The sequence below is a fragment of the Mesorhizobium sp. 2RAF21 genome (assembly GCF_052115345.1).
Taxonomy (GTDB): Bacteria; Pseudomonadota; Alphaproteobacteria; order Rhizobiales; family Rhizobiaceae; genus Mesorhizobium; species Mesorhizobium terrae.
In genome coordinates, this window is sequence record NZ_JBFRGM010000024.1 from 1 (window position 1) to 54322 (window position 54322).

The 54322-nt window shown below is 61.6% G+C and carries 64 protein-coding genes (1 of these 64 cut by a window edge); 26 read left to right on the plus strand and 38 right to left on the minus strand.

Annotated features, from left to right (window positions below):
• Positions 1-130 precede the first annotated feature (130 nt).
• From AB4136_RS28170 to AB4136_RS28185, 4 genes are all read right to left on the minus strand, one after another.
• Positions 131-286 (minus strand): DUF1419 domain-containing protein, encoded by a 156-nt coding sequence (locus AB4136_RS28170; RefSeq protein WP_441931901.1) that lies wholly within the window; start codon positions 284-286, stop codon positions 131-133.
• A 174-nt stretch (positions 287-460) separates the two neighbouring features.
• Positions 461-1228: a hypothetical protein gene (locus tag AB4136_RS28175; RefSeq protein ID WP_137901529.1), complete on the minus strand. Its 768-nt coding sequence runs from the start codon at positions 1226-1228 to the stop codon at positions 461-463.
• A gap of 73 nt (positions 1229-1301) precedes the next feature.
• Positions 1302-1691: a hypothetical protein gene (locus AB4136_RS28180; RefSeq protein ID WP_137901530.1), complete on the minus strand. Its 390-nt coding sequence runs from the start codon at positions 1689-1691 to the stop codon at positions 1302-1304.
• A 206-nt stretch (positions 1692-1897) separates the two neighbouring features.
• Positions 1898-2821, minus strand: a complete 924-nt coding sequence (locus tag AB4136_RS28185) for a DUF3991 and toprim domain-containing protein (RefSeq protein ID WP_137901607.1) — start codon at positions 2819-2821, stop codon at positions 1898-1900.
• Positions 2822-3586: 765 nt separating this feature from the next.
• Between AB4136_RS28185 and AB4136_RS28190 the strand changes: the two genes are divergently transcribed.
• The 3 genes from AB4136_RS28190 to AB4136_RS28200 all read left to right on the plus strand — a co-directional run bounded on the left by AB4136_RS28190 (position 3587) and on the right by AB4136_RS28200 (position 5164).
• On the plus strand, positions 3587-3898 hold the full coding sequence (locus tag AB4136_RS28190; protein WP_081758552.1) for a hypothetical protein: 312 nt from the start codon (positions 3587-3589) through the stop codon (positions 3896-3898).
• A 369-nt stretch (positions 3899-4267) separates the two neighbouring features.
• The gene (locus AB4136_RS28195) at positions 4268-4891 is read left to right on the plus strand and encodes an acyl-homoserine-lactone synthase (protein ID WP_137901531.1); all 624 of its coding nucleotides are present in this window, start codon (positions 4268-4270) and stop codon (positions 4889-4891) included.
• 27 nt (positions 4892-4918) lie between these two features.
• Positions 4919-5164, plus strand: a complete 246-nt coding sequence (locus AB4136_RS28200) for a hypothetical protein (RefSeq protein ID WP_024921636.1) — start codon at positions 4919-4921, stop codon at positions 5162-5164.
• 12 nt (positions 5165-5176) lie between these two features.
• On the opposite strand, the gene AB4136_RS28205 is transcribed toward AB4136_RS28200, so the two are convergent.
• From AB4136_RS28205 to AB4136_RS28240, 8 genes are all read right to left on the minus strand, one after another.
• A complete protein-coding gene (locus tag AB4136_RS28205; protein WP_137901532.1) occupies positions 5177-5866 on the minus strand; it encodes an acyltransferase in 690 nt (229 codons plus the stop codon).
• Positions 5863-6327: a hypothetical protein gene (locus AB4136_RS28210; RefSeq protein ID WP_441931904.1), complete on the minus strand. Its 465-nt coding sequence runs from the start codon at positions 6325-6327 to the stop codon at positions 5863-5865. The genes AB4136_RS28205 and AB4136_RS28210 overlap by 4 nt, the downstream gene beginning before the upstream one ends.
• A 27-nt stretch (positions 6328-6354) precedes the next feature.
• The gene (locus AB4136_RS28215; RefSeq protein ID WP_393986237.1) at positions 6355-6903 is read right to left on the minus strand and encodes a hypothetical protein; all 549 of its coding nucleotides are present in this window, start codon (positions 6901-6903) and stop codon (positions 6355-6357) included.
• 119 nt (positions 6904-7022) lie between these two features.
• The gene (locus tag AB4136_RS28220; RefSeq protein WP_137901535.1) at positions 7023-7574 is read right to left on the minus strand and encodes a hypothetical protein; all 552 of its coding nucleotides are present in this window, start codon (positions 7572-7574) and stop codon (positions 7023-7025) included.
• Positions 7571-8140, minus strand: coding sequence for a thermonuclease family protein (locus tag AB4136_RS28225; protein WP_393986238.1), 570 nt, complete (start codon positions 8138-8140; stop codon positions 7571-7573). The genes AB4136_RS28220 and AB4136_RS28225 overlap by 4 nt, the downstream gene beginning before the upstream one ends.
• 4 nt (positions 8141-8144) lie before the next feature.
• A complete protein-coding gene (locus tag AB4136_RS28230; protein ID WP_137901537.1) occupies positions 8145-8483 on the minus strand; it encodes a single-stranded DNA-binding protein in 339 nt (112 codons plus the stop codon).
• A 26-nt stretch (positions 8484-8509) separates the two neighbouring features.
• Positions 8510-9112: a thermonuclease family protein gene (locus AB4136_RS28235; protein WP_137901538.1), complete on the minus strand. Its 603-nt coding sequence runs from the start codon at positions 9110-9112 to the stop codon at positions 8510-8512.
• 1 nt (position 9113) lies between these two features.
• On the minus strand, positions 9114-9605 hold the full coding sequence (locus AB4136_RS28240) for a hypothetical protein (protein WP_137901539.1): 492 nt from the start codon (positions 9603-9605) through the stop codon (positions 9114-9116).
• Positions 9606-9738: 133 nt separating this feature from the next.
• Between AB4136_RS28240 and AB4136_RS28245 the strand changes: the two genes are divergently transcribed.
• The 13 genes from AB4136_RS28245 to AB4136_RS28305 all read left to right on the plus strand — a co-directional run bounded on the left by AB4136_RS28245 (position 9739) and on the right by AB4136_RS28305 (position 22652).
• A complete protein-coding gene (locus tag AB4136_RS28245) occupies positions 9739-10404 on the plus strand; it encodes a lytic transglycosylase domain-containing protein (protein ID WP_441931908.1) in 666 nt (221 codons plus the stop codon).
• 13 nt (positions 10405-10417) lie between these two features.
• Positions 10418-10720 carry a TrbC/VirB2 family protein gene (locus tag AB4136_RS28250; protein WP_006023715.1) on the plus strand — a complete coding sequence of 101 codons (303 nt, stop codon included), beginning with the start codon at positions 10418-10420 and terminating at the stop codon, positions 10718-10720.
• Positions 10717-11013 (plus strand): type IV secretion system protein VirB3, encoded by a 297-nt coding sequence (locus AB4136_RS28255; RefSeq protein WP_006023716.1) that lies wholly within the window; start codon positions 10717-10719, stop codon positions 11011-11013. The genes AB4136_RS28250 and AB4136_RS28255 overlap by 4 nt, the downstream gene beginning before the upstream one ends.
• Before the next feature lie 7 nt (positions 11014-11020).
• Positions 11021-13432, plus strand: a complete 2412-nt coding sequence (locus tag AB4136_RS28260; RefSeq protein WP_137901541.1) for a VirB4 family type IV secretion/conjugal transfer ATPase — start codon at positions 11021-11023, stop codon at positions 13430-13432.
• Complete coding sequence (locus AB4136_RS28265) at positions 13429-14331, plus strand: hypothetical protein (protein WP_137901542.1); 903 nt, start codon at positions 13429-13431, stop codon at positions 14329-14331. Before AB4136_RS28260 ends, AB4136_RS28265 begins: the two co-directional genes overlap by 4 nt.
• 11 nt (positions 14332-14342) lie before the next feature.
• Positions 14343-15053, plus strand: a complete 711-nt coding sequence (locus AB4136_RS28270; protein WP_137901543.1) for a type IV secretion system protein — start codon at positions 14343-14345, stop codon at positions 15051-15053.
• A gap of 76 nt (positions 15054-15129) precedes the next feature.
• On the plus strand, positions 15130-15321 hold the full coding sequence (locus AB4136_RS28275; protein WP_137901544.1) for a hypothetical protein: 192 nt from the start codon (positions 15130-15132) through the stop codon (positions 15319-15321).
• 202 nt (positions 15322-15523) lie between these two features.
• Positions 15524-16654 (plus strand): type IV secretion system protein, encoded by a 1131-nt coding sequence (locus AB4136_RS28280; RefSeq protein ID WP_137901545.1) that lies wholly within the window; start codon positions 15524-15526, stop codon positions 16652-16654.
• A complete protein-coding gene (locus AB4136_RS28285; RefSeq protein ID WP_137901546.1) occupies positions 16651-17364 on the plus strand; it encodes a virB8 family protein in 714 nt (237 codons plus the stop codon). Before AB4136_RS28280 ends, AB4136_RS28285 begins: the two co-directional genes overlap by 4 nt.
• Positions 17361-18164: a P-type conjugative transfer protein VirB9 gene (gene virB9 / locus AB4136_RS28290; protein ID WP_137901547.1), complete on the plus strand. Its 804-nt coding sequence runs from the start codon at positions 17361-17363 to the stop codon at positions 18162-18164. The genes AB4136_RS28285 and virB9 overlap by 4 nt, the downstream gene beginning before the upstream one ends.
• 6 nt (positions 18165-18170) lie before the next feature.
• On the plus strand, positions 18171-19517 hold the full coding sequence (gene virB10 / locus AB4136_RS28295) for a type IV secretion system protein VirB10 (RefSeq protein ID WP_137901548.1): 1347 nt from the start codon (positions 18171-18173) through the stop codon (positions 19515-19517).
• Positions 19480-20517: a P-type DNA transfer ATPase VirB11 gene (gene virB11, locus AB4136_RS28300; RefSeq protein ID WP_137901549.1), complete on the plus strand. Its 1038-nt coding sequence runs from the start codon at positions 19480-19482 to the stop codon at positions 20515-20517. The genes virB10 and virB11 overlap by 38 nt, the downstream gene beginning before the upstream one ends.
• Positions 20514-22652, plus strand: a complete 2139-nt coding sequence (locus AB4136_RS28305) for a type IV secretory system conjugative DNA transfer family protein (protein ID WP_137901550.1) — start codon at positions 20514-20516, stop codon at positions 22650-22652. Before virB11 ends, AB4136_RS28305 begins: the two co-directional genes overlap by 4 nt.
• 149 nt (positions 22653-22801) lie before the next feature.
• Here the strand turns inward: AB4136_RS28305 and AB4136_RS28310 are convergent, their stop codons facing one another.
• Entirely contained in the window at positions 22802-23530 is a 729-nt protein-coding gene (locus AB4136_RS28310) for a helix-turn-helix transcriptional regulator (protein ID WP_137901551.1), read from the minus strand.
• A gap of 375 nt (positions 23531-23905) precedes the next feature.
• Positions 23906-24559, minus strand: coding sequence for a BON domain-containing protein (locus AB4136_RS28315; RefSeq protein ID WP_006023728.1), 654 nt, complete (start codon positions 24557-24559; stop codon positions 23906-23908).
• Between the two features lie 513 nt (positions 24560-25072).
• On the opposite strand from AB4136_RS28315, the gene AB4136_RS28320 reads away from it, so the two are divergent.
• Together AB4136_RS28320 and AB4136_RS28325 are read left to right on the plus strand one after the other, a co-directional pair.
• Positions 25073-25990 carry a YfdX family protein gene (locus AB4136_RS28320; RefSeq protein ID WP_171021011.1) on the plus strand — a complete coding sequence of 306 codons (918 nt, stop codon included), beginning with the start codon at positions 25073-25075 and terminating at the stop codon, positions 25988-25990.
• A gap of 339 nt (positions 25991-26329) precedes the next feature.
• Positions 26330-26965, plus strand: coding sequence for an HdeD family acid-resistance protein (locus AB4136_RS28325; protein ID WP_137901552.1), 636 nt, complete (start codon positions 26330-26332; stop codon positions 26963-26965).
• 31 nt (positions 26966-26996) lie between these two features.
• Here AB4136_RS28325 and AB4136_RS28330 read toward each other — a convergent pair whose 3' ends face one another.
• Positions 26997-27275, minus strand: a complete 279-nt coding sequence (locus AB4136_RS28330; protein WP_137901553.1) for a hypothetical protein — start codon at positions 27273-27275, stop codon at positions 26997-26999.
• Between the two features lie 261 nt (positions 27276-27536).
• Here AB4136_RS28330 and AB4136_RS28335 point away from each other — a divergent pair, with 261 nt between their 5' ends.
• Positions 27537-27866, plus strand: coding sequence for an SDR family oxidoreductase (locus AB4136_RS28335; protein ID WP_441931935.1), 330 nt, complete (start codon positions 27537-27539; stop codon positions 27864-27866).
• A 133-nt stretch (positions 27867-27999) separates the two neighbouring features.
• On the opposite strand, the gene dnaK is transcribed toward AB4136_RS28335, so the two are convergent.
• The 3 genes from dnaK to AB4136_RS28350 all read right to left on the minus strand — a co-directional run bounded on the left by dnaK (position 28000) and on the right by AB4136_RS28350 (position 31937).
• Positions 28000-29901 (minus strand): molecular chaperone DnaK, encoded by a 1902-nt coding sequence (gene dnaK / locus AB4136_RS28340; RefSeq protein ID WP_137901555.1) that lies wholly within the window; start codon positions 29899-29901, stop codon positions 28000-28002.
• 310 nt (positions 29902-30211) lie between these two features.
• Entirely contained in the window at positions 30212-30859 is a 648-nt protein-coding gene (locus AB4136_RS28345) for a hypothetical protein (RefSeq protein ID WP_137901556.1), read from the minus strand.
• Positions 30860-31100: 241 nt separating this feature from the next.
• Positions 31101-31937 (minus strand): universal stress protein, encoded by an 837-nt coding sequence (locus AB4136_RS28350; protein WP_137901557.1) that lies wholly within the window; start codon positions 31935-31937, stop codon positions 31101-31103.
• A 394-nt stretch (positions 31938-32331) separates the two neighbouring features.
• Between AB4136_RS28350 and AB4136_RS28355 the strand changes: the two genes are divergently transcribed.
• Together AB4136_RS28355 and AB4136_RS28360 are read left to right on the plus strand one after the other, a co-directional pair.
• Positions 32332-33372, plus strand: coding sequence for a zinc-dependent alcohol dehydrogenase family protein (locus AB4136_RS28355; protein ID WP_137901558.1), 1041 nt, complete (start codon positions 32332-32334; stop codon positions 33370-33372).
• 356 nt (positions 33373-33728) lie between these two features.
• Entirely contained in the window at positions 33729-34556 is an 828-nt protein-coding gene (locus AB4136_RS28360) for an aldo/keto reductase (protein WP_137901559.1), read from the plus strand.
• On the opposite strand, the gene AB4136_RS28365 is transcribed toward AB4136_RS28360, so the two are convergent.
• The 6 genes from AB4136_RS28365 to AB4136_RS28390 all read right to left on the minus strand — a co-directional run bounded on the left by AB4136_RS28365 (position 34553) and on the right by AB4136_RS28390 (position 38587).
• A complete protein-coding gene (locus AB4136_RS28365) occupies positions 34553-36109 on the minus strand; it encodes an FAD-dependent monooxygenase (protein ID WP_137901560.1) in 1557 nt (518 codons plus the stop codon). The genes AB4136_RS28360 and AB4136_RS28365 overlap by 4 nt on opposite strands.
• 282 nt (positions 36110-36391) lie before the next feature.
• Complete coding sequence (locus AB4136_RS28370) at positions 36392-36556, minus strand: DUF5990 family protein (protein ID WP_394016029.1); 165 nt, start codon at positions 36554-36556, stop codon at positions 36392-36394.
• A gap of 131 nt (positions 36557-36687) precedes the next feature.
• Complete coding sequence (locus AB4136_RS28375) at positions 36688-37188, minus strand: Hsp20/alpha crystallin family protein (RefSeq protein ID WP_137901561.1); 501 nt, start codon at positions 37186-37188, stop codon at positions 36688-36690.
• Between the two features lie 7 nt (positions 37189-37195).
• Positions 37196-37579, minus strand: a complete 384-nt coding sequence (locus AB4136_RS28380; protein WP_137901562.1) for an Hsp20/alpha crystallin family protein — start codon at positions 37577-37579, stop codon at positions 37196-37198.
• Between the two features lie 12 nt (positions 37580-37591).
• Positions 37592-38032: an Hsp20/alpha crystallin family protein gene (locus AB4136_RS28385; RefSeq protein ID WP_137901563.1), complete on the minus strand. Its 441-nt coding sequence runs from the start codon at positions 38030-38032 to the stop codon at positions 37592-37594.
• A gap of 249 nt (positions 38033-38281) precedes the next feature.
• On the minus strand, positions 38282-38587 hold the full coding sequence (locus tag AB4136_RS28390) for a hypothetical protein (RefSeq protein ID WP_441931918.1): 306 nt from the start codon (positions 38585-38587) through the stop codon (positions 38282-38284).
• A gap of 243 nt (positions 38588-38830) precedes the next feature.
• Between AB4136_RS28390 and AB4136_RS28395 the strand changes: the two genes are divergently transcribed.
• Positions 38831-39922, plus strand: coding sequence for a LuxR C-terminal-related transcriptional regulator (locus AB4136_RS28395; RefSeq protein WP_137901565.1), 1092 nt, complete (start codon positions 38831-38833; stop codon positions 39920-39922).
• Between the two features lie 226 nt (positions 39923-40148).
• Positions 40149-40793, plus strand: coding sequence for a helix-turn-helix domain-containing protein (locus AB4136_RS28400; protein ID WP_137901566.1), 645 nt, complete (start codon positions 40149-40151; stop codon positions 40791-40793).
• A 30-nt stretch (positions 40794-40823) separates the two neighbouring features.
• Here AB4136_RS28400 and AB4136_RS28405 read toward each other — a convergent pair whose 3' ends face one another.
• A complete protein-coding gene (locus AB4136_RS28405; protein ID WP_441931920.1) occupies positions 40824-42608 on the minus strand; it encodes a cation:proton antiporter domain-containing protein in 1785 nt (594 codons plus the stop codon).
• Between the two features lie 493 nt (positions 42609-43101).
• On the opposite strand from AB4136_RS28405, the gene AB4136_RS28410 reads away from it, so the two are divergent.
• Positions 43102-43347 carry a response regulator gene (locus AB4136_RS28410; RefSeq protein ID WP_171021014.1) on the plus strand — a complete coding sequence of 82 codons (246 nt, stop codon included), beginning with the start codon at positions 43102-43104 and terminating at the stop codon, positions 43345-43347.
• A 199-nt stretch (positions 43348-43546) separates the two neighbouring features.
• Here AB4136_RS28410 and ftsH read toward each other — a convergent pair whose 3' ends face one another.
• From ftsH to trxC, 8 genes are all read right to left on the minus strand, one after another.
• On the minus strand, positions 43547-45400 hold the full coding sequence (gene ftsH / locus AB4136_RS28415; protein ID WP_394016024.1) for an ATP-dependent zinc metalloprotease FtsH: 1854 nt from the start codon (positions 45398-45400) through the stop codon (positions 43547-43549).
• A 14-nt stretch (positions 45401-45414) separates the two neighbouring features.
• Positions 45415-46797, minus strand: a complete 1383-nt coding sequence (locus tag AB4136_RS28420; RefSeq protein ID WP_137901569.1) for a DegQ family serine endoprotease — start codon at positions 46795-46797, stop codon at positions 45415-45417.
• Between the two features lie 107 nt (positions 46798-46904).
• On the minus strand, positions 46905-47270 hold the full coding sequence (locus AB4136_RS28425; RefSeq protein WP_137901570.1) for an SPW repeat protein: 366 nt from the start codon (positions 47268-47270) through the stop codon (positions 46905-46907).
• A gap of 83 nt (positions 47271-47353) precedes the next feature.
• Complete coding sequence (locus AB4136_RS28430) at positions 47354-47656, minus strand: DNA-directed RNA polymerase subunit omega (RefSeq protein WP_137901571.1); 303 nt, start codon at positions 47654-47656, stop codon at positions 47354-47356.
• 9 nt (positions 47657-47665) lie between these two features.
• On the minus strand, positions 47666-48403 hold the full coding sequence (locus tag AB4136_RS28435) for an ETC complex I subunit (RefSeq protein ID WP_137901572.1): 738 nt from the start codon (positions 48401-48403) through the stop codon (positions 47666-47668).
• A gap of 72 nt (positions 48404-48475) precedes the next feature.
• Positions 48476-48982: an Hsp20/alpha crystallin family protein gene (locus tag AB4136_RS28440; protein WP_137901573.1), complete on the minus strand. Its 507-nt coding sequence runs from the start codon at positions 48980-48982 to the stop codon at positions 48476-48478.
• A gap of 95 nt (positions 48983-49077) precedes the next feature.
• A complete protein-coding gene (locus AB4136_RS28445; RefSeq protein WP_137901574.1) occupies positions 49078-49557 on the minus strand; it encodes an Hsp20 family protein in 480 nt (159 codons plus the stop codon).
• Between the two features lie 162 nt (positions 49558-49719).
• Entirely contained in the window at positions 49720-50157 is a 438-nt protein-coding gene (gene trxC, locus AB4136_RS28450) for a thioredoxin TrxC (RefSeq protein ID WP_137901575.1), read from the minus strand.
• Between the two features lie 178 nt (positions 50158-50335).
• Here trxC and AB4136_RS28455 point away from each other — a divergent pair, with 178 nt between their 5' ends.
• Entirely contained in the window at positions 50336-51067 is a 732-nt protein-coding gene (locus AB4136_RS28455; RefSeq protein ID WP_137901576.1) for a peroxiredoxin, read from the plus strand.
• A 12-nt stretch (positions 51068-51079) separates the two neighbouring features.
• Positions 51080-51370 (plus strand): glutaredoxin family protein, encoded by a 291-nt coding sequence (locus AB4136_RS28460; protein WP_137901577.1) that lies wholly within the window; start codon positions 51080-51082, stop codon positions 51368-51370.
• A 160-nt stretch (positions 51371-51530) separates the two neighbouring features.
• Here the strand turns inward: AB4136_RS28460 and AB4136_RS28465 are convergent, their stop codons facing one another.
• From AB4136_RS28465 to AB4136_RS28485, 5 genes are all read right to left on the minus strand, one after another.
• Complete coding sequence (locus AB4136_RS28465; protein ID WP_137901578.1) at positions 51531-51869, minus strand: hypothetical protein; 339 nt, start codon at positions 51867-51869, stop codon at positions 51531-51533.
• Positions 51870-52227: 358 nt separating this feature from the next.
• Positions 52228-52743 (minus strand): nucleotide exchange factor GrpE, encoded by a 516-nt coding sequence (locus AB4136_RS28470; protein WP_137901579.1) that lies wholly within the window; start codon positions 52741-52743, stop codon positions 52228-52230.
• Between the two features lie 189 nt (positions 52744-52932).
• Positions 52933-53421, minus strand: coding sequence for a phosphate-starvation-inducible PsiE family protein (locus AB4136_RS28475; protein WP_137901580.1), 489 nt, complete (start codon positions 53419-53421; stop codon positions 52933-52935).
• Between the two features lie 39 nt (positions 53422-53460).
• A complete protein-coding gene (locus tag AB4136_RS28480; protein ID WP_137901581.1) occupies positions 53461-53844 on the minus strand; it encodes a chaperone modulator CbpM in 384 nt (127 codons plus the stop codon).
• On the minus strand, positions 53845-54322 hold the 3' portion of the coding sequence (locus AB4136_RS28485) for a DnaJ C-terminal domain-containing protein (protein ID WP_137901582.1). Its footprint extends 434 nt past the window's final position; 478 of the gene's 912 nt are visible here — the last part of the coding sequence; its start codon lies off the right edge, out of view; its stop codon occupies positions 53845-53847. It abuts the gene before it with no gap.

Consider the following 54322-nt stretch of genomic DNA (forward strand, 5'->3'; position numbering starts at 1 on the left):
TCGCCCTTGGCGAGAGGACAAGAATTTGATGGCTTTCCTGAACGCCCTTTAGCCAGAAAATTAGGTTGCGGCGCTGGGTGAACTTTAGCTGATCAGCCAAGCTACGATCACGTCGCCGCAACATAACCGTCTACGCAACATATTCGAACCACTCTCCAGCGAAGAGCTGTGCGCATTCACCTGCGCCATAGGCGGGATCGCCGCGATGGCGGTTGAACATGCGGTACATCTCATGGCGCGTGGCGACGCCCTGGAAGACCTTGCGGATTGTCGGGACGGCGTGCATGGTGGCTCCTTTCAGCCTTGCGGGCCGAAGCGCGAGCGATCGCCTGATCCCTCATCATTTCAGCCCTTCATCACGCCTTCCCGCGGGCCGCCTCTCCGGTCCGGCGGGTCAAGGGCCGCGGCACGCGGGCGAAGCCTCCCTTGACGCGCCGGCCGGGCATGCGGCATCGCGCCTTCATTCCTCTTCTTTCCTCCCTTCTTTTTCCTCCTCCGCGAGACGCCGCTCGGCATTGCCGATCGCGCCGAGCGCGGCCTTGAAGAGCGCCGAGCCTCGTTCCTCCGCGAGATCCGTGGCGGCCACGGCGGCGAGGCTCGCGGCGTGGATGTCGTCGTCGCTCACCGCATCCGGCGACAGGCGCGTCAGCGCACCGTCATAGGCGATGACCTCGCCGATCATCGTGCGCACTTCGGCTTCGTCGAAACGCAGGAGCACATGACTGGGCGGCGCGGCCGCCGCGGCGGCTTCGTCGCGGAATTGCGTGATCATCTCGTCGGTCGCGCAGGATCGGATCGCGTCGGCGGTGATGAGGGTGGCCATGCCGCCGAATCCGTCCGGACGCATCCGCGAGCAGGTGAACGCCGACGTCACGACGATTTCCCCGAGCGTTGGCGATCGCCGCACGATGTCCTGGAAGATCGTCGCCCATGACGTCATGGATAGGTCGAGCTCGATGTGGGTGTCGGCATCGGCGGTCTCCGCCAGGCGCTCTGCGGCGATGGAGTCGAGAACGCAGTCGACGCCGGCCGAATCCCGGTGCGCGGCGCGCAGCTCGGCTGCGTCGACCTCGATGCACTCGGCGGGGCTTTCCTCGGCGAAGAAATAGAGCCCGTCGCCGTCAGGCTCGGCCTCGAAGATGTGCGCGAGCACGAGCCGCTCGAGCGGCGTCATGTCGGGGTTGGAAATCGTCGTCTGCACGACGGTCGGCACGAAGTAGCTGGCCATGTCGGCCTCCTGAAAATGACAAAGCCCGGCAGGGCCGGGCGTGATTGCGGGGATGGTGGATGCCGGCGCCGGATCAGTCCGGATCGCGGGCGCCGGCGAGGATGGCTTCGGCCTTGGCGATCGCGGACACGGCGCGGTCCTGCCAATAGGCGCGATCCGACGCCTCGGCGCCGCTCAGCACCTTCACCAGGCCGAGCAGCACCTCGAAGTGATCGGCCTTGCGCTGCACGGTCTCGCGATAGTGCGATGGGACCGGCACGGACGGGCCCCTATAGGCGCTATCGCGGCCTTCCCAGACGCCGGTGACATAGGTCTCGCCGGCGGTCTCGTAGTCGTGCTTCTCGTTGTCCCAGTCGTCGTCCTCGACGGCGAGCCGGCAGGCCTCGGCGAGGCTCTCCGCCTCGTAATTGCGCTGCCGATAGACCGGCAGGCGATAGGTGGTTTCGATCGTGAAGATGGGCATCGGAGTCGTCCTTCCCTTCGGGTGTTGAAGACACCCTCGGGGCGGCCGCCTCTCCGGTCCGGCGGGTCAAGGGCCGCTGGCCAAGCGGGCGAAGCCCCCCTTGACCCGCCGGCCGGGCATGCGGCAGCGACGCCATTCCCTCTTTCCGCCGATACCCTCTTGCCCGCTTCGTCGACCCTTCGAGCGGTAGGGTTGAGAGCGGGTCGTCAGCCGGCGGCCGCAAGCGGCTCAGCGAGCCGGGCGAGCAGCAAGTTCAGGTCCTCGTTCCAATCGCCGGCGCGCGGTCGCGCGCGTGCATAGGTCGCGCTCGTCTGGGCCGCGATCGCCTGGACGCGCTCGGCATAGACATCACCCTGGCGATTGTTGTCGGTCGCCGCGACGAGATGCGTGTTCGGTCGTGCCGCCAAGCGGCGGATCGAATCCTCACTTGCAGGAGACCAGCCGCCGCCGGTGCTGACGTAGAGCGTATCGTGCCGCATGACCTGGATCGCGGCGAGACTCATGGCATCGATCGCCGCTTCAGTGATGCAGACGCGCGCGGCGGCCGACGGGCCGAGCCGGAACAGCTCTTTGGCCCCGCCGGTCGCATATCCGCGCCATTGGGGGCCGCGCTCCTCCCAGCCGACCACGATGCCGTTCTCGCTGCGATGAGCCGCCCACATGCTGCCATGCGGCCCCTCGCGGACCATGCCTTGGCCGACCGCCACGGCGACGATCGTATCGGGAAGCCCGCGTGTCTCGGTGAGATAGCGCCAGGTCGCCGAGCCTGACCTCGGCAGACTCCGACGCGCCCAGCGGTCGGCGATGGAGCTAAGCGGGGAGGACCGGACCTCGCGCTGCCACGCGAGCGGGGTGGGCACGAACCCGACCAGGGACGCGACCCATGCGCAGGCTTCGGGAAAGCCCTGCGCACCGAGATGCTCGGCGAGATCAAACACGTCGCCTTTCGCGGTCGACAACGGGTCAAACCAGCCGCGATCGTTGTGAATGACGATAATGATATTGGCATCGCGGCGGAATTTCACGGCGCGCCGCGTGCTCTCCTTTAGATCGATTTTCCAGCCGTCCTGTTGAAGCAGCGCGGCGCAACCGACCTTGCTTCGCAGTTCTTCGATTTCCCTTTTCTCCATCGCCTTCACCGGGCGCGCATCGCACATACCCCGGTCCCTTCTTCGGTTGACCTGCCTCGCCTTATCCCGAGGGCACGGCGCCCGTCTGCCGCGAAGCGTGCCGGATGCAAGGGCGCGCTGGCAAGCCGTCGCGGCCCGAGATCTCGACCGCGGCGAAGCCTCCCTTGCATCCAGCAACGCGCCAGCGGCATCGATCACCAATTCGACAAAACGGGCACCACGTACTTTGCCGGCAACCTGCGCTCTGGTCGGAATTGGCATGCGGAATGAGAAGCCGAGATCAGCGAAGCCCGGCGGCCTTTTGGGTGGAGGCGAGCGAACGGGCGTCTGGTGTGGTGACGAAGTCGGCGAACGCGGTAGGTCCGCGGCCTATATTCGCCCTCGCTCGCCAGCGGCGGCGACGGAGATCACACACAATCGACGAATTCAAGCTTCAGACTCATCGGACGACGCGAGCGCTCCTTGCCTGGCAATCGATGGTTTACCGAAATTGATCTAGAAGCCGAGCGAACGAACGGTTATGAGTCGAGTGGGGCAGTACGCGCTGCCCTGGGGCGTCGAAACCCCTGCTAGCGGTTGGTGCCGGCCGACACGGCACCGCACTCCTTGACCTTATGGTCGGGGAGCCTGTGGCGTATGCAACAGGTTCACCCGAACTAAAGGCCACAGGGCCGTCTAGCACGGTTTCGAACTCCCCGATCACCAAGAGTCAGAGAGGGTTCGTTTGCGGGGGCGTACCGCAGGCACCTCCCCACGGAGGATCGAGTGATCAGGGCCAAGGCGCGAGGGCGCACTTCTCTTGAATCGCGCACGATTGAGGCTCATCGCGCCTATGTGCAGGCGTTGGTGGAGTGGGAACGGGTTTTTCACCTCGGCACCTGCTCGGTCTGCCGCCCCGAGGGTCTCACCGACGAAGAGCACGGCATTCAGTGCGAATTGGCCGAGGCGCAAAAGGAGCGGCGGCGGATGACTTTTCGGGAACGCTGCGACGAATTGGGCTACATGCCGTCAGGGGCAAAAACCTCGCTTCCTCTTCACGCGTCTTGTGGAGCGGTTCCGCGAAGACGAAAAAATTGATTGGCGCAAAGAACCGGGCCGTGGTGCAAAATCTGGCTTTGCGATGCCCCGGCGTAGCGTTATTGGCTAGCGCCGTGTTTATTCGGCGGGTTTCAGGGTCAAAATCTTAGCACGACCAGAAGCGGATCAAGAACAAAGGCAGATGACCTGGCGACCTTTATAGCGATGATAGTGTCGCCGCGATCGCACCTGAGCTAAGTCCGCCGAAGAGTTGCCGTACTAATAGGCGTTTCGTTTTTTCACTTATTGAAATATCTCCAAGAACGGACAACGCGCGCGCTAGTCTGATTGCAATGGACCTTTGTGCCCATACCGCGCTGGCGATGGACATGACCAACTCGGCTCTGTCATCTGGTCGAGGTGCATTTCATGCTGATGGTCATTCCAGGCTCGGACGTCGGTCGATACGAGACATTGATGGACCGCGCCTTTCGGTTTCGGCATTCAATTTTTGTCGAAGAAAAGGGCTGGGAGGAACTGCGCCAGCCGGGCGGTCGCGAGCGCGATCGATTCGACGATCGGCATGCAATCCATCACATCTGTCTGCGCGACGAGGAGATCGTCGGCTATCAGCGGCTGTTACCAACCACTCGCCCGCATTTATTGAGCGATGTGTTGACGGATCTGTGCCGGCACACGCCGCCACGCGGCGAACATGTGTTCGAGTGGACACGCTTCAGCGTTGCGCGTAGCTATCGCGAACACCGACCGCGAGGTGACAGTCCCTTTCTCGAACTCGCCCAAGGCGTCGTCGAATGGGGCATTGAGCATCAGGTTGACACAGTCACGGTCGCGATCGACTGGCGGTTGATGCTAATCGCGATGCAATTGCGGTTCTTCGTCCGATCACTCGGTTTTCCCCAGCGTATTGGCCGCGACGAAGTTGTTGCCCTGCGCATGTCCTTCAACCGCGAGACCCTTGAAACAATCCGGGCCGCGCGAGGCTCCAACGAGTCGGTGCTGCCGATGTCTAACTGGCCGTCAGTTGCCTGATGGTCCGTATCAGCATGGAGTTATTCTATGATAAGAACTGCGGATACCAAGATCATCGCTCACGAACTTCACGCCCGCTATGAACATTCGCGGGCAGTGACGCTGATCGGTCGCACCTTGCAAAAAGCTCTGTTCGCCGGGCGCTCCGACGAGGTTGTGTTTTGGGCCCTGGTTCATGCTCATTATCGTGGCGGAGATCTCTGTTCGTCGACCGAGGAGGAACTCAATTATTTTGCTCCCTGGATCATCCGCGACCCTTCCGAGAAAAACTGATTTGGGCGGTACCTAGACGTCTGTCGGATTGACGATGATCGACGCTGTCGATGGCGGTGGCGGATTGGCGGCTATACCGGTCGAGGTCGGAAAATCGCCCGGCCCGGTCGGCGTCTGCTGGCAAACCGCCGACTGGTCTCCGGTGAAGCAGGAGGCGTCATATCCGGCGCCGCGGATGAGGTAGCTGCATACGCTTACCCCGTTGCCATCCTTGACGTTGCGGGCATTGCAATCGCCGCTCGCAGCGTAGTTTGCGAGCTTCCCGCGCTGGCCGCAGCCGAACTGGCAGGCCATGAGGATGGAAGATTGGTCGATCGTGGCGCAGCGGCCGCCGTAACATACCTGCTGTCCGATCAGCGAGGTCATGCCGTTACTCTGCGCCTTCGACCACTCATTCTGTTCGTACCGGGTCCAGGCGGCGACTTGGGCGGAGGGGTCGTTGAGAAAGCTTTGCGCGCTGCCGCTGTAATAGCGTTCGAAGGTGCCGGGGCAAAATTGGAATGCTCCGAGGCAGCCGAACTGATTTGTGGTGCCGAAATTTCCTTCGCTGCTGGACACTTTCGCAGCGAAATCCGCACAGTTCGACGGGATGCCCGCCGCAGTAAGATTGGCGGCTGATTCTCCGGCGAACGCTGCCGCCCCCGACAGACACAGCAGGAGACCCGCATCGGCCAGGATGCCGCGAACGGCGCGCGCTGTCATGGCTTGCCCTCCGGAATCGCAAAGGTGAAATCGCCGTTGACGAGCGTCTTCCCGTCGTCGGTCAACGCGAAGGGACGCTGTGCGAACGCCGCCTGCGCCTGGTCGGCGGCCATCGCGGCGAAGCGCGGATCATCAGGAGGCACGATCTGATGCATCATATCGTCGACCAGGACGGTCGGCTGCTGATGGGGGGCGACGCGCACAAGGCGGGTAGGGCAGGTGCCGGATGTGCAGTCGTCGTTCCAAATCTGCGAGATCAAGAAGTCGCCGCGCGGCGTGCGCAATTCATATTCGTGAATGGTCACGGTGCCGGACGAGCCGGCCGCGAGCGCATCACCCGTCCAGACCTTGTCGGGGTCCTGGGTCACGTTGCGATACGAGGTCTTGTATCTGAAAGCCGCGTCGGCCGCGGCTGCTGGCACCGCGCCGACAAGGGCGGTCGCAGCAAGCAGACAGATCATCCGAGAGTGCATTTTCTATTGTTCTCCTCAATCCGCGTCGCGGCGGTTCAGCGGCACATCCAGCGAGCAGCCGTCGACAGCCTTATGGTTGACGATCATGCCCGTCTTCAACGTCCGGTTCGGAACGTCGTAGGATGCATAGGCCGCGGACACCGTCGGATCAGGCGATGCGCCTGGCTCAAGCTCAAGGAAGCAAGCGCGGCCGCCCTCGAGAGTGCGCACCTGGATCCCCTCGTAAATCGCAATCCGCATGGGGCAGAGCTTCACCGTCGCACGCGCCTGCGGCACCGCGGTCTTGATCGTGCATCCAATCGCCGTGTTGAGGATACTGAGGACAACGGAACGACCGCGGCTCCAGATGACGAAATGGGCTTCGGTGACGGGCGCATTGCCGCCCGCGAAGCGATGATCCCCACGCTGCCGATAGCCTTGGTTGTTGCGTTCGATCGCGTCCTTCCAGATGTCGGTGTAGGTGGCGGTCGCGCGAGAGGGCAGCTGAAGATCCGCATATGCCATCGGTCGCCACGTCCCCGGATCGGGCGTCACCGTTTGCGCGCGGGCTTGGGTGTTCATCATCCCTGCGATCTCCATCGCCAGGACAAAAATGGCAGAGCTGCGAAAGGCCGGCGATGTACCTTTAATACAACATCTAATATAATGACTCAACTGCCTTGCCGCGCTCATTGTGCCGCCTGCTATTCGTAGCGGTCGCGGCCGGGCAGCCACCGCCAGAAATCCTTCGGCGAACGCTCCCGATTGCGCCATGGCACCACGCTGCGCGGCGGGTAGACGGGCTGCATGTTCCAGACGTCGCCGTAGTAATAGAAATTTACCGCTTCGCGGCGAAGGCGACGGCCACTGCCGTCCAGAAAATCCGTCGCGCAATGGACGACGGGACCACGGTAGCGGATCACACGGGCGGTTTGTTCGTCCAGCGCGCCCGGCTTGCACCCGAACAGCCACACCGATGCGGGGAAGTTGCCTTCCCTGGCAGAGCCGGCGAGAAGCCGACGATAGGCCGCGTTCGCCTCCGGCTGGGTCGGATAGGGAAAACGCTCGGTAAGGATGGGGGCAAACGTCGACCGATCGGGGGCATATTCCAGACGGCCGGGCTTGACGGCGGCGGGCGTGTACATCGGTTCGCGCGCGGGCGGCCCATAGTCCGTCACCGGCCATGGCTGCGGCGCGGCGCAGGCTGACAGCACGAGCATGATGGGAAGAGAGAGAACGACGGCGATACGGCTCATGGCGTTGTCTCGAACCGGGCGAGCGGCGGCGCGGCCGGGCGTTTGGCACGCCACTCCCAGGGCATCTGGAATGTGCTCGACCAGAGCCCCCGATAGGCTTTGCGCGCGTCCTGCTCGGCTTGGACGTAGGCACGGATCGCCGGGTCCCTGTCCGTTCCGGGGAGCGCTACGGCGATGCCGGCGCGCAACATATCGGCAGCGATGTCGGGATGGCCCGCCGTGGCGCACCGCACCAGGTGCTCTGACGCCTCGTCCCGCAATGTCCTGCAGGCGAGCCAGGCGTTGAGGGTCGCCGTGACGAGCCACGATGTCGCCATCGTGCCGCACGGCCAGCGCTGCCTGCCCAAGCGCGCGGTCTGCTCCGGCGCGCAGGTATCAATGCCGTAGAGCCGGTAGGCCGCGCCCGTCTCGATATCGCGGAACCGCACCCCATCGATGACCTCGACCCGCAGCGGCGGCGATTGAAGCGGCAGCTGCGGCGCGTAAATGCCCTCGTTCCGATCGGCCGGCTGCGCGCCAGCCTCGGTTGTCGTCGCGGTCGCCAGGAGCGAGATGGCGAGAAACACGGTGTCACGCCGCGGCATCGTCGCGCGCACCGAGATCGAGCTTGTGGAAGACGTTGGCGATGATGTCGGTCGTGTAGATCGTCTCGCCGTCCTTCTTGTAGGAGCCGTCGGCGATGCGGCATTCGGCATAGACCGGATCGCCTTTCGCGACATTGGCGATGACCCAGGCCGCGGCTTTTTCATTGAGGATGCTGACCGTTACCCAGTCGGTCTCCTCGTGCCGCTCGCCCTTGGCGTCAGTCCACCCGCGGTCGGTCGCGATGTGGACCTTGGCGGCTTTGTTAAACGCCTTCGGCGCCTGCCCGACAAAGCCACGGACGATGAAGAGATTTGTGGTTCGCATGGTCGCTCCTCGTGCTGACGTTGATCCTATGGGGTCGCTGGGTTTGCTCCTGGCATCCCGGACGCGGGAGCAGGCGAAGCCTGCCGCAGGGCGCGCAGAATGATCGCGTTCGGATCGGGGAGGTCGGCGAACGCCCACAATCCCGCCTTGGATCTCTGGGCTACGAGCTGGGCCACGAAGTACGGCGCGTGAACCGGCTGGCCGTCCGGTTTGAGCGCGGCGAAGGCGAAGCCGGTTGAAATCAGAGCTGTGCCGAGATCGATGCGGGAGCCCGCCGCGGCGCCCTTGCTCGGGCTGGCCAGGCAGAACACGAAGACGGTTCGCAGCTGCGGCGATTCGGCCGCGTCGTAGCACTGCGGTCTGAGATCGCGAACCAGTGCGACAAGCATGGCGAGCGAAGCCTCGCCGCAGTCGCGCTTGAGGCCGTGGCCGTTGGTGAAGCTCGTGTCACGCAGGCAGGCCTGGACGCCATAAAGACGATAGGTCACGTCGCCGGCCGACCAGCTGTCGCCTGTCAGATAGATGGCGTCCGCTGGAACTGGAAACCAGGGCGACGCGGATTGCGCCGTCACCATTGTTGCGGTGAGTGGCAGGGCCAGAATCGCGGCCATCAGCCATGCCCGGCCCATTCTAGTAGCCCTGCAGCGAGAAATAGAAGCGCTGCACGCCGTTGGCCGAGCTGATGTCGACGTAGTAGGGCTCGCTGCGGCGCTGGCGCGGCGTCGTCGGATAGGTCGTCGTGCAACCGCCATCGCTTCCTGAGCACACGCGCTCGGGCTTGGACAGATCGGCGCACAACTCTCCGCTGGCGGATGGCGATGTTTCTCCGCCCGGCAAGCCTGCGACCGGTGTTAGGCCTACCGGACAGGCTTCGTAAGGCTCATAGCCCGGGCCGCTGGCATGCCCTTCAGAACAGGTCGGCCAGCCGCCGCCGCGGGCGAGCCGGCGAAACAATTCCTGCATGACCGGCACGCAGTAGGGGATGCTGGACCATCCCGGATTGCTGGCCGCCGCGCACAGCAAGACCTTGCACCCGAACGAAGCGTCCTGCGCCGCCGCAGGTGGGGCGGGTTGCACGAGGCCGAGGCTGAGGCCGGCCAGCAGGACTGAGCAGCGTTTCATTCCATCCCTCCGGATCGAGCTGGGGACGTCATTCACTAACCTGTTGCCAAGGTAACAACATCTAATATATTGTCTATTGAAAAGTGGAGAGCCTAGGGGCATGTCAAAGCGAATCGCGGCGATCGGATTGGGGATGATGGTGGCCTGCGCCGGCGCAAACGCTCAGGACGCAGCGAACGTTTCGCACCTCGCGACCGTCGATGCCTCCGGCCGCGTCATTCCACTGGACACGCCGCGATTCCGCCTCGACGCGAATGAAGCGGCGCGGCCGTGCGGCGGCGCGAAGGCGATGGCGCCCGACGACGCGCGAGCGCTGGTGGCACGCATCGCCACAGAGGAGAAGTTCTCGCCCGAATTCGCTCAGTCGGTGGCGAAGAGCGAAAGCCAGTACAACTCGATGGCGCTCTCCGGAAAGGGGGCGTTCGGCCTGATGCAGCTGCTTCCGCAGACCGCGCAGCGCTTCAACGTCGACCTCTGCAGCCCCGCCGATAACGTGCGCGGCGGCATCCGCTTCCTGCGCAGCCTCCAAGACAAATACAAGAACCCGTTCTTTATCCTCGCCGCCTACAACGCCGGCGAGGAAGCCGTCGCCAAGAGCCGTGGTGTTCCTCCCTATCCCGAGACCGTCCGGTTCGTCGCCCAAGTCATCAACGATTTCTACAGCTGGCCGGATCCTCGCGGCGCTGGCGCTCTCGCGTCCGCCCAGCCTGACGTCGTCGAACTCGCCACGCGGCCCGATGCGGCGCGTCCCCAAGCCGGAAGGCATTGGAACGATGGTTTCGTCATGCACGTCGATTGACAGGGAGGACTAGATGACTCGATGGATTTCGCGCACGCCCCTCGCTCTGAGCCTTGTGGCGCTCAGCGTCGTCGACGCCGCGGCACAGTCGGGCGGGACGCTGCAACCCGTGCAATCCACGCTCACGCAGTTGGTTCAGGCTTTGACAGGCCCGATCGCCACCGCGCTGGCGACACTGGCCGTCATCGCGTGCGGTCTGTTCGCCTGGTCCGGCCGTCTGACGTGGGGCATCGCCGGTAGCGTCATTTTCGGCATCGTTCTGGTGTTCGGCTCGGCGCAAATCGTCCAATTCTTCCAGTCGGCGGTCGGCCAATGACCGAAGCCGAGCTCGATGATCCGCTTATCACCCCGCTGGTCAAAGCCCTCACTCGCGCGCCGACGCTGATGGGCGTGCCGTATATGTACTTCATGTTCAACGGCGTGGTCTCGAGCGTGTGCTTCCTTGTCACCCACAATCTCTTCATGCTGCTGGTCGCGATTCCGCTCCATCTGTTCGGCTACGTGATGACTCTTCGCGACGACCGTATCTTCGAGATCCTGTTCGTCCGCTCGACAAGATGTCCGCCCCGCTCGCGCTCCTTCTGGGGCGCCGACAGCTACGCCCCGTGAGGCTGCCATGGTCGCCCGCGCCCTTCTCGACGAGCTCACCTTCGGCGCCGTGTCCCGCCGTGAGCGACCGGTGGCGTCGCACATTCCCTATACCCGCCACGTCGACGATCACATCCTCAAGACGCGAGACGGCCTGCTCCTCACGGTGTTGAAGCTCGACGGCTACTCGTTCGAGACATCCGACATGAGCGAGGTCAACGCCCGTCTGCTCGGCCGCAACGACATCGTCCGCACACTCGCCAACTCGCGCTTCGCGCTCGCCGCGCACATCATCCGGCGCGAGGTGCAACCACGGATCGCGTCGACCTTCGACAACGCGTTGTGCCGCGAGATCGACGAGCGCTACGACGCCTCCCTGTCGAAGCGTCGAATGTTCGTCAACGACATCTATCTCACGATCGTGCGCCGGCCGCTCCAGGGCCAGGCCGGAACCTTCGACGTCCTGATGACGAAGGCTCTCGGCCGCAAGGACGAGGCCGGCGAGTCGGTGGCCATTCAGACCGCCCTCAACGAGCTGCGCGATGCCGCGACGGCGGTTCGCGAGAACTTGGCCGCCTATGGCGCGCGGCAACTCGGCGTGGTCCGGCGCGACGGCATCTGGTTCTCCGAGCCGCTGGAATTCCTCGTGCAGATCGTGAACGGCGGCCTACCGCGGCCGATGCATCTGCCCCGCATGGACCTTGCGGACGCGCTCTCGACGAAGCGTCTCTTCTTCGGCCGCAACGCCATCGAGATCCGCGGCGCCAGCCGCGACGACACGCGCTTCGGCGCGATGATCTCGATCCGCGAATATCCGGCGCAAAGTGGTCCCGGTTCGTTCGACAATCTCCTGCGGGTGCCGCACGAATTTATCGCCACCCAGACCTTCGCCATCGTCGATCGGCCGGTCGCCGCCAAGCAGATCGATCGCGTGTCGCGGCAAGTCGATATGTCCGACGAGGCCGGTTCGATCGTCGCGGAGCATCTTGACGAGGCCCGGGACGAATTGCTGGCTTCCGAGGCGATCTATGGCGAGCACCACATGACGGTGATGTGCCTCGGCCGCGATCTCGCCGAGGTAGGCGCGGCCGTGACAGCGGCCGGTGCCGCGCTGACGGATCGGTCGGTGATCTGGGTGCGCGAAGACCTCAATTGCGAACCGGCGTTCTGGTCGCAGCTGCCGGGCAATTTCGCCTATATCGCCCGCAAGGCTGTGATCTCGTCGAAAAACTTCGCCGGCTTCGCCTCGCTGCACAACTATCCGAGCGGGCGCCCCGACGGCAACCACTGGGGCCCCGCAATCTCGGTCTTCGAGACAACGTCGCAGACGGCCTACTATTACAATCACCACGTTCGTGACATCGGCAACTTCACCGTCGTCGGGCCGACCGGGTCGGGCAAGACCGTGTTTCTATCGTTCATCGCGGCGCAGACGCAGCGCATCCAGCCGCGCCCCAAACTCGTCTTCGTCGACAAGGATCGTGGCGCTGAGATCTTTATTCGCGCTCTCGGCGGTCAATATGAAGCGCTCATTCCCGGCGAGCCCACCGGGTTCAATCCGCTGTCGCTGCCCGACTCGGCAGCGAACCGCGAGTTTCTGTACCAGCTGTTCGCCTTCATGCTGCGTCCGGCCAAGGGCGGCGATCTCAGCGCTTCCGAAGAGCAGGTGATCCGAAACGCAATCGCAGCGGCGCTTTCAGCGGGTCCGGACGGGCGGACGCTGAAGGCGTTCTCGACCTTGCTGCGCGGTCGCATCCGGGCGGGGGAGGGGGATCTCCTCGCGCGCTTGGAAAGCTGGATGCGGCCGGATCAGCGGGGCTGGCTGTTCAACAACGATGAGGACCAGTTCTCGATTTCGAGCATCTTCGGCTTCGACATGACGCGGGTCCTCGACGATCCCGTCATCCGCACCGCCGCGCTCATGTACATCTTCCACCGCACCGAGGAGTTGCTCACGGGCGATCCGGTGATGATCTTTCTTGATGAAGGCTGGCGGCTGCTCGACGACGAGGTCTTTGCCTTCTTCATCCGCGATAAGCTGAAGACGATCCGCAAGCAGAACGGCATCATCGGCTTCGGCACGCAATCTGCGGCCGATATCGTCCGCTCACGCGCGTCCAACACGCTGATCGAGCAGACCAGCACCAACATCTTCTTTCCGAATCCCAAAGCCGACGACGAGAGCTATCGTCAGGCTTTCCGCCTTTCGGGCCGCGAGGTCGACTGGATTCGCAGCACCGTCCCCGAAAGTCGGTCCTTCCTGATCAAGCACGGCCGGGACAGCGTCGTGGCCCGGCTGAACCTGTCGAGCATGCCCGACCTTATCAAGGTGCTGTCCGGTCGGACCGAGACCGTGGCGGAGCTCGACGCGCTGCGCGCGCGCGTTGGCGACGATCCAGCGGTGTGGCTGCCGATCTTCCTGGGGAGAGACCCTTCATGAAGACCATCCTGATCAGTCTCGCCGCGGCGGCGGCGGCGGCTTTGGCCACCCAGGCGCACGCGGCCATCCCGGTCGACGACGCAGCACAGCTCAGCCAACATTCGCTGACAGCCAGCACGACGGTCAAACTCGTACCGGTGACGACGCAGCGCAAGGACGCCAATAGCGGCGTCAAATGCGCGGTGACCACGGGCAAGAAGGCCAACGTCACCGATCCGACCGTGAAGCCGCAGGCGGGCGCCGGCAGCCAGGCCATTCGCTCCTATGCGCCGGACATGCCCGCCGCTCCCGATCCTGGGGCGCAAGGCGGCGCGTTGAACAGCCAGACATTGTTTCAGTCGAGCGGCAATGTGGTTGCCGGTCTCGATGCCAGTCGCTCGACGCTTGGCGCCGCGCAGTCAGGGTTTCAGGTCGCGGGCCAGCAGGTCGGCACGGGCTCGACCGTGATGGCGGCGATGGACATGAACAGCGCGGGGCGGCTGCAGAACAACCTTGCCTGGAACGGCGTCATCGATTCGACGAACCTTTGGGTCACCGCCCTGAACGCGCTCAACCTCGCCAGAACGAGCGACATGAGCCGGGCGGCCGGGGGCATGCGGGCGGCGACGGTGACGGGAGGACGGCCCGCCTCCGGTCCGGTCTGTCCCGTGGGCATGATCGGGACCGGCTCGCCGACTGACCCTTGCCGGACGCCGACGGGATGCTCGACCACACCGCCGGGCACGAACCCCGACCCTGGATGCGTCAGCGCCCGCTACGTCGACACCGACGGCAACGTCATCTTTTACCTCGCACAGGCGCAAGGCACACCGACGAACGACGGCGCTTCGACCGGGCCCGGCTTGACCGTGGCCGACGTCGCCGCGGCGCTGGCCGCGATCAACAACGACACCCGCTAGGGAGGATTTTCATGCGCACCATCCTTGCCCTCATCGCCATCATCGTGACCGCCCAATTGTCGCCAGCGTTGGCGCAAGTCCCGGTAATCGACAACGCCAACCTGCAAAAGGCCCAGGAGATCGCAACCAGCACCCAGAAGATCCTGACCGCCGATCAGCAGATCATGCAGTTCACCCAGAAGACGCTGCAAGCGGTGACGGGCGATCGCTCGTCCCAGGCGCAAGGAACGCTCGCACAAATGGCCCTCGGCGGCGGCTTCTCCATGGCGCAGGCGCCCTCCCTCGGATCGGTGATCTCGGGCGGGGCGCTGTCTTTCGCCGGCATGGGCTCGAACTCGCAGAACATCGTGTCGACTCTGATCAATGGCCTGCAGCTCGTACAGACGATCACCGGTCTCACCAGCGGCCAGAGCCACCCCGTGGACACGGCTTACAAGAGTTCCGTGAACGTCGCCGCTACGCTCTCGGGGCTCATCAACTCGACACAGAGCGCGGTGCAGCAGCGATCGAGCGCTTTCAAGCAGGGCGGCCAGCAGATCGGCCAAGCGCAGGATCTGAAAGGCAGCATCGATCAGAATACCCAGGTGCAGGTTCAGACCGGCCTGACGATCAATGAACTGAACGGGGTTGCGAACAATGCAGCCGCTGCGGCGAACCAGGCCAATCTCGATCGCATCGCGGCGGAGTCGGCCGCGGCGCGCGCCATGAAATTCACTCAGTAGCGGAGCGGGCGGCGAGCCGCGAAAAGCTTTCGCGCACGCCGCGCGGGACGGCGCAACACAACATCTGGGGCCCCCCATGTCGAAGGCCATTGTCATCGCGACAGCCGTGGTTGCGCTCGCCGTGGGCGTCGCGGTCGGACGCTACGCGCTCCGTCCATCCTCATGGCCGGCGACGGGCACCGCTGAAACGTCCCCCAACCGGAACGATGCCGCGGAATCCGCCTCGCGGGCCATGACATTCACGCAACCCAAGGCGCCGCCGCAGTGAGATCGGTATCGCTCCTCATGGCCAGCGCACTACTCACACTCGCGCTCGGCGGCTGTGCCTATAAGCCGCTGAAAGCGCCGTGTTCACCCGACGAGGGCGGCGCGCCGCTGGCCTACGCGCAGCTCCCTCCCGCGCCGCCCGCTCGAGCCGCGGTTGAGGCCGTTGACGCCTGCGGCCCGATGCGGCCGATCTGAGGAGCGCGATGGCCAACAATTTCAATATCACTTCGCTACTGCAATCCGTCGACCAGCTTGGCCAGAATTACGTTTCGACGGCATATCAGGCCCTCGCGAACGCGGCGACATCGGGCGGGACAACCGGCGTCGCCGGTCTACTCCTGACGCTTTACGTAATCTTCTGGGGCGTCGGGATCTGGCAGGGCACGGCCAGCGGCGGCCCGACGGATCATGCCTTCCGGCTCTTTCGCGCGATGATGATCTATGTCCTGGCGACCCGCTGGGGAGAATTCCAAACCTTCGTGTATACGATACTGAATGACGGTCCTTCCGCCATCGGCAACGCGCTGCTGAGCGCCGTCACTTCCGCCAACAATACCGGCACCTCGGCCAATCTCACCTCGGTCAACGCCGTCCAGTCGGCCTTGCAGAACATGTGGGACACGACCAATAGCGCGACCGAGGCGTTTCTACAGAATGCCGGCATTACCAATTGGGGACCCTACATCTTCGCCGCCGTTTTCTACGTTGTCATGGCGATCCTGATCGGTTTCGCCATCTTCCTGATCGTGTTGTCGAAGATGTTCATGTGGCTTCTGCTTGCCCTGGCGCCGCTATTCATCATCCTGCTTATGTTCGGCGTCACGTCGCGGTTCTTCAGCGGCTGGATGAGCTCACTCGCGCAGTATTTCCTTGTGCAGGTGCTCGTATACGCCTTCCTCGCCTTCTATGTCTCGCTGATCCAGCAATCGATCGACACGCTGAACGGCGTCGCCAACAGCAAGTCTGCCACATGGGCAACAATCGGACCGGTGGTGCTGCTCGCCATCATCGGCATCCTCCTGCTGAGCCAGATCAATAACATGGCGGCCGCTATCGCAGGTGGCGTCCCGATCTTCGCGCCCCGGCTCGGCGCGGTCCTGGCCACGGCCTCCGGCTACCGGATGGGGGCGGCCGCCAACCGAGCGCGCCTCGCCTTCCGCAATCCGTTCAACCCCGCTTCGATGTCGCGGCGGGAGGAGCTGGCCGCGCGGCAGAGAGCGCGCGTCGGCCTCCGCGCCGCGAGCTGGACGCAGTCCGCAGAGTTCCGTCGGCTCGCCGACCAACTCCGCAACTCCGGCGCACCGCCGGCGCAGGGCGGGGGAGGAAGACCGTGACGGATACCACGACCCAGTCCGACCGGGTTGATCCGCGCTATTATGCCGACGGCGCAACCTGGGAGCATGATATCGCCCGGCGCAACCGCAACTCGCGCGCGCTAGCCTGGATCGTCGCCACCGTGATGACCGTGGTTGCCGTCACCGCGCTCGCCGTGCTGGCGCTCCTCGTGCCACTCAAGACCTACGAGCCTTATATGGTCGTCGTCGACAAAACGACGGGGTTCGTCGAGGTCAAGCGACCGACCGCGGAGGGACCGCTGACGCAGGACGAGGCGGTGACGATGTTCAATGTCGTGCGCTACATCAAAGCGCGCGAGACCTACGATCCGAAGGCGCTGAAGGATAATTTTGATCTCGCCCAACTCCTCGCCGCCGGAGACGCGGCGCGCGAGCTCACCGAGATTTACTCGCCCGCCAATCCCAATAACCCGGTGAAGATCTACGGGACGAACACCGAGGTCAGCGTCACCATCAAGTCGGTGACCTTTCCGAACAACCGCACCGCTCTGGTCCGCTTCTCCACCGACGAAAAGTCGGCCACCAACATCGTGACTCGGCACTGGGTTTCTCTGGTGCGCTTCCGTTACACGTCCGCGCCCATGCGCAACGAATGGCGTTTCGACAATCCGCTGGGCTTCCAGGTGCTCGAATATCGGCGTGACCAGGAATCGGCGCCATCTCCGCGCAGCGTGGGGCAGCAGCCATGATGCGGCCGTCCGCTCTTGCGCTTCTTACCCTCTTACTGTCGACGGGCGCGGCGCTTGCCGAATCGACGCCGCGTCCCGGCCGCCTCGACCCGCGTGTGCGCGACGTCGTCTACAGCCGGGACAACGTCACCGCAATCGACGCCACCTACGGCACGTCGACGATGATCCAGCTGCAGCCTGACGAAAAGATCGAGACGTTGGCGCTCGGCGATTCCATTGCCTGGCGCGTCGAGCCGAACCGAAAAGGCGACATCATCTTCATCAAACCCGTGGAGAAGAACGCGCAATCCAATCTCAACGTCGTGACCGACAAGCGAGTCTACTCGTTCCTGCTGCGCTCGAACACGCGCCCGCCATCGAATCAGATCTACGCCGTGCGGTTTCGCTTCCCGGATGACGAAGCCAGCGCCCGGCTGCTTGCCGAAGCCAAGGAGCGCGCCGCCAATCCGAACTTGAAAGCGCTCAACATCGCGAACGCCAACAGCAACTACGGCTACAAGGGGTCTTCCACCAACAAGCCGGTCGCCGTCTTCGACGACGGCACCAAGACCTGGTTTCGGTTCGAGGGCGAGACGCCGGCGATCTTCATCGTCGACGCGGATCGCAATGAGAGCCTCGTCAATTTCCGGACAGAGGGACCCTATGTCGTCGTCGACAAGGTCTCCGCGCAATGGACCCTGCGCAACGGCCAGGAATCGACCTGCATCTTCAACCGCCGTCTGACCAACGTGCATGAGCCGACAGGCCTTGAGCCTTACGCGCCGCAGCGCGTGGGCGCGGCCACCGCCTCGGGAGGTTGAGCGCGCATGCCGACGGCCGACGATTATCGTTCACTGGAGCTCGAGGCGGCCGCCGCCAGCTCTGTCGCCCGGGGGCGAACCGCTGTCGGCGGTTTCTTGAAGATCGCCATACCGCTTGGGGCGCTGGCGATTGCCGCCTGGCTCATCTACGGATCGCTGGCCCGCCGGACTCCCACGTTGACGACGCCGGACAAAGAAGAATTCACGACCACCCAGTTTCCGGCGCCGTCGCTTTCGACGCCCCGTCCGCAAACCGATCAGGGCACGATCGTCGTGCCGCCGGCGCCGCCCGAACCCGCTCCGCCTGCTCCTCCGGTCGCACCGCCCCTGGCGCTGCCGCCGCCGCCGGCACCGGAACCGCCCCTTGTCGCGGCACCGCCCAACGATGACGAGGCGCGGCGGCTCGCGGAGCTCGAGCGGCAACGCCAGGAGGAAGAGCGACGGCGCTGGGAGCGGCTGCGCGCGCCACAGGTGATCGCTGATAACGCCTCGGCGGCCGCCGCTACGAATGGCGAGGACGGACCTCGTGGTGCGGCAGGCAACGAAGACGATCCCAATAGGCGCTTCCTCGCATCGGTCTCCGCCGCAGGGGTCGAAGTGGCCCGCGCATCAAAGAACGACCGCATCGACGCGCTGGTGGCGCAGGGCACGCTGATCCGCGGCGTGCTGGAAACGGCCGTACAGAGCGATCTGCCCGGCATGGTGCGGGCTGTCGTGACCGAGAATGTCTGGTCGTTCGACGGCCGACGCGTGCTTATTCCGTCGGGCAGCCGCCTGATCGGCGAGTATCGGTCCGGCATCGCCCAGGGCCAGACCCGGGTCTTCATCGTCTGGACCCGGATGTTGCGGTCCGACGGCGTGTCGGTGCAACTCGGTTCGAACGGCGCCGACGAGCTCGGCCGTGCCGGCAACGCTGGCTTCGTCGACAATCATTATCTCGAGCGCTTCGGCTCGGCGATCGTGCTGTCGCTGGTCGGCGGGGGAGCACAATTCCTCAGCGCATACGGACAGAACACCGACGGCTATGGCAACGGCACGGTCATCACGACCACCGACCCCGTGACCGGCGTCGTGACGCAGACCCAAACCGGCGTGAACCAGAACCAGCTTTCCCTGCAGGCCCGTCAGATCGCCGCACAGAACATCTCCCAAACTTTGACCAACATCGCTCAGGAGGCCCTGCGCAACTCGATCAACATTCCACCGACGATCTACCTCGACCAGGGAACGCGGATCATCGTGTTCGTGCGGCGCGATCTCGATTTCTCGGCATTGTATCCCGATCCGGTCAAGGAAGCCCTCAGGGAGCTGAAGCGTGAGCGTAGTGGCGCGAAGCCTGACGGTCTTCATTGATCGCGCGCTGGAGCCGATCCGACCTTGGCTCGAGGACGATCAGGTCGTCGAGATCTGCGCCAATGGGCCTGGGGAAGTCTGGGTCGAACGGTTTGGACAATCGGCGATGGAAAGGCACGAGGTGCCAGCGCTCAGCGAACACGCGATCCGCCACTTGGCCGAGCGCGTCGCGGGTCATTCGGGGCAAAGCGTCAACGAAGAACATCCGCTTCTGTCCGCGGCCTTGCCAACGGGGGAGCGCTTCCAAGGCGTCATTCCCCCAGCGACGACCTCGGGCGGTGCGTTTGCCATCCGCAAGCAGGTCATCAAGGAGATGCGGCTCGACGATTATCGCCGCATGGGATCGTTCGACAAGGTCGCGATGGCCGAAGAGGGCGCCTTGTCCGACGTCGATCGCCGCCTGTGCGAGCATCTCGACGCAGGCCGCATCGAGGACTTTATCAAGCTGGCCGTTGTCAGTCGATATTCGATCCTGCTTTCGGGAGGGACAAGCTCCGGAAAGACGACGTTCCTGAACGCGATACTCAAGGAAGTGCCGGCCGACGAGCGCATCATCACGATCGAGGACACGCGTGAGGTCAATCCGATCCAGAAGAACTACCTTCCCTTGGTGGCCTCGAAGGGGGACCAGGGCGAAGCGCGAGTTACGGTCGAAATGCTCCTGCAGGCTTCCATGCGGCTGCGTCCGGACCGCATTTTTCTCGGCGAGATCCGCGGCGCCGAAGCCTATTCGTTTCTGCGCGCGATCAATACGGGACATCCCGGCAGCATCACGACGGTCCATGCCGACAGTTCGGCCGGCGCCTTCGAACAGCTGGCGCTGATGGTGATGCAGGCCGGGCTTGGTCTGCGGCGTGACGAGATCATCGCGTACATCAAGTCCGTTCTTCCGATCGTGGTTCAACAAACCAAGGTTGGCGGCTGGCGCGGCACATCCGAGATCTATTTCTCGCGCATGCCCGACTGGCGACGCGAGCACGCCGCGAGGTATGACCGATGAGCCGCATCATCGCATTCCGCATTGGCATCGGGCTTCTCGTGCTTCTGGCGTTCTGCTTGTTCTGGAGCCTGGCGTATGAGGTGGTGGTCGCGCTGCGCTGGGCGCCCCACCGGTTCCCGAGCGAGGGCGCCGGCCGCTGGGCGCTGTTCGCGATGCAGAATGCCGACCGCTCCGCCGACTTTTTTCTGGTGGCATGGCGCCATTTTTATGAGCGGCTGGTCTATCCGCCGACGCGCGCCGAGGCACTCATCCGTGCCGGATACGCCGCCGCCGCAGTGGTCGCCCTTGGCCTCGCCGGCGCGCTCTTCGCCTACATCAACCGTCGACAGATGCCGTACGGAGCGGCTCGCTTCGGCAATCTGATGGAAGCGGCGAAGCGGGGTTTGACCAGCAAACGTGGAATCGTCCTCGGATTGCTCAGTGGTGTCACCATCCGTTCCGACGAACCTGCGCATATCCTCGTGGTCGGACCATCGCGGTCCGGCAAAGGGACGGGCTTCGTCCTGCCCAATGGTTATGTGTGGCAAGGTTCGGCAGTCTTCTTCGACCCGAAGCGCGAGAACTTCGAGGCCCTCGCCAACCATCGCACGGCGATGGGCAATAAGGTTTTCATGTTCTCGCCGGGATCGAACGACACACACCGCTACAATCCTCTCGACTTCGTGCGCCGCGACGAGCGCATGGCTACCGACTGTCTCGTGGTCGCCTCCTTCGTCATTCCAGAAAAGGCCGACGACACTTGGGCCGGCGCCGGTCGGCTCTTGCTCTCCGCCCTGATCGGCTATGTGCTTTCCTCGCCGCTGATCGAGGGCGCTCAGCACATGCGCACGGTGGCCCGTATGACGACCACCGGGAAGGACATCTCGACGGTGCTGCGGGCCATCGTCCGCACCGAGCGACAAAATCTGCCGACATGGGTGGTCGACAGCTTCAATCAATACATCGCGCTCGAGCCGGAGACGCGCAACAGCGCGGTCTTCAACGTCAACATGGCGATGAGCCTTTGGAACAACGGTCTCATCTCGGCCGCGACGGAAACCTCGGACTTCGACATCCGGGAGCTGCGGCGCACGCCGATGACAATCTTCATCGGATGCACGATCGCCGAGCTTTCAATCTTCCGGCCGCTCATTCGCATCTTGTTCCAGCAAATCCACGACCTTCTAATGGTCAAGATTCCCGGCGACGACGAGCCGCATCAGGTTCTGCTGATGCTCGACGAGTTCTATCACGTCGGCCGAATGGATTCGCTGATTTCCAAGATCACGATCAGCGCCGGATATGGCTTCCGGATGGCAATCGTCATGCAGGACCTCGCGCAGCTCGACGAGCTTTACGGCAAGAACACCCGCATCACCACAGTCTCTGGCTCGCAGATCAAGCTGTTCATCCAGATCAACGATCTTGAGACTTCGGACTTCGTTTCCAAAATGCTTGGTGAGACCACGCAGGTCTATAAGACGCCGATCCAGCGGCCGGGCCAGGGCATCTTCGCGCCGCGAGTCTGGTCGCCGCACTACACGCCGCGCCCCCTGCGCAGCCCGCTCGAGCTACGGGAAATGTCGGCGCGCCTGTCCATCCTGATGGTAAAAAATTCCCCGTCGTTCGAGCTGACCAAGATCAGGCACTACTTGGACAAGCCATATCGCGGTTATTACGAGCGCGCGAGAAGCGTCCCGCCGCCTCTGCCCAGATTGCGGGTCTGGCAGGATGAATCCCTTCAGGGAGCGATTAACCCCGGCCCCGACACGTCACATCTGGAGCCAACGGAGGCGGCCGCTGCCCGCGCACCGGCGCGATCTGGCAAAGCCTCGCCCCGCCGGCCGGCTCAAACCAGTGCGCCGAAGGCGAAGAGGCCCAGCGCCGCCGCAAAGGAAGCCCGTGCGCCCCTTGTTCTGACCACGGCGCCGGCGCCGGCGCCGCAGCCCCGCAAGGGTCTCGAGCTCGGCGCTGGACCCCCCGCTCCCTCAGGAGAGACCTGCAATGTGCGGGACATTCTTGCTGCGGCGAGGCGGGACGAGGCTGACGATTTCGCGGCAATGATCAATATCGTATTAGATGCACCTGGACCCAGACTTCGCCAGGCAGCGCAGACCCTTAAAGATTTAGATAGTGAGTTCGGAGAAGAGCGCTGAGGCTTTGAGGCGGCTAGAGAGCGCACCGCGAGGGAGGCTAGATGCTTTTCTAAGAGCCCGCGCAGCTACAGTCTCAAAAGCTCCCTTACGTCGCTAAATTCATTTCGCTGAGCCGTGCATCTTATCAATTCTCAGACGCTGCCATGAGTTTACGCGAGGAGTTTGATTCTGATCGCCGTCGCGATGGCGTGCGCCTTGTTTACCGCTCCGAGCTTCTCCCGCGCGGCGGCAACGTGCTTCAAAACCGTTGCGCGGGAGATGCCTAGAATAACCGAAATCTCCCAATCCGTTTTTCCTTCACCCGCCCACACGAGACAGTCCGACTCTCGCGGCGTCAAGGCTGCAGATAGTCGCCTGCGTGCGATTCTGTGATGCAGATAGCTCCCGACCGCGTAGCTTGCGGCGAAATTAAGCGCCGCAACCTCACTTGGCTCCACAGCGTACGCCGGGCCACCGAAAGACACCGCGGCGAGGTCACCTTCGATCGTGGGAATCGGCACGACGTAGCCGTCCCGGAGCCCGAACTCGGACGCCTCTCCACTAATGAGTTTGACGTTCTGTCTTTCACGATCGGTTTTATAGGCGTCAGCCCACGCAAAGGGTGCCCGATCATATATCAATCGAGAGACGATGGGATCACGAAGTACATAGCCGCTGTCGTTGTATCGCTCCGCCCACCCTTCTGGAAACCGCTGAAACAAGATGCGTGAAGGCATTTCGTCCAGCGGAACGGGGCGCAACGGAACAATACCGCCAAAAACAGATGTGAAGCCGAAACTTGCAGCAAATGCGAGCAGACACTCTTCCACTTCGATCGCGCTCTGCGCTTTCTCGACGGCTTCAATGAAACCCACTGTTTGGTAGAATCGGTCCGGCACCTGCGCTCCTCCAAATTTTGTGCATCTCCCTTGGCGATAGCTCCAAGCGTTCCGCTCGGAGGTCGTCGGTAGAGTTGGGTTTCGGATGATCAAATGGGATACGACGTGCGAGTTCGCGTCGAGACAACTAACTCGGGTTGATTGGAAACTATATGCTTGCGGTAGAGCCGCCTCTTGTTCGGTATTGCGCACGTTCGCCCCTGTCTCACCGGGGAAATGCGTTCGCAAGAATGGCTTCTAGCTTGGGATTTCTGTCGCGTTTGCCTGGCTGTTCACAGAGTCACGATTGGTCGCTTTCCCCTTGACGCGAAACCTTTCGATAAAGCGGAGAGCAGAATGCACACTTCCGCCCTCCGCTGTCTCATGTGCGCCGTTTCAAGGAGCGATGGTGATACGGTTATCGACCTTCGTGACCCCTGGCGCCCGCCATGCGGCCCGCTCGGCTTCTTGGCGCTCGGCCCAAGAGCGAACCGTGCCGGTGAGCGTGACCTCCCCCCCGCTGGCCGTCACAACGATCCGATTGGCGTCGATCTCGGCGCTACGCTTGAAGGCGTCCTCGATTTTCGATTTGATTTCGGCCGGGGCGACGCGCGGCTTCAGCGTGATCAGGTTTGAGATGCCCTTTATGCCTTTCAGCGCCCGGACCGCGCGTTCGGCGCGTGTGCGCTGGTAATCCCATTCGACGGAGCCTTCCAGCGTCGCCCAGCCGGTTTTCACCAACACCTTGACGTTTTCGTGCGCGTAAGGAAGCTCGGTCTTGATCGCGGCGACGGCTTCGCGCGCGAGTTCGGGATCGGTGCGCTGGCTTTCGGAGGGCAACCGCACTTCGATGTCGTTCGCCAGGCCGAGGACACCGGACACACGCTTTGCCGCTCGCTCTGCCTCGTACTTTTGCAGATAGCTGCGGACGAAACCCGTGAGCGTCACGACGCCGGACTTGACCGCGACGCCGATGTCGGTGGCGTCGATGTCGGGGTCCCACTTCAGCTCGAATTCCACGTCGCGCTTGATGTCACTGTCAGATCTCATTGTTCTATTTCCTTCTGCCAATTGAGCATTGCCGCGCTGCGAGGCCCCTTGTCGGTCCTCCGCAACTTACGGCGTAACCACGCTACGCCGGGCAGGGTGGCGCGCGCTGACAGGCGTCAGTTTTCGATGTGGACGCAGATTCAGCACGAAGCTGCTCTCGCGACGAACCGCCACTTGGCAGGGAAACAAACCTCCGACCTTCAGGGGCAGGCTGGCTGCAACCCCTGGAGCGACCCCTGCCACGCCTCGTGAGCGGGCCTTCGGAAACAGCCGTCCGCGCTTCGAGCGCCGTATCTCGCGAAAAACTGTCGATTGTCAGTGTCGGTCGGAGGCGGAGTTGCCATCAATGCTCTTTGTCTGCCGACAGCTCCGCGGCGCTTGCCCGCCAAGAGAAAGGGCCTGTGAGCTGGACCTGACGCATCAGGTTGCGGCCGATGTGCAGATCCGTAGCGCTTGCCCGTGCAACCGTGAGCCCGCGCTGATTCAACCACGCTGCAACAAGGGAGATCATCAATGACTACCAATCTTAAAAGTATACTGCTTTCCGCGGCGGCGCTGAGCCTGGTCGCCGCACATGGGGTTCCAGCCCGTGGGCAGGAACAGTCCCAGTCTCAGGCGAACCCGGCGCAGGAGCAATCGCCGACGGCGAAGTCAGCACAACCCGAAGTGGATGCTGACGTCGCCAAACGGGCAGACGAAGAACGCAAGAAGATCGTCGCCGACGCCGAGACCGCGCTCGACCAAACGAAGAAGGCATTGGCGCTGCTCGGCGACAAGAAGACACAAGAGGCCCTCGGGGCGCTTGAAGTCGCTACCGGGAAGCTGGAACTTATCCTGGCGCGCGACCCCAAGCTCGCACTAGCGCCGGTGGATACCGGGGTCGTCATCCGCGACCTATACGCGGATCCCAATGCCGTAAAAGACGCGATCAAGGAGGCGCGGAGACTGCTCGGCGACGGAGAAGTTCAAAAGGCACGCCCCTTGGTCAGTAACCTCGCCAGCGAGGTGGTGTTCCAGACCACGAATTTGCCACTCGCTGCCTATCCTACGGCGATCAAGTCCGCGGCCAGTCTCATCGCCAAGAGCAAGGTGGATGAAGCAAAAGACACCCTTCAGGCGGCGCTGAACACGCTGGTCATTACGGAGGTGGCCGTGCCACTGCCCGTACTGCGCGCGCAAGTTCTTTTAAAAGATGCTGAAAAGCTCGCGGAAGACGATAAGCGCTCGGAAGAGAGCAACAAATCGCTCGCCGCGCAACTCGACGAAGCCCGGAAGCAGATCAGAATGGCGGAGGCTTTGGGTTACGGCAAGAAGGCGGACTTCGAGCCGATATTCGAGCAGATCAAAGAGATCGAACAGAAGTCAAGTGGCGGGAAGAGCGGCAAGGGCTGGTTCGACAGGATCAAGAAGCAGGTCTCAGACCTGTTTTGATGCAACGTCGGCTCGGCAGACCGGGGCGCCTCCACCCGTCCTAAAATTCGTACATGGCTCGGCCGCCAGTAGCTCAAGCAGCACTTCGCTCGGACTCTGGCTCCGCGTGGAACGAGACCTCCAAATAGCTTCGAGCGGCAAACACTGCTCGAAGCGGAGGTGGCAGAGCTGCATGCCAAGGAAGCACCGAGCGGACCCATCCGCGGGATGTACTCTGGAACTAGCGATAATACGGCCGGCCAAGCGACTCCCACTCCCCGCGGATGCGGCAGCCCCGCGCAGAGTCTTGCCTAAACCCAACCGGGGAAACGTCAGGACGATGCAAAAAAGGAAATCGACATGAACCAAGACACCCTTCCCCTGCCTGCAACAGGAGTTCTGATCTGCACGTTGCAGAAAAACTGGTGGGTCTTTGTACTCCGCGGAGCTTTGGCTTTAATCATCGCCGTAATCGCTTTCGTAATGCCGGCAGACTCTCTGCTCGCGCTGACGCTCGTATTCGGTGCGTACTCCTTCGTCGACGGCGCGTTCGAACTCGTCTCCGCCATTCGACGGATCCGTAAGGAGGAACGATGGGGATGGCTTGCCTTCAGCGGCGCGCTTGGCGTCTTGACCGGCATTGTCGTGGTGGTATCGCCCTTTGTTGCCACGCTGGTGCTTGCAACGTTTCTATGGGTGAGCATTGCGTTCTGGTCGATGTTCTCAGGTGTTTTTGAAATAGCTGCTGCCATTCGCTTGAGAAACGAAATTAAGGGCGAGGTCTGGCTGTTTATCAGCGGCCTTCTTTCCGTCGCGCTCAGCATACTCGTCATTTGGCTTCTGGTGACGCGGCCGTTTGAGACCTTCCTCGCACTGGGCTGGCTGCTCGGCATCTATGCCTCGATCCTTGGGGTCGTCCTCATCACGCTCGGAGTGAAGCTGCGAAAGTCATCGGGGGCATCTACGTCTGGACGCGAAGAAGCGGCACTATTCTGAATCGCGGGCGCCGGCGGGGTGACTGGGCTTGTCAAGTATCGCCGACCGCTCCCTGAGGCTCCCCGACAAGCCAGTCGACGAAGCTGGCAGCATGCTTCCCGCTTTCGGCCTGCTGCGGGATGATTGAGACATAACCGGTCCTCGGAAAGAGGATATCCGGCAGCGGCGTCGTCAGCCGTCGACTGGCGATGTCGATCGCCAGCGTCGGTAGCGGGCCGACCCCGATGCCGAGCCCGTCTTCCACTGCCTGGCGCGTGGATCGGTCAAATATCTGGCGCGGGCGTCGGACAAGATGCGGGAGCGCCGGCATCGAGCCTGTTCGCCCAATCGCCGGGGCGGGTTTCGCTTGCGAGCAGAGTATGCCGCTCGATATCGGCGGGCTTCAGGATCGGCCGCTTCGCGAACAGCGCGGGCTCATGACCAGCGTGTCGACATCATCCAGCACCGGCACGACGCGATGTTGGCGCCACCCATCCTCCCTAACGACGCCCCGTCGGATCGATACATCGACGCCACCTCGCAATTCCTCAACGACGCACGAAATCGTCGTGACCGCCATTTCGACATCCGGATGGTCGGCACGGTAACGACCAAGCCGTGCCAGCGCATCGCCAAAGTGGTCGGGGCGCTCATCAACATCTCGTCGGCCTCGCCCCGGCTCGAAGTCCGAACGAATATGTGGACTACGCCGCCTCGAAGGCTGCCCTTCGAGAGGTTCACAACCGGCCTTGCCAAGGAGGTCGCTCGGGACGGGATACGCGTCAACTGCATCGGACCGGGGCCCGTCTACACTGGGATGCATGCCAGCGGGGGAGAGCCGGGACTAGGATCGAGACAAAGATCGATCCCCATGGGCAGGGGCGGGCAGTCCGAAGAGGTTGCGCGAGCGATCCTTGGCTAGCAAGCGCCGAGGCCTCCTTCAGCACCGGCACATTTCTCGATGTCACAGGCGGCAAGTGATCAACGGATGCGGCGATACAGGCTGCGCTTTGTAGGACCGCTTGCACGCCGCGATCCGGCGCGGCCCGCAACTGTTACGGTCGGCGTTTGTTGTTTTTGTCGTCGACTTCCTCAAAGTCAGCATCGATGACCTCATCGCTGGACTTGCTCTCTGCACCTGGGCCGCCGGCGGCACTCTCGTGGACCTTCGCTCCGAGGTTCGATGTCGCCGTCCGCAGCGCCTTCGTCTTAGCTTCGATATCCGCAACCGAGTCCGCGCCGACCGCAGACTTCAGGTCTTCAATCGCTTTCTCAAGCGCGCTCGTATCGGCGGCGGGGGTCTTGTCCCTGGAGTCACCTAGGACTTTCTGGCTCGCAGCAATCTCAGCTTCCGCCAGGTTCTTCGCCTCAACCAGGACCCGCCTCTTCTTATCGCTTTCCGCGTTCGCCTCTGCCTCCTTGATCATGCGTTCAATGTCAGCTTGTGACAGGCCGCCGGACGCTTGGATGCGAATCTGTTGTTCTTTGCCCGTCGCCTTGTCCTTAGCCGAGACGTTGACAATTCCGTTGGCGTCGATGTCGAAAGTGACCTCGACTTGCGGGAGGCCGCGAGGCGCCGGGGGGAGGCCGACGAGATCGAACTGGCCGAGCAGCTTGTTGTCGGCTGCCATTTCGCGCTCGCCCTGGAAGACACGGATCGTGACCGCAGTCTGGTTGTCCTCGGCGGTGGAGAAGATCTGGCTTTTCTTAGCCGGAATGGTGGTGTTGCGTTCGATGAGACGCGTGAACACACCCCCCAATGTTTCGATGCCAAGCGACAGCGGGGTCACGTCGAGAAGCAGCACATCCTTGACATCGCCCTGCAGCACGCCGGCCTGAACGGCGGCGCCGATCGCCACCACCTCGTCGGGATTCACGCCCTTGTGCGGCTCCTTGCCGAAGATATCGGCCACTGTCTCCTGGACCTTCGGCATGCGGGTCATACCGCCCACGAGCACGACCTCATCGATTTTCTCGGCCTTAATTTTCGCATCCTTCATTGCGTCCCGACATGGCTTTTCGGTGCGCTGAATCAGCTCATCGACCAACTCTTCCAGCTTGGCCCGCCGGAGCTTGATCTCAAGATGCTTTGGGCCGTTTTGATCAGCCGTGACGAACGGCAGGCTAATGGTGGTTTCCAGGGCCGATGAGAGTTCGATCTTTGCCTTCTCCGCCGCTTCACGTAGACGCTGAAGCGCAAGGCGGTCGTTGCGCAGATCAATTCCCTGATCCTTCTTGAATTCGCTCGCGAGCCAATCAATGATCCGCTGGTCGAAATCCTCGCCACCGAGAAACGTATCGCCGTTGGTGGCTTTCACTTCGAACACGCCGTCGCCGATCTCCAGCAGTGAGATGTCGAACGTACCGCCCCCGAGATCGTAAACCGCAATCGTGCCTGATTTCTTTTTGTCGAGACCATACGCGAGCGCAGCGGCGGTCGGTTCGTTAATGATGCGCAGAACATCGAGTCCGGCGATCTTGCCAGCGTCTTTGGTTGCTTGGCGCTGGCTATCATTGAAATACGCGGGAACGGTGATGACCGCCTTCTCGACCTTTTCGCCGAGATATGCTTCGGCCGTCTCCTTCATTTTCACGAGTATGTAAGAACTGATCTGGCTGGGGCTATACTTCTTTCCCTGCACCTCCACCCAGGCGTCGCCGTTATCCGCCCGAACGATCTTATATGGAACCAGCTTCTTGTCCTTCTCGACCATGGGGTCGTCGTAGCGACGGCCGATCAGGCGTTTGATCGCAAAGATGGTGTTTTCGGGATTTGTGACGGCCTGACGCTTGGCCGGCTGCCCTACGAGGATCTCACCCTCCTTCGAAAAGGCCACAACGGAGGGCGTGGTGCGACCACCCTCGGCATTTTCGATGACCTTGGTCTGCGAGCCCTCCATGATTGCCACACAGGAATTGGTCGTACCCAGGTCAATACCAATCACCTTGCCTGCCATACTATGTCTCCTTAGCTCGAGAACCTCGGTCTAATCCGTGCTGAGAATTATGATCTTACCCGAGACCATCGACGTTGACGGACGTCAGTCTTGCGGCACTCTCGCCATGCAGGGACAATAGTCAGGTCGACGGCGACGGCGTGCTTTCGCGGGCCGACGGCAAAATGCGCTCGCACCGCGGGAACTGACAGCTGGCAACCGGCCGATTGCTGCCTCTCCTATTCGGTGGGAACGCATCGGCCCTGTCTGGCGGATGTGTCTTCTGCCCTATGAACAGGTTCGCACTTTGGCGCTTCGGGAGCCCGGTCTCCTAACCCCGCACGTCCTTTTCGAGCCAGGGGTCCGGGTGGACATTCGCAAGCGGAACGTCCTCGAGGCGCTTCGCGATATCTATCTCATGGACACGAATCGCTTCAGCGCCAAACTTTGCTAGGATTTCCTGCGCTTCCGCTTCCTTTTCGGCCGTTCGCACGCGCACCCAGAGCACAATTCCCCCTGACATCAGCTGGAGATCGAGTTCCTCCGCCTGCCTTTTTCCGAGCAGCCGCACCGCTGCCGCGCCGACACCCGCTCCAACCGTCCCGGCGGCCATCGCAGCCGCTGCTATAACCGCGAGGCTTCCTCCGGAAGCGACGATAGACATTACTGTGGCCGCCGCGCCGACATAGAAAAGAATTCCAGCGACACCTGCGGTCGCCAATGCGAGGTCATCTCGCGCGACGAATGCACGGCGCGGTGTTCCCGGCACATCGGCAAGCTCCTCTGGTGGAATATACAGCTGGCCGAGACGGCGTCTGACGGCTTCAACTTCACCCATGATATCCACGTCTGACCGGTCGAAGCCCGCGAGCAAAAGGGATTCAATCGTGTCCTCAAGGACATCCGATTTGTGAAACACACCCGCAACCTCGCGCACCCTTCGGGTCTCGAGAATTTCTTCGTCATCAACAGTGGTCATCTCACCGCGCCTCAACCCTTATGGCAGACCTGCATTTCATTGATGCAACCCTCCGGCCTGAACCCACGACGCCGCAGGGAGGTACTCCCGACGCCCGCTATTGCTACCAATGCAAAGACGCGACAGCACATCCTATGAGTAAAGGGATGCGTGAACTACTTTGCTTGTTCACGGACGCAGCGACGCCGCGCATAGCGTTCGAAACATTCTTCAACGCGGTCGGTAGTGTACAAGGCCGTCTTCAGTGCGCCATCACAAGCGAGATCGGGCACTTACGAAGTAACCTGTATGTAGTGCCTCCGAGCAACCATTCGCGCAGGCGCGAATGACCGTAACCACCCATCACGAGCAGATCGCCCTTACGAGCGACCACTTCATGGATGAGCACTGTCGCAATGTCCTGGAACCCCTTGTGCGGAACTCGCTCCAGCGAAGCGATAATGCCATGTCTCCGGAGGTATGCGACCAGCCTGTCATCCTGCACAGCCGAGAGGATTGAATCTGTTTCGGCGCCTATGCGCAGAACAGTTACCGCTTTTGATTTTTTCAGATACGGCAAGGCCTCCGCCACTGCACGCGTTGCCTCGCGGCTCCCGTTCCAAGCGACAACTGAATGCTCAAAGCCTCCATCGAAGGTCTTCTGGTCGGCCACGAGAAAGATGTGTCGGCCCGCCTCGAATAGCGTCTCCTCGATCACGTCATGCAGCTCAATTGTACCATCATCGTCGCTCAGTCGAAGACCGACGAGCACGTCTGCGCTCCGACATTCCCGGGCGGTGAGGAACGCCCGCTCATGGGAATATGCATCGATACGACGCACCTCCGACGAAGGAGCGAGACTCTTCAGCCGCTCCTTCGTCCGCTCCTCGAATTGCCGTCCTTGTGCGCGTGCGTGTTCAAGACTCTCTGACCAGTCGGTTACGCTGGTCATGGTCTCTACGATGATCGGTTCGGGCAGAACATTGATTATCAGGCCAACAACATGCGTTTCGAAGAGTTTCGCCAAACTTTCTGCGGCTGCGAGGCGGAATTCGTCGCCACTGGTTCCGTCAACTCTGACAACCAAGACCTTTATCATTCTCGCCTCCAAGCTGTGGCAACGGTTTGACCTATGTCGACGGTCGGCCCAGTAGGATGAGACCTCGACCGTGCGAACACATTGACGCTCGTCAGCTTCGCCGCCCTTTTGCCCATGAGCGCGCCTTAAACCGCGGAAGCCCGACCATGGCCCCTCACAATCTGACGCCGCTGTTTGATTAGGACTTGCACTCGGAGGGACACCTGCGATGACTCAGGCTGGTTCTGTTCAGCGAGCCAATCTCCATTGCCGTAGCTTTTCCGATCACCAGAGCGAGACCCCGACCGTGGGTCTTGGGACTTGCTTTGGAAAAATGATCAACGTCAGTGCGTGGTGGTCGAGCCTCACCTATCCTGGCCACCGCACTTGAAGATAGTCAGACGCGGAGACCGCTGTGAAAGCTCTAATCTTTGAGGGACCGGGCCGAAAGACGTTGAAGGACCGCAACATCCCGGTGATCGACAGCGCGACCGACGCAATTGTAAGGATGACGAAGACCACAATCTGTGGCACCGATCTCCATATCCTCAAAGGAGACGTGCCGTCGTGCACTCCTGGACGTATCCTTGGCCATGAGGGCGTAGGAGTCATAGAGCAGGTTGGCGCGGGTGTAACCCAGTTCAAGAAGGGCGACTCCGTGTTGATTTCCTGCATCTCGTCCTGCGGGAAGTGCGAGTACTGCCGGCGTGGAATGTATTCTCACTGCACCACAGGAGGCTGGATCCTTGGCAATACGATCGACGGGACTCAGGCCGAGTACGTTCGTATTCCTCACGCCGACACCAGCCTTTATCCGATCCCGGACGGGGCCGACGAAGACGCCCTCGTCATGTTGAGCGACATCTTGCCGACTGGCTTCGAATGCGGTGTTCTCAACGGCAAAGTGCAACCTGGCGGGTCCGTCGCCATCGTCGGCGCCGGGCCGGTCGGATTAGCTGCGTTACTCACTGCGCAGTTCTATTCACCGGCGGAACTCATCGTCATCGATCTTGATGAGAATCGGCTGCAGGCTGCAAAGCGCTTCGGCGCGACAAACACGATAAGAGCCACTGGAGAAGAGGCGAAGCAGAGGGTCTTCGAGCTGACGGAAAACAAAGGCGTTGATACGGTCATAGAGGCAGTGGGTATCGCACCGACGTTCGAGCTGTGCCAGGAGATCGTCGCGGCCGGGGGCGTTATCGCTAATGTTGGGGTTCATGGCTTCAAGGCCGACCTGCATCTCGAGAAGCTCTGGTCTCATAATATCGCCATCACTACCCGTTTAGTGGACACGGTCAGCACGCCTATGTTGCTCAAGACGGTACGATCAGGAAAGATTGATCCTAAGCAGTTGATTACCCATCGTTTTAAGCTCGACGATATCCTTGATGCATATGACACTTTCTCGAAGGCTGAGGACACACGAGCGCTAAAGGTGATCATAGAGGCAGTCTAAGGCATGGGATCGTTGCGTCGAATTCCCCATCGGTCCAGGGCATCGAAACTATTTGGTGAGTACCGGGCCTTCGACCTCCGAACAGTGCGCGTGATCTGCCGGCTCGGAGCGTTCGCTCGTAGACTATTACTCCGATCCTGCCTCCGTCATCTGCCGAGACCTGCCATTAGGGGTTCTTACGATAAGGGAATCCCACATGTCGGGGCGAGGGTCGTAGGCGCAGTCAGTCCTCAAAAAATCGCACACACGCGGGCGCCGTCTCCAACCCAGCGTGACGGTGGTCAGTTCCCAGCCCTGCGAGATCAGTTAGCCTCAATTTGTGCGCGCTCTTGCCACCGTGCCAGTTAGGAAACCCCATGTCAGCGAGCAGGAAGACCACCTTGCCGGCGGGCGAGGCTATACCGGTGCTCGGACAAGGCACAGCTGGAATGGGGGAGCACAGCGGTTCATCTCGCGACGAGATCGCCGCGTTGAAGACGGGCATCGATCTCGGGATGACTCTAATCGACACCGCGGAGTCTTACGCAGACGGTGGAGCAGAGCAGGTGGTGGCGGAGGCGATCGACGGGCAGCGCGAGAAGGTGTTCCTTGTGAGCAAGGTTCATCCGCATCACGCTTCCCGCCTCGGTGTCGTTACGTCTTGCGAACGCAGCCTGAGAAGACTTCGTACGGACCGAATTGATCTTTTTCTGCTGCATTGGCGAGGCAACGTCCCTCTCGCCGAAACGATCGACGGCTTTGAGGCGCTCAGAAGCGCCGGGAAAATACGCTATTGGGGTGTCGGAAATTTCCTCATCCGCGATTTGAAGGACCTCGCGGCCATTCCCGTAGGAAAATTGGTGCAGGTAAATCAGATCGCCTACAATCTGTGCCGGCGAGACATCGAGTGCGACCTTCTTCCATGGTGCAGGGAGCGCGGTGTTCCGATCATGGCACACTCTCCCATCTGCGGAGGTCATCTCGCCAGGGACGGGCGGCTTGCCCGCGCGGCAGAGCGGTACGGCTGTAGCCGCGCCCAGTTGGCCCTCGCCTGGGTCTTGAGACAGGATGGAATTGTCGCGATTCCGAAAGCTGGAAACGTACGGCATGTGAGGGAGAACCGCGACGCGCTCGATCTGCGACTTGCCCCGGCAGATCTGGTTGAACTCGATCGCATCTTCGCCATGTCGCGCAGCACGACTTAGCTAGGCGGTCTGTCAGGCTCACCGAACCAGCGCTCGGCCGCCTGGCGAACGCCTTGATCGTCTGCGGCGCTCTCAATCGCCGAGGCAACCATACCATCGGGACGGATGAGGATGGCGCGCAATCCCAGCCGGTTCTCGGCGTCGCCCGAAATGTAGTTGAACCGCCCCTGCCAGCGGCCGGCCAGCAGCCGTAGCGGCGCGCCTGGAGCAAAATCCAGCAGCAGGCCACGGCCGTCCTGCAGGAGCTTCCCGACCCTCGTTCCATCGATCAGAGTGAAATCGGGAGCGCTCCGGCCCACCAAAGGGTGATCGCCGCCGAGATCGTAGCGCAGCGACGGGCCCCATATCTTTTCGGCGAAGTAGGTCGCGCCGTCACGCGTTCCGATGAGATCGCGGATGATAGATTCGAGCGCTCGGGTGCTCGGAGTAGGGCGCATGAGCGCGACCTGCGCGCGGGACCAGTCGAGAATCCGCGCGCCCTCGGGATGGCGTTCAGCGAAATAGCTGTCGAGCAATCCGGCCGGCGCGCGCCCATGGATAGTGGCCGCCAGCTTCCAGCCCAGGTTTGTTGCGTCGCCGAGGCCTAGATTAAGACCCTGACCGCCCAGCGGCGAATGCGTGTGCGCGGCGTCGCCGGCAAGCATCACCCGTCCGTTGCGGTAGGCCGTCGCCTGGCGGGCTCGGTCTGTCCATGTGGTCGCGAGCCGGAGGGCGGTCAAGGTGACGTCGGCGCCGGAGATCCCGCGCAAAACAACCTGCACGTGCTCCATCGTGATCGGCTGTGTGCGGTGGAAGGCGCCGCGATCGAAGTCGACCATCGCGATCGTGCCGGGCTGCGCGTAGGTGTACATGCCCGTCCGCGTATAGGTACGTCCGACGCGGAGCGTCTCCGGGTTTGCCAGTTCCACCTCGACCGAGTAGCCGGTGAATTCGGGATCGGTGCCGGCGAATTCGAAGCCGCCAGCCTTGCGCACGGCGCTGCGCCCGCCATCGCAGCCCACTAGCCATCGCGAGTGGAAGGTCTGGCCGCCAGCGCGGACGATCACGGTGTTGTCGGTTTGGTCGAAAGCTTCGACGCCGACGCCACGCTGGATCTCCGCCCCCATCGCGGTCGCCCGGGCAGCGAGGACGGTTTCCAGGGACTGCATGTCCACGGCTAGATTGACCCCGGCCAGACTCGGCAGGCGGTATGTCCACCGCGAGACGTCGATGTCCTCGTGAAAGAACTGGATGCCGGCGAAATGGCCGGCAGGCCGGCGCTGCTGTTGTTGCTGCATCCAATGCGCGAAGGCCTTGGTGGCGCCCGAGGCATTGTTCGCTTGGCTCGCCTCCCTGACGTCGTCGAGCAGGCCGCGGCGATCGAGGACCTCAAGGGTCGGCGCGGACAGACCGCGCATTCCGAACGGCAATGCCTTCAAAGGAGACAGCGGATCGGCAGCCTGCTCCAGGACAAGGACAGAGACGCCTGCGAGACGCAACTCGCAGGCAAGGAAGAGCCCGACCGGGCCGCCGCCGGCGATTACGACTTCGTAGATGGGTTGGGAATTGGGCATGAAACGCTCCTGTGTCGATCACGTTCGACCTGAGCGTTCCTCGAACGAGCGACCTCACGGACGAACAATCGGGACGCCGGGGAGCGTCCCATGCTCGTCGTGGGGATCTCCGACACGAGGCCAAAGACCAGAGCTTTCGTTACCGAAAGGACTTGGGCTTACCAAACCAAGTCTGCCTTTTCCGACACCGGCTGGATAGCGTCTTGGCGATCAATCCGCAACAGACCGAGATGATGTCTCAGCTTGAATTACGGCTCGTGACCCATGAGCCTTTCGCCTTCATCACTCGACGATGCGCCGCCCCGCTGGCCGCACCGTGGCGCAGGTAACGGTTCCGTCGTTATCGGTGCCAATGGCACATGTTGGCATGACAGCTCCGCTATTGGCGGCACGATCCGGCCGGTCATTTCCAATGTCGTCGATGTCGATCTTCATCCTGCAAACCAGGCAGGAGCGGAATCCGGAATTTCACCGGGATCGCCGCCGGCCAATGATGAGCTGGTGCGGTCACAAAGTTGCCCGCCACCCCGGGGGAGGATGGCGGGCAGGCAAGGCGGGTGGGGCTTGGAGCGGCGATATTAACCCGCCTGCACAGGGATGCGTTGAATACTGGGGATTGACTCAACCGTTTTCGGGACCTCGATGGTCAATATCCCGTTCTTGAATGTCGCGCTTGCCGCATCGGCATCGACACCGTCTGGAAGCTGCAGGGTGCGTTGGAAGGAGCCGTATGCTCGCTCGCGAACGATGAGCCCTCCGTCTTCAGTTTTTCGGTCGGTACTCCTTTCGCCGCGGATCGTCAGAGAGCCCTCACTGATCGAAAGCTCGATGTCATCCTCAGAGAGGCCAGGCAATTCGGCGGTGACCGTTATCGCCTTGTCGCTATCGCTGACATCCAGCCGGACGGAATCAGGTGCGGAGGGTGCGAACTCCGGAAATGGGGATGGAAGCATCCTCCAGAATTGCTCAAATGCGCGGTCAATGTCCTGCCGCAGCGCACGAAGCGGGTCCACCGGTCCCGTTTGCGGACCCACGTGCCGCCCGGAGCCGCTCCAAGGAATGAGGTCGGTGATTTTCATCGTCGCCTCACGCCGCCTTGACGGAAATCTTGGCAGCCGGCGCCGGCGTCGCCTTTGGCAGCGTCAGCCGCAGAACGCCGTCTTTGAAAATCGCTTCGATTTTCGCCACGTCGACTGGCTCTGAGATGACAAAACTCCGCTCGTAATTGCCATCCCAATACTCGGCGTGCTGCAGTGTGTAGCCTTCGGGGCGGCTCGGCACCGAGCGCGCCGCGATCCGCAAGAGCCGCTTGTCGAGCGTCACATCGAGGCTTTCGGGATCGGCGCCGGGGAGGTCCAAAACCATCAACAGGCTGGACTGATCCTCGATTATATCTGCTGGAGGGACGAAGACCGGCGCATCTCGTGTGGATTCGGCGGCCTCGCCTACACTGGTGTCCTGAGCGGCCATGACGGGTCTCCTTCAAGTCCGGCTTATTGCGATTTTGCGAGGCCGATCAGCGTCGGGGCGAGGGAGCTCGAGCCGAAGCAGCCCGTTCCGGAACGCTGCGGCGGCCTTCTCCCCATCTACGCGGAACGGAAGGACAAGGCTGCGGGCAAAGGAACCCGCAACGCGCTCTTGGCGATGAACAACGGCGCCTTCGGTGACCGGGTCGGAGGCTCGTTTGCCACGAAGGGTTACTGTGTTCTGATGGACTGCGATGTCGAGGTCATCGGCAGCGACGCCAGGAATCTCCGCAGCGATCACGGCGCCGTCGGGGCCGGTCCAAATGTTGATCGGGGGAAATTCAGACGTTGTGGGGGCTCGCAGGTTGTTCATCACGCGATTCACATCTTGTTGCATGAGTCGCATCTGCCGGAATGCATCGAACGTGCGCCCCGCATTTCCTGGATAGGCGAGCATTTGCCAACTCCCTTTACTGACGTTGAAGGGATCGTGGCGACTCTCCGCCAGATTGGCACTGATGACCGTCAGTTATTTCGCGATTTGGCTGCGCCGGGGCATTACCAAAGGGGACCGCCCATCGGCCTAGACGGGGTTGCCGCTCAAGGTTTGACCGAAAGGGGTAATTGTCCCAGGGTGCAAACAGGGCCGCGCCGGTGCTTGACTCCCGAGGTTCCCGGTCCGGCCCCAATTGTCGCTAGCCCGGCGTTAGCGGCGGACAAGATCGCCCCACGCGGGATCCCATAGGTCTTCGTGCTCAAGCACGATCACGATCCTACGGAAACCGTAACGCTGAAGCAGGCGCTGCGCCTGAGCGAGTGCAAGGCCTACATCGACCTCCTCGCTCTCGTCCGGGCCAACGTGCGCGCCTTCTCGTGAATGCGCCATCCATCCGAGGGTGGCCCGGATGGGGGCCTTCCCTTGCCAGTCAAAAATAGTGACGATGATCTCGTTCCCGGCAGCTGACCCGGGATCATCGAGGAGGGTATATCTGGGTCGCTTCTTCGCAGTCACGTTTGTGTCCAACCTCATGGTCTCACTTTCGGGTTCACACTTCTCGCCGCTCCGTCTGGACAGGCCCTAGCCGCCGCTGCAAATTTAGTCCGTGGAGCGAGCCTGACAACTGCCTGCTGCATCTGATATGGCTAGTTGCACTCGGCTGACACGAACCCAACTGTAGCCGAAAACCGATCCTGATTGTAGCAGGCAAGAGCCGATCCGCAGGATCTGTCAGACCCCTGATCGGCGGAGACGCGAATGCCTGTGGAGGAAAATCAAAAGCTGGTCCGCGCGCTCGACGACCTCTTTCGCCTATCCGCTCTGCAAGCGGACTGGAAGGACTTAGAGGAGGACGCAGTCGTCGAAAGCCTGGCCTCGGTCCTTGTGAAGACCCTCAACGCCGACTTTGTATATATGTCGATAGCGACGCTGCAAGTCGTGGTTGAGCTCGTGTATGGGCCCAACGGACGTCTTCCGCCGCCATTCGTTCCGACTGTCCGCAACTCCCTGTTGGCAGCCATCACGGACGGGGGAAAGATCGTCAGCCCAGTCAGCGGCAACAAGGTGACTGTTCACGCGACGCCAATCGGCAATCACGGCGAGGCGACCGTGATAGTTGCGTCGGACCGGCCCGATTTCCCAACTGAGGTGGAAACACTCCTTCAGCGCATGGCGGCAAGCCAAGCCATGTTGGAATTGCGACGGCGCGAAGAAACTGCTCCGAACGCATATCTCGCAAGGCTCATCGCCGCTTCGTCCGACTTCATCGGCATCGTGAATCTTCAGGGCCGGCCGCTCTTCGTGAACCACGCTGGCCTTGAACACGTCGGCTTGGCTGATTTGCGTGAGGCGTCCGAACTTCATATTGCCGATTTTCTGGCGCTCGGAGACCGCGATCAGCTGCGTTATGGCGTTTGGCATCGGATTCTCTCCGACGGGCGTTGGACTGGAGTGCTACGGCTGCTCCATACCAAGTCGAAGGATACCCGACCTTTCCTGTTCGATTTCTATCGCCTCGATCTTCCTCCGGCTGGACCGGTCGCGATTGGCGTCGTCGGGAAGGAGGTTGCGAGAACGTCAAAGACGTTGACCGATTCAAAGGAGGGAGGATCCTCTGAGGTCACCGACGAGCGCGACGAGGCGGCAGCTCGTGTGCAAACGCTAAGCGAGCGTGAGCGGCAGGTGCTCGTCCGGCTCGCGGACGGTCAGGCACACAAGGAGATTGCCCACGAACTCGGCATAAGTATCCGAACCGTTGAAGTTCATCGTTCGCGCATGTTGCGGCGGCTAGGAGTGAAAACCGTCGCCGAGGCAATTAAAATCGCGGTTCTCGCTGGCTTAAAGGAGTAGTGCCAAGTGATGCTTCACATCTAAGTGCTGACAAACCCGTCGCGCAAGGATAGCTGTGGCTCCCGCCGAGCAACAAGCTGCCACGTCGACCACTCTCCGAGCGAGCCATTTCCTTATGCGAGAATTCCCATAAGGTGAATCCACAAATAGCTCCTTACCCGCGCGTTTTTCTATCGTCACCACGGTCGTCCAATTGCTTGGACGGTGCCGTTGTGAAGGGGTGTCGATGGAACGTTCAACGCGGTTTGACGGCTCGGACTGCGAGCCACGGATCAACAAGAGTCCGAGAGACCTAAACTCTATCGCCATCCTCAGGACGTTCCAGCGCGATCAGGACATCTTCGAACACCACCATCGCTGTGACTGGTGGTATCGCATCGTTTCTGGAGCGACACGCAAATACCGTATCCGCAGCGATGGACGACGGCAAATTGCGGACATTCACCTCCCAGGTGACTTCTTTGGATTCTCGTCATCCGACTCGCACACGTCCTCGGTGCAAGCAATAGTGGAGGGAACAATAGTTGCCTGTTATCCGCGATCGGCAATTGAGGCTCTCGCGGACTCTGATCCGGCGACTGCCAAGCTCATCCGACTGGGAACCTTCGCGGCAATTGAGAGGCTGGAGCAGCAGACTTTCGTAGTGAGCACCATGTCGGCTCCTGAACGAGTACGAGCTTTCCTGGTCCATTTTAGAGACAGGATCGGCCGATCTGGCGAAAGCGATATAGCACTACCCATTACGCGCTACGATATCGCCGATCTGCTCGGGCTCTCGACCGAGACAGTCTGTCGAGCGTTTACGGATCTCCGCGAGCGGGGCGCAATTTCTCTGGAAGGTCCCCGAAACGTCACGATCATTCGGCCTTAGTGACCGGTCAAGTTACGGGACCTCTCTTCTCTATTCTTGATGAGGACGCAGCTCAGGGGCGCCATGCATATCCGCACCGGAGTCTTCAACAATTGCGCTTTCCGCCTCCTGCAGTTGGTCGACTGTAGTTGAGGTTGCCGCCGGCGCGACGCCCAAGCCGCTGAGCGTTGCCTCTGCCATTGCCGAACCTACGTTGTATTCGGCTGAAATTGCGCGGGTCGCACCGCGTTCTTGAAGATACGTGCGGTCAGCATCGCCGTGAGCCCGCACGAGAACTTCGGCGAGCGCATCTATCTCACGAGCGCGCTCGAGCACGCGCCGCGCTTCGTAGCCATCTGGAACGGCAATGACGATGAGTCGCGCACGCTTCGCACCCGCATCCTCAAGGACGCCCGGGGCCGCAGCATCGCCGTGCCTCACCGCCGCGCCCTCCTCACGAGCCTTTTCGGCACGTCGCCGATCTCGCTCAATTATAACATACGGCGTTCCCGCCTTGCGCAGCGCCGCGACGATTGTGCGTCCGACTCGGCCGGCCCCCACGACAATAACGTGGTCCGCTTGCGCCGTGGGACGATGTTCCACATGCAGACCGAACAAGGGATCGAAGAGACGACCCTCGCCACCTCCCGGCGTGGGTGCGGTCAGCAAAGGCGCCATGAGCTTCGCAGCCGCAAATGCAAATGGATTGACAGTGATCGAGAGCAACGCTCCGGCGAGGATCAGATCACGGCCCTCCATCGGCATAAGCCCTAGGGACACCCCGAAATCGGCGAGTATAAAAGAAAATTCCCCAATCTGGGCTAGCGCCGCGGATACGACCAAAGCGGTCGACATCGGATAGCCTAGTGCGAGCACGATCCCTGTAGCGGTAAGAGCTTTGCCGAGCACAATCACTAGGACGACTGCGATCACCGACAGCGTATCATTCACAAGGATTGAGGGGTCAAAGAGCATCCCGACCGAAACGAAGAATAGCACCGCGAACGCATCTTGCAGCGGCAGCGACTCGGTAGCGGCCCGGTGACTGAGCTCGGACTCGCTGAGCACCACCCCCGCGAAGAATGCGCCAAGTGCAAAAGAGACGCCGAACAGCGCCGCCGACCCGTACGCGATCCCCAGTGCTATCGCCAGCACCGCCAACGTAAAGAGTTCCCTCGATCCTGAGCGCGCTGCCTGCCTGAGCAGCCACGGTACGGCACGCCTCCCGAAGACCAACACGACCGCAACGAAGGCGCCGACCTTGATCAGCGTGAGTCCAAGCGCGAGCCCAACACCTGCCGTCCCGGCGCCGATCGGCGCTGCCGGGGCGTCGGCGCCGATCGGTGCCGCGAACGCGGGGAGCACTACCAAGGCCAACACCATGGCAATGTCCTCGACTACCAGCCAACCGACGGCGATCCTGCCGTTGGGGGAGTCCAGCAGACTTACTTCATCCAGCGCGCGCAGCAGAACCACCGTGCTTGCCACTGAAAGGGCGAGGCCAAACACCAGGCCCGCACTCCAATTCCAGCCCCATGCCCTCGATACGAGGGTTCCAATGAGAGTTGCGGTCACGATCTGGATCATCGCGCCTGGCACAGCGATCCGACGCACGACGAGGAGATCGTTGAGGGAGAAATGCAGCCCCACGCCGAACATCAGCAGGATGACGCCCAGTTCAGACATCTGGCGCGCCAACTCGACATTGCCCACAATGCCGGGTGTATTCGGACCAATCGCGACTCCGGCAAGCAAATAGCCGATTAGAGCCGGCAGGCGCAAGAATCGCGCGGCCAGCCCGAAGCCGAAGGCAAGCACGACTCCGAGCGCCAGCATTGTGATAAGTTCTGTTTGGTGCTGCGGCATGGTTCCGGTCGAGGTCGGTTGGCAACGAAAAAAAGATAAGCATTCTCGCACGAGACTGCACTGACGATCGACAGCGTTATCGCCCGCTCGCGGCTTCCTGATTGATCTCGGCCCTCGTGAGTCACGACATTTAGAGGCTGCCGGCGCCATCAACCTTGCCCTCTAAACTCGCCCGCAGCCGGGTCAGGGGCTGGCCGGGTGACCAGCCATCAGACATCGCTCTCCGCGCCCGAAGCGTCGCAATCCCTCGCGTAGGTGCTCAAGCGGTGGCTTGCTTCATCAGGTGTCCCTTGCGGCCCACCTTGGCCCCCCGCGGGGGGCCGGCGTCGCGGCATCGCAAAAGCGTCCGCGTCTCTGGGACGGGGGGAACCAAGTAGAAATGACGACCGATAAATAGCCGAAATGGCTAGGACTACTATGTCGGTGATTTAGACCCATGACCGTGCCGAGTGGAGGACGTGCAATGAAACCGTTGCGCATCCTGGTTGTCGAAGACGACTGGCTTGTCGCGTTGGATCTCAAGCATATGCTCGAGCGACGCGGGCGCGAGGTTGTAGGGACGGCCGCAGACGCAACCGAGGCCCTCGCAGCGGCGCTGCGAACTTCGCCCGACTTGGCGCTCGTTGATGTCAATTTTCGTGACGGACCTTCGGGTGCGAGTATTTCAGCGGCGGTTGTTAGGGAGACGAAAACGCCTGTGATTTTGTGACCGCCAATCCGGAGGCCCTCCCGGGGGATTTTGCGTGCGCATTGGGCGCCATTGAGAAGCCATGGGGGCCGGAGGTCATCGACGAAGTTCTCCATTTTATAGGCCGATACCGAACCGACCCTATGACGCCACCTCCGTCACGAATGATCTTGCCGGCCTCACTGCGCGGTCCTTCTCGCTTCGCGCGTGCGACCGCCGCTTAGCATGCACCTGTGCGTACCTGAGTGCCTTCTCCAGGGGACGTCTGTTCCGCTAGCTCGGTGAGTTCGCTTTCTTCGAGAGTCTCTTTTTCGAGCAGCGTCCGGGCCACCCGGTCCAATGACTCGCGTCGCTGCTGCAACAGGCTGACGCTCCTTGCGAAGGCTTCTTCCACGATGCGCTTCACCTCTTCGTCAATTTCGGCGGCCGTCTTCTCAGAGTAGGAGCGTTCCTCCGGACCGTAGTAGGGCTGATCGGTTCCAATAAATGAGCGGCGGTCCTTTTCAAGAGCCACGTGGCCGAGTCTTTCGGTCATGCCATATCGCGTGACGATGGCGCGCGCGATATCAGTGACCTTGGCCAGATCGTCGGCGGCACCCGTTGAAAGGTGGCCGTAGATGATGTGCTCGGCAGCCCGTCCGCCGAGCAATACCGCCATCTTGTTCTCCAACTCTTCGCGGGTCATCAAGAAGCGATCCTCGGTCGGGCGCTGTATCGTGTACCCAAGGGCGCCCACCCCTCGTGGAATTATCGAGACCTTGTGCACCGGATCGACCCCAGCCAGCGCCATGGCGACCAGCGCGTGGCCTGTCTCGTGATAGGCGACGATCTCGCGTTCTCTCGGGTTGAGGAGCCGGTTGCGCTTCTCTAACCCTGCAACGATGCGTTCGACGGCGTTGTTGAAGTCTTCCATGCTCACTGCATCGGCTTTGCGCCGGGTTGCCAGCAGCGTCGCCTCATTTACGAGGTTGGCCAGATCGGCTCCGGTGAAACCGGGCGAGAGCGCGGCGATCTTATCCGCGTCAACGTCGGGCGCGAGCTTGGCTTTCTTCAGGTGCACGTTCAGGATCTGGATACGGCCGGCCTTGTCAGGCCGGTCCACCAAGACCTGGCGGTCAAAGCGGCCGGCGCGCAGCAGAGCAGGGTCAAGGATTTCCGGGCGGTTGGTCGCTGCCAAAAGAACGAGACCGGTCGACGAGTCGAAACCGTCGAGCTCGACCAGCAACTGGTTAAGCGTCTGTTCTTTCTCGTCGTGGCCACCCACAAGCGGTCCGAGACCCCGCGCGCGGCCGAGCGCGTCGAGTTCATCGATAAAGATGATCGCGGGCGCCTTGGCACGCGCCTGCTCGAACAGATCGCGCACCCGCGCTGCGCCTACGCCGACGAACATCTCGACGAACTCAGAACCTGAGATGGAGAAGAAGGGCACGCCGGCCTCGCCGGCCACGGCCTTAGCCAGCAGCGTTTTACCCGTTCCAGGCGGACCGACAAGCAGCACGCCCTTCGGCATGCGTCCGCCAAGCCGGCCGTACCCGCGGGGATCTCTTAGGAAGTCGATGATCTCCTTGAGTTCATCTTTGGCCTCATCGACGCCGGCGACGTCCTCGAAGGTGACGCCGGTGTCCTTCTCGACATAGATTTTTGCTCTGGACTTGCCGATCTGCATCAGCCCACCACCGATGCCGCCACCCACCCGTTTGAGCATGAACATCCAGATGCCAAGAAAGATTACGACCGGGACAACCCAGGACAGGAGGTCTCGCAGGAACGTGCTCTCGATCTGGCCGCTGACGACGGTACCGTGCTGCTGAAGGTCGCGGGCAAGGTCGGGCTCGACGCGCGTCGTGATGAAGAAGGATCGGCCCTCGACGGGCTCCTTGAAACGCCCTTGGATAAACCGGTCCGATACTGCCACCTCTGCGATCCTACCATCGCGAACATAAGTCTCAAATTGACTGTAGGGAATTTGAGCAACTTGAGTGGCGGTCGCGTAAAGGTACTGAAACGCCATCAGTAAAAAGAACGCGCCGATCCAGTACCAAATATTGAACTGCGTCTTCCTGTCCATCTCCATTCAGTGCGCTCCAATTACCTGATGATCAGAAGCATACGCGCGCCGTTGCGTACAAGTTCAACGGCGAGGGTGCTCTTCCGATCGGCGGTCCAGCGACGGACATCATTGATCGATGTCACCGGCGTGCGATTGATCGCCAAAATCATGTCTCCGCGCATCAGACCAGCGCGCGCGGCCCGGCTTCCCGGAGCGACGCTCTCCACGACAACCCCTCCTGCGCCAACGTCCCGCGCCTCCTCGGCGGAGGCGTTTCGCAAGTTTGCCCCATCAAAAGGCGTTCCAGTCAATTGCGACGAGGCCCGCTGCGCTCCTTCGATCCGCACACTGATGTCGTGCCTACCGTCATTTCGCACGACCGACAGCCTGACGTTCGAGCCGGCAGGTGTGAGGCCGATCCGGTTACGCAAGTCTGTGGAGCTGTGAAGGGCACGGCCGTCTACAGCGGTCACGACATCCCCAACCTTCAAACCGGCATGTTCGGCCGGCGACCCCGCCTCAATATTGCTGATCACCGCTCCGCGCAGGTCCCCGAGGCCAAGCGCCTCCGCGAGATCGGGGGTTACATCCTGAATGCCGATGCCTATCCTACCGCGACGGACCTCGCCATGGTCGATCAGCTGGTTCATCACAGCCAGCGCCATGTTGCTTGGCACGGCGAAACCTATGCCAACGTTGCCACCGGCGGGACTCAGGATTGCTGTGTTGATTCCGGCGAGCTTGCCGTCGAGCGTAATTAGCGCACCTCCCGAGTTTCCCGGATTGATCGAAGCGTCCGTCTGGATGAAATCCTCATAGCCCTCATTGTTAATCCCACTGCGCCCAAGGGCGCTGACGATGCCGGACGTCACCGTCTGACCGAGGCCAAACGGATTACCAATGGCGACAACGTAATCGCCGACTTTGAGACGATCGGAGTCGGCTATCTCCAAGGATACGAGGTTTCGGCTCTCCACCTTGAGAAGGGCAATGTCCGTGGCCTGATCGGATCCGACAAGCTCGGCACGGAGTCGGCGGCCATCCTTGAGCGTCACCGTGATTTGGCCAGCATTATCCACCACGTGGTGATTGGTGATGACATAACCCTTGCTGGCGTCCACGATCACGCCCGACCCTGCGCTCATGCGCTGCTGGGCCGGCGGCTGATCCGGAAGGTCAAAGTACCGTCGAAAGAATGGATCGTTGTAGAGTGGGTTGGAGGCGGTCGGCGTTTCCGAGATGACGGAGATATTGACCACCGCCGGGGTAACGCGTTCTAGCAACGGCGCGAGCGTAGGGAGTTGCCCTGCCAATCCGGGAACGACCTGTCCAAAGGCGCTAGGGGGAATGCCCACCGCGGCTACGAAGATCGTAAAGAGAACAATGATCGACCGATGTACGATTGTGACTCTCTTGCTCATGAATTCCCCCATGATAGCTCAACGACCGATTTCGTCCTTTCCGCTTACGGTCAGACGGGACGCCTGAAGCTCGGCCCGGAATGAACCCGGCCGAGCTTGGCAATTCGTCATACAGCGGACCAAGTACGGTTGTGGGCAAACCAGATGCAGGCGCCCGAAACCAACGCCACCACGACGCCTGCGATTACGTGGGCCCACATGGCGGGCGTCAGGGCCGAGAACCCAAGGGCCCATGGCGCCACGAGTGCCCACAGGCCAGCCACCCCGTTGATCCACTCCTCGGCCTCGTGGAACGCAAAAAGGGCTGAAACCGCGATCACCGAGATTGCTGCGCCGATGACCCAGGCATTCCAGGCGGCATAGGCATCAGAGGTGAAGCCTAGATACCAGGGCGACAGCAGAAGACCGAGACCGGCAACGAGACTAATGATATCGAAGGCCCGCGGGCCTTTTAAAGACACCGATTTCACCATTGGTTATTCCTCCTTGTTGGTTGGATCCATCATGCGCAGATCGTTAAATGCCCCACCGAAAAGTGATCCCGCGATGACGATCATCAATGAACGTTCCAGCCACGAGAGACCGCTGCAGTGGCCGCGCGGGCAGGGAGCTGGTGTCGGGCCGGCGACGGCAGCGACCGCGCGGCGTCGCGGTCAAGCTGGCAGAGGTCAAGCTCGTCCCTCGTGAAGACGCCGGCCGCGATCTCTTGCAGTGCGAGGTCGACGATGTCCGTGGTGGGCCGCTCGAGCCGAGGGTCGCTCCCCGTCTTGAGCGCCCTGCTCCGCGCTGCGGCGACGACCGTCAGCGCGAAGCGATTCCGCAAGACCTTCTCGCAATCGAAGACGACGAATGGGTCCATGGTCGCACCTCACGCCACCTTTCGTGTCGCGCGAGCATCGTTCGCAGCGACCCGACGTTCGAGCGCAAGCAACGCCTGTTCGACCTCATCAAGCCGCGTCGGGCGATTGTTCTCGGGCATACCCTCGTTGGTCGCCAGATCGATCAAGTACTCGGTGTAGGCCCAGTTCATCAGAATCGATCGTTTGGCCTCTAGCGACAGCGCGGCGTCAGCCAAGACATCCATTGGCGACGCCCATGTTTCCGGACCTGCAGGATCGTTCCGATTCGCGGCGCCCTCCAGAGCCTGTCCGTACTTTCGCTGCAGGTGCGACAACCCAAGCTTCGCCAGCGTCGCGTCGGAGAAGGGATGGTTTATGTGCGCCCCTGGCGTGCTCGTATGCCGGGGGGCCTGCCGCCCTCTCTCGATGACGTATGACAAGCCTTCCCGCTCCGCGTAATGAACCGCAGATTTCAGAGTTGGAAAGCTGAGCTCGACCTGCGTCAGTGTATCGTCACTGCCGGTCCAGCCCATGAGGGGCTCGATGAAAGGCGCGCTCCGCGGCTCGAAGCGCAGCTTCCAGCCTCTCGTGCGAGCCGTTCCCGACGTCATCACCGAGCGGGACGGCTTGTAGATGTGCGCAACCGCGTCTTCAGGGAACAACGAGCGCCCCATCGATGGTGGCGACGTGCGGTTGTCGTTAGAGAACTGTGACCGCGTCGGTCCAACAGATCCAGCATTCAGGGTGTGTCTGATATTCTCCGTCATTGCTATCCCTCCCAATTTGGCGAAGGATCGCGTCGGTGGCGGCCTGCTGGCCCACCACCTACGCGATATGCGTTAGCTCTTGATCGCGATACGCTTCACCTGCGACTGGGCCTTGGCGCTCTTGGGGAGGACGATGCTCAGCACACCGCTCTTGAAGCGCGCGTCGATCTTGTCCTCCTCGACCTCAACCCCGAGGGGGATGCGGCGCTCGAAACGTCCATAAAAGCGTTCGGAGAACTGTTTCTCCTTGTCCTCGGTCTCGGAACGCTTCTCGCCTTTCAGTGTCAGCACGCCGTCATCGATCAGAACCTCGACGTCCTTCTCCTCAAGGCCAGGGATCTCGGCGGTCACCTTGATCTCCTTGTCAGTTTCGGAGATTTCGACGCTCGGCCAAGCACCGGCGAAAGACGACAACGAACCAAGCGCCGGCAACCGGCTGTCAAAGCCGCGAAAAACGTCGTCGAACAGTCGGTTCACCTCGCGATGGAGGGACAGGAACGGATTGCGATCATCGTCGCGATAAACGGAAGGGGTCTGACTATTGTTGCGGCCCCAAGGGATCAAGTCACGGACACTCATGGTTCTTCTCCTTTCTGTTCATTAGTTGGCAAAATCCTCCCGCGGACGCCGGCCGCGCTGGCCGACGCCACGGAGTCACCACACTGGCGGACGCTTTAGGCGGCCAGTCGCTCGGGCTCAGCCTGCCCGACGTTAACCCTCGCCATATTGTCGCTGGTCGCGATGGCGATGCGGCGCGGCTTCATCTCGTCTGGAATTTCGCGCTGCAGGTTAATGGTCAGCAGACCGTTGACGAGGCTGGCGTCTACGACCTTCACGTAGTCAGCGAGCTCAAAGCGGCGCTGGAAGGTCCTTGCGGCAATACCGCGATGCAGGTACTGCGCACTCTGGTCCTCGCCGGACTTCTGTCCCGCCACCGTGAGCATATTCCGCTCCTGCGTGATGGTCAGTTCGTCTTCGGTGAATCCAGCCACCGCCATCTCGATGCGGTAATCGTCGTCACCCGCCTTGACGATGTCGTAGGGCGGCCAACCATCGAGAGTCGCGACGCGACTGGCATTTTCAAGGGTATTAAGCATTCGGTCAAAGCCGACGCTCGACCGAAAGAGGGGAGACAGATCAAACGCGGTGCTCATAGCCACATTCTCCTTTGAGCAACATGGATACAAGTTCAGTTCCGGATCGAGGCGACTTCGGCCCCTCGATCCCAACCGGCCCCGATAGTGGCGACCGGCGTTTGGTGATTTAGTTCAGCCTGTTACGGGTTCAAGGGGTGCACTGTCCTGATTTGCCCCCGCTCATGCTGCGAGGCGCTCGACCCACCCGCGTAGCGCTGGCGCGTCCGTCAACCCGGCCTGCCGCGCCACCACCTTGCCCTCCCGGAAGGCCAGCAAAGCAGGAATTCCCTGGATGCCATAGCGCCTTGCAGCCTGGGGATTTTCGTCAACATTTACCTTGGCGAACCGAACGCGCGGCTCAATCGATTTCGTAGTCTGGGCGTAGACCGGCGCCATCGCACGACAAGGGCCGCACCAGGGAGCCCAGAAATCCACCACAATGGGAATGTCTGAATTCGCGACGTGCCTCTCCAATCGCTCGGAAGTTAGATCGATTGGAAGGCCCTGGAACAACTTAGCGTGGCAACGCCCACACTTTGCGGCCTCGGCCGGCCGATCGGTCGGCACGGCGTTGATACTGTCGCAGTTCGGGCATACGACCCGGCGTTTCTCCGTCATCTTTGGTCTCCTTGCACAAGACGTCTTGCCTTCACACTTGGTCAGAAAATGCGTTGTTTCCTCGGGCAGCTTTATTGGCATGTGCCGTGGACCGCACTTATATCGATGTCGTGGTGCCGGCGGACAACCACGGCACTTCGTCAACCAACGGAAAGGATCTAATTGAAGAGGTTTAGCTATGGACAGCCACACTGGTCAGTTGAATGTCCGGCCGAGCCGTATTGAGCAGCTCGAAGCCGATTTCGCCGCACTCGCACCGAAGCTACCCGACGGCGCCGAAAGGAAGGCGCTTTCGCTGCTCCACGGCATGGTTCAGGAGCTCTGGCGGGTCCAGACGTTAGGCAGCGGGAACCACTCCCGGTCGGGACCTACCATCGAGGACATTGTCGACCTCCATGAGCACGCACCCGCGATGGAAGGTGACGCGCTCAACACCCCGCTTGCCGTGGGAGAACAAGCGCCCGACTTCGCGCTCCCTGATGCAAATGGTCGGACCGTGCGCTTGTCTGATTATAGAGGGCGTCGCGTCGTTCTCGCCTTCTATCCGCTCGACTGGAGCCCAGGCTGCAGTCGCCAGCTTGATCTCTATCAGCACGAGCTCGATGAGTTCGGCAAACGTGGCGCCGACGTGGTCGGGATTTCCGTCGATAGCCTGTACAGCCACGGTGCCTGGGCGGCTGTGCGGGGCTTGACCTTCCCGCTGCTGGCCGACTTCAATCCGAAAGGGGATGTTGCCCGGCGTTATAAGGTCTGGCGCGAGGCTGACGGATTCTCTGAACGAGCCCTATACGTCATCGATGAGAATGGGGTCATTCGCCACTCTCAAGTGTCACCCAAACTCCAGCACGTGCCGGACATCTACGATCTGTTCGACGCGCTGGATCGGCTGGCGACCCCCAAGGCAGCTTGAGGAGGATGCACCATGTATGCGTCGACGTACTCTCCTGTTCTTAGGCGGCCACAGACCGCAGATGTAGCGGTTTACGGCAGCAGATGGTGCGGCATTACCATGATGGTGCGCCGGCATCTCGATCGCGCCGGGGTACCCTATCGATTCATCGACTGGGAGGCCCATCCAGAAGCACGAAGTCAGCTCGAATGGATCGCGGGTGGCCGGATCGGAAGCCCGACGGTCACGATCGGGGGCCAGGTCCTCGTCCAACCATCGTTGCGTGAACTGGATTGGGCCTTGAGCCGTGCCGGCTACCGTTGATCGGCGTTCTATCAAGCAGATCGGCAGCCGAGATCAAAGTCTCGGCTGCTCGGGCCGGGCGTTGCGCACATCGCAGTGGCGGTGCGTGAATCGAAACGAAGGCGGAGCCAGCGATCTGTCGCCATCGGCTCGAAACAGACGTTGCGGGCGCCACGGGGCGTCAAGGACGACGACCGCGCTGCTTCAGGTGCTCCCGCGCCTCGCGTTCCCGGATCTCCTGTGCGGTCTCAAGACAGGCGAGCAGTTCCACATAGCTGGGCGTGGCACCCAGCGAGCTAAGGCTGACGCAACGGGAGCGATCCCGCGCGTCGAACTTCGACCATGATGCCTTCAGGCTGTTGAGTGCCTCACGCTCGCGTTCGATGCATGGCTGCCGGTAGTCAGGTTCTTGAAGAAGCTCCGCGATCCCGCGACAGAAGCGCTCGGCGCTATAATTCGGTACGGGCCCTCCCGTCAGGACGACAAGCGACACGGCGGCTCCTTGGAGCACAGACAGCATGATACTTCACCAGCAGGTGGCGCGACGTCTGTCGAAACGCGCCGACGTGACTTCGTGTAAGATCTCGTACCCAACACGCAGGTAATTGTTCTCTTTGCACAGGATACGGTACCGACGCCTCATGTTGACGCAGACAGTTCTAAACATCGTTTTCATCTCGCATATGAGCGTTGCCACAGCATTTCCGTGGTTTGCTCTGCAGAGCGTTTTGCTTCGGAGGTCTTTCTTGAGCCCAGAGGCGATCTGGGGCAGGGCCGACCTGGGGGCGCAACGCAATGTCTTTCCGGACGTGGGATGAGCGACTCCGGCGGTGCCAGATCGCGCTGGTGATCCAGCAGAAATCTCTTCGCTCTCGACATCAGCCATCGGCCTTCTCCTTAGCCACCGATACCCGCGCCGGTCGGAGAAGACGTCCGCCGATAGTAAAACCGTCCTCCAAGACCTCCGTTACCGTTCCTGGCGGATGCGACTGATCGGCCGATTCCATAAGGGCTTCATGAATGGTTGGATCGAAACGCGTCCCGAGAGCCGAAATCTTTTTGATTCCAAAGCGCTCGAGCGTTTGGAGAAAGAGCCGTAACGTAGAGGCCACGCCCTCCGTCAACGCATCGCCGGGCTGGCTTGGTGTGGCCGTCTTAGCATCGATTACGCGTTGGAGATTGTCGACGACAGGCAGCAGCTCTCGCGCAAACTCGGCGACCGCAAACTTGCGCGTCTCCTCAGCCTCTCGGTCAGCGCGTCGCCGAACGTTTTCAGCTTCTGCTAGTGCTCGCAGCAATCGATCTCGAAGTGCGGCGTTCTCAGCTAGCAACGTTGCAGCGTCTATAGCGTCAGTGGCGACAAGCTCATCTTCCTTGCTATGTGGCGATGACATGCTACCTCCCGATGCACCTCTCTTGGACCTGCGCGGCGGTCCCATCCTCTGCCGGCCGCCGCTCCGGTAGTTTGGCCGTGACGAAAGGGCGCCGCCCTGACGACCGTCAATTCTCACACGCCTGCGTGCTTCTGGGGGATCCCCGTTACAAAGAGCAATGTCCCTCCGGACCGGGGGGCGGAGACCCGATCATGTTGGACTGCCTTCCTGCTTGTCGACTTCATCTTTCCGATCCTGATCGCGAACAAGCCAATACACGGAACCAAGCGCGACGATCGCTGCAGCCAGAGAAAACACGTGGGCCGCCGTGGTCGCGGAAATATCGATTATGATAAACTTCCGAATGACGGCCAGCATCGCGATCAGGACTACGGTACGGACCTGGACCACGCCCTGCTGGCGTCGGACCATTATTAAGATCGAGTGTTTGAACTCCAGCGCGATGATAACCGTCAGAATCATTCCGAAGACGGTTTGGAAAACGGTGGGATCGGTCGGATCAAAACTCGATAAAATGAGGCTGAACAGCACTTTCGCCGCGAGATGCCAAACTGCCGAAGCGATCACGACAATGATCAACCCGGTCAGGATCAAGACGACGACTTGCTCGAATCTCTCGTAGGTGCTCGCTAAGCGCCATCCCGCGGTATTTATATCGAACCTTTCAAGCAGTTTCATAGCTTATCCCGTGCCATAGGTTTGATGTAGATCAGGCGTTCAATCGGAAGCCTCGCGACGCGGCTCGTTCCTTATTGATCGCTCTGGCCCCTTAAGCTGAATCGGGCGCTGGCTGCGCATCTCTGAAAGGATGCGGTGCTGCAGATCAGCCTGCTGTATCCCAATTGCTCCGCATAATTCGCGCAACGTCTTTCGCAACCCATGCATCTGGTCGATCAGGTCAAGTATGATCGCGACGCCTTCTTCATTTACGCCAAGGTCGCCCCGAAGGTCCTGTATCAGCTGAGCACGCGAAACATCGATCTCAGAGAAAGCCGGTCCTGTCCCCGTCCGTCGGGGGCGCAACCATCCTTCTGCGACCCACGCTTCGACTACGTCCTGACTAAGTTGCACCCGCACCAGAAACTCATTGAACTCCAGCATTCATCCTCCCATCCCGTTTCGCGGGTCCTGGGCCTTGCCGACGGCCCATCCCCGCACGAACTGCTCGAGCTCTGCGTCCGGCTTGTCGGGCAGTACGACTTTGAGTTTGACATATTCGTCGCCGCGCGAGCCGTCGTGGCGCGAAACGCCCTTCCCGCGTAAGCGCAAGATGGTGCCCGTATTGGAGCCCTTCGGGACGCTCATTGTCACGGCTCCAGTAGCGGTCGGGACCGAGATTTTTCCGCCTAGCACGGCCTCGGTTAGCGAAATCGGGAGCTCCAAGTGGATGTCGTCTCCGTGTCGCGTGAAGAAGGGATGGGGCTTGACGAGGATCTCGATGAAGGCGTCGCCGGGCGGCCCCCCGCCGACACCAGGGTTCCCTTTGCCCGCGAGCCTTAGCATTTGACCTTCCCGGGCGCCTGGCGGAACGCTCACATCGATAGTTGAGCCATCTGCTAGAGTGACACGGCGGACCGTT

Excerpts from the sequence above, each read along its gene's own strand:
- AB4136_RS28400 (WP_137901566.1), top strand. The coding sequence starts at position 40,149 with ATGGAACGTTCAACGCGGTTTGACGGCTCGGACTGCGAGCCACGGATC.
- AB4136_RS28430 (WP_137901571.1), bottom strand. The coding sequence starts at position 47,656 with ATGGACCCATTCGTCGTCTTCGATTGCGAGAAGGTCTTGCGGAATCGC.
- AB4136_RS28255 (WP_006023716.1), top strand. The coding sequence starts at position 10,717 with ATGACCGAAGCCGAGCTCGATGATCCGCTTATCACCCCGCTGGTCAAA.
- AB4136_RS28350 (WP_137901557.1), bottom strand. The coding sequence starts at position 31,937 with ATGATAAAGGTCTTGGTTGTCAGAGTTGACGGAACCAGTGGCGACGAA.
- AB4136_RS28230 (WP_137901537.1), bottom strand. The coding sequence starts at position 8,483 with ATGCGAACCACAAATCTCTTCATCGTCCGTGGCTTTGTCGGGCAGGCG.
- AB4136_RS28405 (WP_441931920.1), bottom strand. The coding sequence starts at position 42,608 with ATGCTGGCGCTCGGAGTCGTGCTTGCCTTCGGCTTCGGGCTGGCCGCG.
- AB4136_RS28375 (WP_137901561.1), bottom strand. The coding sequence starts at position 37,188 with ATGAAAATCACCGACCTCATTCCTTGGAGCGGCTCCGGGCGGCACGTG.
- trxC (WP_137901575.1), bottom strand. The coding sequence starts at position 50,157 with ATGACGGAGAAACGCCGGGTCGTATGCCCGAACTGCGACAGTATCAAC.
- AB4136_RS28380 (WP_137901562.1), bottom strand. The coding sequence starts at position 37,579 with ATGGCCGCTCAGGACACCAGTGTAGGCGAGGCCGCCGAATCCACACGA.
- AB4136_RS28440 (WP_137901573.1), bottom strand. The coding sequence starts at position 48,982 with ATGAGTGTCCGTGACTTGATCCCTTGGGGCCGCAACAATAGTCAGACC.
- virB9 (WP_137901547.1), top strand. The coding sequence starts at position 17,361 with ATGATGCGGCCGTCCGCTCTTGCGCTTCTTACCCTCTTACTGTCGACG.
- AB4136_RS28205 (WP_137901532.1), bottom strand. The coding sequence starts at position 5,866 with ATGACAGCGCGCGCCGTTCGCGGCATCCTGGCCGATGCGGGTCTCCTG.
- AB4136_RS28325 (WP_137901552.1), top strand. The coding sequence starts at position 26,330 with ATGAACCAAGACACCCTTCCCCTGCCTGCAACAGGAGTTCTGATCTGC.
- AB4136_RS28245 (WP_441931908.1), top strand. The coding sequence starts at position 9,739 with ATGATGGTGGCCTGCGCCGGCGCAAACGCTCAGGACGCAGCGAACGTT.
- AB4136_RS28365 (WP_137901560.1), bottom strand. The coding sequence starts at position 36,109 with ATGCCCAATTCCCAACCCATCTACGAAGTCGTAATCGCCGGCGGCGGC.
- AB4136_RS28330 (WP_137901553.1), bottom strand. The coding sequence starts at position 27,275 with ATGCCGGCGCTCCCGCATCTTGTCCGACGCCCGCGCCAGATATTTGAC.
- AB4136_RS28335 (WP_441931935.1), top strand. The coding sequence starts at position 27,537 with ATGGTCGGCACGGTAACGACCAAGCCGTGCCAGCGCATCGCCAAAGTG.
- AB4136_RS28280 (WP_137901545.1), top strand. The coding sequence starts at position 15,524 with ATGGCCAACAATTTCAATATCACTTCGCTACTGCAATCCGTCGACCAG.
- AB4136_RS28210 (WP_441931904.1), bottom strand. The coding sequence starts at position 6,327 with ATGATCTGTCTGCTTGCTGCGACCGCCCTTGTCGGCGCGGTGCCAGCA.
- AB4136_RS28175 (WP_137901529.1), bottom strand. The coding sequence starts at position 1,228 with ATGGCCAGCTACTTCGTGCCGACCGTCGTGCAGACGACGATTTCCAAC.
- AB4136_RS28320 (WP_171021011.1), top strand. The coding sequence starts at position 25,073 with ATGACTACCAATCTTAAAAGTATACTGCTTTCCGCGGCGGCGCTGAGC.
- AB4136_RS28420 (WP_137901569.1), bottom strand. The coding sequence starts at position 46,797 with ATGAGCAAGAGAGTCACAATCGTACATCGGTCGATCATTGTTCTCTTT.
- AB4136_RS28195 (WP_137901531.1), top strand. The coding sequence starts at position 4,268 with ATGCTGATGGTCATTCCAGGCTCGGACGTCGGTCGATACGAGACATTG.
- AB4136_RS28265 (WP_137901542.1), top strand. The coding sequence starts at position 13,429 with ATGAAGACCATCCTGATCAGTCTCGCCGCGGCGGCGGCGGCGGCTTTG.
- AB4136_RS28360 (WP_137901559.1), top strand. The coding sequence starts at position 33,729 with ATGTCAGCGAGCAGGAAGACCACCTTGCCGGCGGGCGAGGCTATACCG.
- AB4136_RS28455 (WP_137901576.1), top strand. The coding sequence starts at position 50,336 with ATGGACAGCCACACTGGTCAGTTGAATGTCCGGCCGAGCCGTATTGAG.
- AB4136_RS28260 (WP_137901541.1), top strand. The coding sequence starts at position 11,021 with ATGGTCGCCCGCGCCCTTCTCGACGAGCTCACCTTCGGCGCCGTGTCC.
- AB4136_RS28345 (WP_137901556.1), bottom strand. The coding sequence starts at position 30,859 with ATGACCACTGTTGATGACGAAGAAATTCTCGAGACCCGAAGGGTGCGC.
- AB4136_RS28395 (WP_137901565.1), top strand. The coding sequence starts at position 38,831 with ATGCCTGTGGAGGAAAATCAAAAGCTGGTCCGCGCGCTCGACGACCTC.
- AB4136_RS28185 (WP_137901607.1), bottom strand. The coding sequence starts at position 2,821 with ATGGAGAAAAGGGAAATCGAAGAACTGCGAAGCAAGGTCGGTTGCGCC.
- AB4136_RS28240 (WP_137901539.1), bottom strand. The coding sequence starts at position 9,605 with ATGAAACGCTGCTCAGTCCTGCTGGCCGGCCTCAGCCTCGGCCTCGTG.
- AB4136_RS28385 (WP_137901563.1), bottom strand. The coding sequence starts at position 38,032 with ATGCTCGCCTATCCAGGAAATGCGGGGCGCACGTTCGATGCATTCCGG.
- AB4136_RS28275 (WP_137901544.1), top strand. The coding sequence starts at position 15,130 with ATGTCGAAGGCCATTGTCATCGCGACAGCCGTGGTTGCGCTCGCCGTG.
- AB4136_RS28215 (WP_393986237.1), bottom strand. The coding sequence starts at position 6,903 with ATGATGAACACCCAAGCCCGCGCGCAAACGGTGACGCCCGATCCGGGG.
- AB4136_RS28170 (WP_441931901.1), bottom strand. The coding sequence starts at position 286 with ATGCACGCCGTCCCGACAATCCGCAAGGTCTTCCAGGGCGTCGCCACG.
- AB4136_RS28305 (WP_137901550.1), top strand. The coding sequence starts at position 20,514 with ATGAGCCGCATCATCGCATTCCGCATTGGCATCGGGCTTCTCGTGCTT.
- AB4136_RS28250 (WP_006023715.1), top strand. The coding sequence starts at position 10,418 with ATGACTCGATGGATTTCGCGCACGCCCCTCGCTCTGAGCCTTGTGGCG.
- AB4136_RS28480 (WP_137901581.1), bottom strand. The coding sequence starts at position 53,844 with ATGCTGGAGTTCAATGAGTTTCTGGTGCGGGTGCAACTTAGTCAGGAC.
- AB4136_RS28475 (WP_137901580.1), bottom strand. The coding sequence starts at position 53,421 with ATGAAACTGCTTGAAAGGTTCGATATAAATACCGCGGGATGGCGCTTA.
- AB4136_RS28235 (WP_137901538.1), bottom strand. The coding sequence starts at position 9,112 with ATGGGCCGGGCATGGCTGATGGCCGCGATTCTGGCCCTGCCACTCACC.
- AB4136_RS28315 (WP_006023728.1), bottom strand. The coding sequence starts at position 24,559 with ATGAGATCTGACAGTGACATCAAGCGCGACGTGGAATTCGAGCTGAAG.
- AB4136_RS28435 (WP_137901572.1), bottom strand. The coding sequence starts at position 48,403 with ATGACGGAGAATATCAGACACACCCTGAATGCTGGATCTGTTGGACCG.
- AB4136_RS28200 (WP_024921636.1), top strand. The coding sequence starts at position 4,919 with ATGATAAGAACTGCGGATACCAAGATCATCGCTCACGAACTTCACGCC.
- virB10 (WP_137901548.1), top strand. The coding sequence starts at position 18,171 with ATGCCGACGGCCGACGATTATCGTTCACTGGAGCTCGAGGCGGCCGCC.
- AB4136_RS28460 (WP_137901577.1), top strand. The coding sequence starts at position 51,080 with ATGTATGCGTCGACGTACTCTCCTGTTCTTAGGCGGCCACAGACCGCA.
- dnaK (WP_137901555.1), bottom strand. The coding sequence starts at position 29,901 with ATGGCAGGCAAGGTGATTGGTATTGACCTGGGTACGACCAATTCCTGT.
- AB4136_RS28470 (WP_137901579.1), bottom strand. The coding sequence starts at position 52,743 with ATGTCATCGCCACATAGCAAGGAAGATGAGCTTGTCGCCACTGACGCT.
- AB4136_RS28445 (WP_137901574.1), bottom strand. The coding sequence starts at position 49,557 with ATGAGCACCGCGTTTGATCTGTCTCCCCTCTTTCGGTCGAGCGTCGGC.
- AB4136_RS28410 (WP_171021014.1), top strand. The coding sequence starts at position 43,102 with ATGAAACCGTTGCGCATCCTGGTTGTCGAAGACGACTGGCTTGTCGCG.
- AB4136_RS28220 (WP_137901535.1), bottom strand. The coding sequence starts at position 7,574 with ATGAGCCGTATCGCCGTCGTTCTCTCTCTTCCCATCATGCTCGTGCTG.
- AB4136_RS28270 (WP_137901543.1), top strand. The coding sequence starts at position 14,343 with ATGCGCACCATCCTTGCCCTCATCGCCATCATCGTGACCGCCCAATTG.
- AB4136_RS28180 (WP_137901530.1), bottom strand. The coding sequence starts at position 1,691 with ATGCCCATCTTCACGATCGAAACCACCTATCGCCTGCCGGTCTATCGG.
- ftsH (WP_394016024.1), bottom strand. The coding sequence starts at position 45,400 with ATGGAGATGGACAGGAAGACGCAGTTCAATATTTGGTACTGGATCGGC.
- AB4136_RS28425 (WP_137901570.1), bottom strand. The coding sequence starts at position 47,270 with ATGGTGAAATCGGTGTCTTTAAAAGGCCCGCGGGCCTTCGATATCATT.
- AB4136_RS28465 (WP_137901578.1), bottom strand. The coding sequence starts at position 51,869 with ATGCTGTCTGTGCTCCAAGGAGCCGCCGTGTCGCTTGTCGTCCTGACG.